The organism is Desulfobacterales bacterium (genome assembly GCA_034520365.1).
Lineage (GTDB): Bacteria > Desulfobacterota > Desulfobacteria > Desulfobacterales > Desulfosalsimonadaceae > M55B175.
Map to the genome: position 1 here is coordinate 1 of JAXHNP010000002.1, position 56,797 is coordinate 56,797.

General features: G+C 52.9%; 61 protein-coding genes and 1 tRNA gene (1 of these 62 cut by a window edge). 23 read left to right on the forward strand and 39 right to left on the reverse strand.

The genetic code is table 11. The features are described 5' to 3' along the window. Positions 1-206 precede the first annotated feature (206 nt). The 13 genes from U5L07_00220 to U5L07_00280 form a co-directional block, all read right to left on the reverse strand. Positions 207-1,127: a nitronate monooxygenase gene (locus U5L07_00220; GenBank protein ID MDZ7830154.1), complete on the reverse strand. Its 921-nt coding sequence runs from the start codon at positions 1,125-1,127 to the stop codon at positions 207-209. Beyond that, entirely contained in the window at positions 1,127-2,701 is a 1,575-nt protein-coding gene (locus tag U5L07_00225; GenBank protein ID MDZ7830155.1) for an AMP-binding protein, read from the reverse strand. Before U5L07_00225 ends, U5L07_00220 begins: the two co-directional genes overlap by 1 nt. Positions 2,702-2,887: 186 nt before the next feature. After that, positions 2,888-3,337 (reverse strand): MaoC/PaaZ C-terminal domain-containing protein, encoded by a 450-nt coding sequence (locus U5L07_00230; GenBank protein MDZ7830156.1) that lies wholly within the window; start codon positions 3,335-3,337, stop codon positions 2,888-2,890. An 86-nt stretch (positions 3,338-3,423) separates the two neighbouring features. Continuing rightward, a complete protein-coding gene (locus U5L07_00235) occupies positions 3,424-3,840 on the reverse strand; it encodes a Zn-ribbon domain-containing OB-fold protein (protein ID MDZ7830157.1) in 417 nt (138 codons plus the stop codon). Between the two features lie 71 nt (positions 3,841-3,911). After that, the gene (locus U5L07_00240; GenBank protein MDZ7830158.1) at positions 3,912-5,066 is read right to left on the reverse strand and encodes an acyl-CoA dehydrogenase family protein; all 1,155 of its coding nucleotides are present in this window, start codon (positions 5,064-5,066) and stop codon (positions 3,912-3,914) included. Positions 5,067-5,079: 13 nt separating this feature from the next. Further along, positions 5,080-6,717 (reverse strand): class I adenylate-forming enzyme family protein, encoded by a 1,638-nt coding sequence (locus U5L07_00245; protein ID MDZ7830159.1) that lies wholly within the window; start codon positions 6,715-6,717, stop codon positions 5,080-5,082. A gap of 127 nt (positions 6,718-6,844) precedes the next feature. Next, complete coding sequence (locus U5L07_00250; protein MDZ7830160.1) at positions 6,845-8,047, reverse strand: acetyl-CoA acetyltransferase; 1,203 nt, start codon at positions 8,045-8,047, stop codon at positions 6,845-6,847. A 22-nt stretch (positions 8,048-8,069) separates the two neighbouring features. Then, positions 8,070-9,488, reverse strand: coding sequence for an OB-fold domain-containing protein (locus U5L07_00255; protein ID MDZ7830161.1), 1,419 nt, complete (start codon positions 9,486-9,488; stop codon positions 8,070-8,072). Between the two features lie 65 nt (positions 9,489-9,553). Further along, a complete protein-coding gene (locus tag U5L07_00260) occupies positions 9,554-10,699 on the reverse strand; it encodes an acyl-CoA dehydrogenase family protein (GenBank protein MDZ7830162.1) in 1,146 nt (381 codons plus the stop codon). A 113-nt stretch (positions 10,700-10,812) separates the two neighbouring features. Then, positions 10,813-11,577 carry an SDR family oxidoreductase gene (locus U5L07_00265; protein ID MDZ7830163.1) on the reverse strand — a complete coding sequence of 255 codons (765 nt, stop codon included), beginning with the start codon at positions 11,575-11,577 and terminating at the stop codon, positions 10,813-10,815. Between the two features lie 28 nt (positions 11,578-11,605). After that, positions 11,606-13,036, reverse strand: coding sequence for a 4-hydroxyphenylacetate 3-hydroxylase N-terminal domain-containing protein (locus U5L07_00270; protein MDZ7830164.1), 1,431 nt, complete (start codon positions 13,034-13,036; stop codon positions 11,606-11,608). Next, entirely contained in the window at positions 13,027-13,296 is a 270-nt protein-coding gene (locus U5L07_00275) for a hypothetical protein (GenBank protein ID MDZ7830165.1), read from the reverse strand. The genes U5L07_00270 and U5L07_00275 overlap by 10 nt, the downstream gene beginning before the upstream one ends. Then, complete coding sequence (locus tag U5L07_00280) at positions 13,238-14,857, reverse strand: FAD-dependent oxidoreductase (GenBank protein MDZ7830166.1); 1,620 nt, start codon at positions 14,855-14,857, stop codon at positions 13,238-13,240. The genes U5L07_00275 and U5L07_00280 overlap by 59 nt, the downstream gene beginning before the upstream one ends. Positions 14,858-15,282: 425 nt before the next feature. On the opposite strand from U5L07_00280, the gene U5L07_00285 reads away from it, so the two are divergent. The 4 genes from U5L07_00285 to U5L07_00300 all read left to right on the forward strand — a co-directional run bounded on the left by U5L07_00285 (position 15,283) and on the right by U5L07_00300 (position 17,630). Beyond that, positions 15,283-15,456 (forward strand): hypothetical protein, encoded by a 174-nt coding sequence (locus U5L07_00285; GenBank protein MDZ7830167.1) that lies wholly within the window; start codon positions 15,283-15,285, stop codon positions 15,454-15,456. Between the two features lie 227 nt (positions 15,457-15,683). Continuing rightward, positions 15,684-16,028 carry a hypothetical protein gene (locus U5L07_00290; GenBank protein ID MDZ7830168.1) on the forward strand — a complete coding sequence of 115 codons (345 nt, stop codon included), beginning with the start codon at positions 15,684-15,686 and terminating at the stop codon, positions 16,026-16,028. Positions 16,029-16,158: 130 nt separating this feature from the next. Continuing rightward, positions 16,159-16,887 carry an FG-GAP-like repeat-containing protein gene (locus U5L07_00295; GenBank protein ID MDZ7830169.1) on the forward strand — a complete coding sequence of 243 codons (729 nt, stop codon included), beginning with the start codon at positions 16,159-16,161 and terminating at the stop codon, positions 16,885-16,887. Continuing rightward, positions 16,884-17,630: a hypothetical protein gene (locus U5L07_00300; protein MDZ7830170.1), complete on the forward strand. Its 747-nt coding sequence runs from the start codon at positions 16,884-16,886 to the stop codon at positions 17,628-17,630. The genes U5L07_00295 and U5L07_00300 overlap by 4 nt, the downstream gene beginning before the upstream one ends. Positions 17,631-17,825: 195 nt before the next feature. Here the strand turns inward: U5L07_00300 and U5L07_00305 are convergent, their stop codons facing one another. The 3 genes from U5L07_00305 to U5L07_00315 are packed head-to-tail and all read right to left on the reverse strand — an operon-like array spanning position 17,826 to position 18,582. Further along, positions 17,826-18,029: a hypothetical protein gene (locus U5L07_00305; protein ID MDZ7830171.1), complete on the reverse strand. Its 204-nt coding sequence runs from the start codon at positions 18,027-18,029 to the stop codon at positions 17,826-17,828. 26 nt (positions 18,030-18,055) lie between these two features. After that, positions 18,056-18,322 (reverse strand): type II toxin-antitoxin system YafQ family toxin, encoded by a 267-nt coding sequence (locus U5L07_00310; protein MDZ7830172.1) that lies wholly within the window; start codon positions 18,320-18,322, stop codon positions 18,056-18,058. After that, entirely contained in the window at positions 18,322-18,582 is a 261-nt protein-coding gene (locus tag U5L07_00315; protein MDZ7830173.1) for a type II toxin-antitoxin system RelB/DinJ family antitoxin, read from the reverse strand. Before U5L07_00315 ends, U5L07_00310 begins: the two co-directional genes overlap by 1 nt. A gap of 313 nt (positions 18,583-18,895) precedes the next feature. On the opposite strand from U5L07_00315, the gene U5L07_00320 reads away from it, so the two are divergent. The 3 genes from U5L07_00320 (at position 18,896) to uvrA (ending at position 24,560) form a co-directional block, all read left to right on the forward strand. Then, positions 18,896-20,359: a radical SAM protein gene (locus U5L07_00320; GenBank protein MDZ7830174.1), complete on the forward strand. Its 1,464-nt coding sequence runs from the start codon at positions 18,896-18,898 to the stop codon at positions 20,357-20,359. A gap of 292 nt (positions 20,360-20,651) precedes the next feature. Beyond that, the gene (gene pdxA / locus U5L07_00325; GenBank protein MDZ7830175.1) at positions 20,652-21,671 is read left to right on the forward strand and encodes a 4-hydroxythreonine-4-phosphate dehydrogenase PdxA; all 1,020 of its coding nucleotides are present in this window, start codon (positions 20,652-20,654) and stop codon (positions 21,669-21,671) included. A 60-nt stretch (positions 21,672-21,731) separates the two neighbouring features. Then, positions 21,732-24,560, forward strand: coding sequence for an excinuclease ABC subunit UvrA (gene uvrA / locus U5L07_00330; protein ID MDZ7830176.1), 2,829 nt, complete (start codon positions 21,732-21,734; stop codon positions 24,558-24,560). A gap of 73 nt (positions 24,561-24,633) precedes the next feature. Here uvrA and atpE read toward each other — a convergent pair whose 3' ends face one another. From atpE to U5L07_00445, 23 genes are all read right to left on the reverse strand, one after another. Beyond that, complete coding sequence (gene atpE, locus U5L07_00335) at positions 24,634-24,915, reverse strand: ATP synthase F0 subunit C (GenBank protein MDZ7830177.1); 282 nt, start codon at positions 24,913-24,915, stop codon at positions 24,634-24,636. Between the two features lie 90 nt (positions 24,916-25,005). Next, the gene (gene atpB, locus U5L07_00340; protein MDZ7830178.1) at positions 25,006-25,695 is read right to left on the reverse strand and encodes a F0F1 ATP synthase subunit A; all 690 of its coding nucleotides are present in this window, start codon (positions 25,693-25,695) and stop codon (positions 25,006-25,008) included. 1 nt (position 25,696) lies between these two features. Then, positions 25,697-26,083: an ATP synthase subunit I gene (locus tag U5L07_00345; protein ID MDZ7830179.1), complete on the reverse strand. Its 387-nt coding sequence runs from the start codon at positions 26,081-26,083 to the stop codon at positions 25,697-25,699. 4 nt (positions 26,084-26,087) lie between these two features. After that, positions 26,088-26,309: an AtpZ/AtpI family protein gene (locus tag U5L07_00350; protein MDZ7830180.1), complete on the reverse strand. Its 222-nt coding sequence runs from the start codon at positions 26,307-26,309 to the stop codon at positions 26,088-26,090. Positions 26,310-26,424: 115 nt separating this feature from the next. Beyond that, complete coding sequence (selD, locus tag U5L07_00355) at positions 26,425-27,483, reverse strand: selenide, water dikinase SelD (protein ID MDZ7830181.1); 1,059 nt, start codon at positions 27,481-27,483, stop codon at positions 26,425-26,427. A 54-nt stretch (positions 27,484-27,537) separates the two neighbouring features. Next, complete coding sequence (locus U5L07_00360) at positions 27,538-28,344, reverse strand: dihydroorotate dehydrogenase electron transfer subunit (protein ID MDZ7830182.1); 807 nt, start codon at positions 28,342-28,344, stop codon at positions 27,538-27,540. A 16-nt stretch (positions 28,345-28,360) separates the two neighbouring features. Next, positions 28,361-29,131: a peptidoglycan editing factor PgeF gene (gene pgeF / locus U5L07_00365; protein MDZ7830183.1), complete on the reverse strand. Its 771-nt coding sequence runs from the start codon at positions 29,129-29,131 to the stop codon at positions 28,361-28,363. Positions 29,132-29,247: 116 nt separating this feature from the next. Beyond that, complete coding sequence (gene rfaE2, locus U5L07_00370) at positions 29,248-29,730, reverse strand: D-glycero-beta-D-manno-heptose 1-phosphate adenylyltransferase (GenBank protein ID MDZ7830184.1); 483 nt, start codon at positions 29,728-29,730, stop codon at positions 29,248-29,250. Then, positions 29,720-30,505, reverse strand: a complete 786-nt coding sequence (locus tag U5L07_00375; protein MDZ7830185.1) for a carbon-nitrogen family hydrolase — start codon at positions 30,503-30,505, stop codon at positions 29,720-29,722. Before U5L07_00375 ends, rfaE2 begins: the two co-directional genes overlap by 11 nt. Positions 30,506-30,564: 59 nt before the next feature. Beyond that, positions 30,565-31,410 carry a ComF family protein gene (locus tag U5L07_00380; GenBank protein MDZ7830186.1) on the reverse strand — a complete coding sequence of 282 codons (846 nt, stop codon included), beginning with the start codon at positions 31,408-31,410 and terminating at the stop codon, positions 30,565-30,567. Continuing rightward, positions 31,379-32,614, reverse strand: a complete 1,236-nt coding sequence (icd, locus tag U5L07_00385) for an NADP-dependent isocitrate dehydrogenase (protein ID MDZ7830187.1) — start codon at positions 32,612-32,614, stop codon at positions 31,379-31,381. The genes U5L07_00380 and icd overlap by 32 nt, the downstream gene beginning before the upstream one ends. Before the next feature lie 200 nt (positions 32,615-32,814). Next, on the reverse strand, positions 32,815-33,555 hold the full coding sequence (gene rlmB / locus U5L07_00390) for a 23S rRNA (guanosine(2251)-2'-O)-methyltransferase RlmB (protein ID MDZ7830188.1): 741 nt from the start codon (positions 33,553-33,555) through the stop codon (positions 32,815-32,817). Positions 33,556-33,855: 300 nt separating this feature from the next. Next, on the reverse strand, positions 33,856-34,473 hold the full coding sequence (gene gmk / locus U5L07_00395) for a guanylate kinase (protein ID MDZ7830189.1): 618 nt from the start codon (positions 34,471-34,473) through the stop codon (positions 33,856-33,858). Beyond that, on the reverse strand, positions 34,436-34,714 hold the full coding sequence (locus U5L07_00400; protein MDZ7830190.1) for a DUF370 domain-containing protein: 279 nt from the start codon (positions 34,712-34,714) through the stop codon (positions 34,436-34,438). The genes gmk and U5L07_00400 overlap by 38 nt, the downstream gene beginning before the upstream one ends. 16 nt (positions 34,715-34,730) lie before the next feature. Continuing rightward, positions 34,731-35,612, reverse strand: a complete 882-nt coding sequence (locus U5L07_00405) for a YicC/YloC family endoribonuclease (GenBank protein MDZ7830191.1) — start codon at positions 35,610-35,612, stop codon at positions 34,731-34,733. Further along, positions 35,609-36,145: a DUF4416 family protein gene (locus U5L07_00410; protein MDZ7830192.1), complete on the reverse strand. Its 537-nt coding sequence runs from the start codon at positions 36,143-36,145 to the stop codon at positions 35,609-35,611. Before U5L07_00410 ends, U5L07_00405 begins: the two co-directional genes overlap by 4 nt. 16 nt (positions 36,146-36,161) lie before the next feature. After that, positions 36,162-36,335: a Trm112 family protein gene (locus U5L07_00415; protein ID MDZ7830193.1), complete on the reverse strand. Its 174-nt coding sequence runs from the start codon at positions 36,333-36,335 to the stop codon at positions 36,162-36,164. A 288-nt stretch (positions 36,336-36,623) separates the two neighbouring features. Next, a tRNA-Arg gene (locus U5L07_00420) sits at positions 36,624-36,699 on the reverse strand. Positions 36,700-36,788: 89 nt separating this feature from the next. Continuing rightward, on the reverse strand, positions 36,789-38,075 hold the full coding sequence (locus U5L07_00425) for a folylpolyglutamate synthase/dihydrofolate synthase family protein (protein ID MDZ7830194.1): 1,287 nt from the start codon (positions 38,073-38,075) through the stop codon (positions 36,789-36,791). 113 nt (positions 38,076-38,188) lie between these two features. Continuing rightward, entirely contained in the window at positions 38,189-38,422 is a 234-nt protein-coding gene (rpsU, locus tag U5L07_00430) for a 30S ribosomal protein S21 (protein ID MDZ7830195.1), read from the reverse strand. A 138-nt stretch (positions 38,423-38,560) separates the two neighbouring features. After that, positions 38,561-39,064 carry a four helix bundle protein gene (locus U5L07_00435; protein ID MDZ7830196.1) on the reverse strand — a complete coding sequence of 168 codons (504 nt, stop codon included), beginning with the start codon at positions 39,062-39,064 and terminating at the stop codon, positions 38,561-38,563. A gap of 77 nt (positions 39,065-39,141) precedes the next feature. Then, positions 39,142-39,819 carry an adenylate kinase gene (locus tag U5L07_00440; protein ID MDZ7830197.1) on the reverse strand — a complete coding sequence of 226 codons (678 nt, stop codon included), beginning with the start codon at positions 39,817-39,819 and terminating at the stop codon, positions 39,142-39,144. A gap of 170 nt (positions 39,820-39,989) precedes the next feature. Next, a complete protein-coding gene (locus U5L07_00445; GenBank protein MDZ7830198.1) occupies positions 39,990-41,360 on the reverse strand; it encodes an HD domain-containing protein in 1,371 nt (456 codons plus the stop codon). A 125-nt stretch (positions 41,361-41,485) separates the two neighbouring features. Here U5L07_00445 and coaE point away from each other — a divergent pair, with 125 nt between their 5' ends. The 16 genes from coaE to U5L07_00525 all read left to right on the forward strand — a co-directional run. Further along, entirely contained in the window at positions 41,486-42,235 is a 750-nt protein-coding gene (coaE, locus tag U5L07_00450; protein ID MDZ7830199.1) for a dephospho-CoA kinase, read from the forward strand. 330 nt (positions 42,236-42,565) lie between these two features. Then, positions 42,566-43,816: a transcription termination factor Rho gene (gene rho / locus U5L07_00455; protein ID MDZ7830200.1), complete on the forward strand. Its 1,251-nt coding sequence runs from the start codon at positions 42,566-42,568 to the stop codon at positions 43,814-43,816. Between the two features lie 48 nt (positions 43,817-43,864). Continuing rightward, positions 43,865-44,086: a 50S ribosomal protein L31 gene (gene rpmE / locus U5L07_00460; GenBank protein ID MDZ7830201.1), complete on the forward strand. Its 222-nt coding sequence runs from the start codon at positions 43,865-43,867 to the stop codon at positions 44,084-44,086. A 246-nt stretch (positions 44,087-44,332) separates the two neighbouring features. Continuing rightward, positions 44,333-45,406, forward strand: a complete 1,074-nt coding sequence (gene prfA, locus U5L07_00465) for a peptide chain release factor 1 (GenBank protein MDZ7830202.1) — start codon at positions 44,333-44,335, stop codon at positions 45,404-45,406. Further along, complete coding sequence (gene prmC, locus U5L07_00470) at positions 45,390-46,277, forward strand: peptide chain release factor N(5)-glutamine methyltransferase (GenBank protein MDZ7830203.1); 888 nt, start codon at positions 45,390-45,392, stop codon at positions 46,275-46,277. The genes prfA and prmC overlap by 17 nt, the downstream gene beginning before the upstream one ends. Before the next feature lie 161 nt (positions 46,278-46,438). Further along, a complete protein-coding gene (rpsB, locus tag U5L07_00475; GenBank protein ID MDZ7830204.1) occupies positions 46,439-47,362 on the forward strand; it encodes a 30S ribosomal protein S2 in 924 nt (307 codons plus the stop codon). Positions 47,363-47,441: 79 nt separating this feature from the next. Then, positions 47,442-48,038: a translation elongation factor Ts gene (gene tsf / locus U5L07_00480; GenBank protein MDZ7830205.1), complete on the forward strand. Its 597-nt coding sequence runs from the start codon at positions 47,442-47,444 to the stop codon at positions 48,036-48,038. A 6-nt stretch (positions 48,039-48,044) separates the two neighbouring features. Continuing rightward, on the forward strand, positions 48,045-48,773 hold the full coding sequence (gene pyrH / locus U5L07_00485) for a UMP kinase (GenBank protein MDZ7830206.1): 729 nt from the start codon (positions 48,045-48,047) through the stop codon (positions 48,771-48,773). A 26-nt stretch (positions 48,774-48,799) separates the two neighbouring features. After that, complete coding sequence (gene frr, locus U5L07_00490) at positions 48,800-49,357, forward strand: ribosome recycling factor (GenBank protein ID MDZ7830207.1); 558 nt, start codon at positions 48,800-48,802, stop codon at positions 49,355-49,357. Then, positions 49,347-50,087: an isoprenyl transferase gene (locus tag U5L07_00495; GenBank protein MDZ7830208.1), complete on the forward strand. Its 741-nt coding sequence runs from the start codon at positions 49,347-49,349 to the stop codon at positions 50,085-50,087. The genes frr and U5L07_00495 overlap by 11 nt, the downstream gene beginning before the upstream one ends. A gap of 118 nt (positions 50,088-50,205) precedes the next feature. After that, entirely contained in the window at positions 50,206-51,024 is an 819-nt protein-coding gene (locus U5L07_00500) for a phosphatidate cytidylyltransferase (protein ID MDZ7830209.1), read from the forward strand. Positions 51,025-51,061: 37 nt separating this feature from the next. Continuing rightward, complete coding sequence (locus U5L07_00505; protein MDZ7830210.1) at positions 51,062-52,237, forward strand: 1-deoxy-D-xylulose-5-phosphate reductoisomerase; 1,176 nt, start codon at positions 51,062-51,064, stop codon at positions 52,235-52,237. Beyond that, positions 52,234-53,298 carry an RIP metalloprotease RseP gene (gene rseP / locus U5L07_00510; protein MDZ7830211.1) on the forward strand — a complete coding sequence of 355 codons (1,065 nt, stop codon included), beginning with the start codon at positions 52,234-52,236 and terminating at the stop codon, positions 53,296-53,298. Before U5L07_00505 ends, rseP begins: the two co-directional genes overlap by 4 nt. Positions 53,299-53,427: 129 nt before the next feature. Then, positions 53,428-53,712: a DUF4258 domain-containing protein gene (locus U5L07_00515; protein MDZ7830212.1), complete on the forward strand. Its 285-nt coding sequence runs from the start codon at positions 53,428-53,430 to the stop codon at positions 53,710-53,712. After that, a complete protein-coding gene (locus U5L07_00520; protein MDZ7830213.1) occupies positions 53,709-53,927 on the forward strand; it encodes a hypothetical protein in 219 nt (72 codons plus the stop codon). Before U5L07_00515 ends, U5L07_00520 begins: the two co-directional genes overlap by 4 nt. Positions 53,928-53,993: 66 nt before the next feature. Then, on the forward strand, positions 53,994-56,797 hold the 5' portion of the coding sequence (locus U5L07_00525) for an AIR synthase-related protein (GenBank protein MDZ7830214.1). 190 nt of this gene lie beyond the right edge of the window; the window shows 2,804 of its 2,994 coding nt (coding positions 1-2,804); it begins with the start codon at positions 53,994-53,996; its stop codon lies off the right edge, out of view.

The following is a 56,797-nucleotide window of genomic DNA, read 5'->3' on the forward strand; positions in this document are numbered from 1 at the left end:
ACGGATTCTTCCCTTTCTGTTTGGGTCCTCCAGTCGCTCTCAAGGGCATGTTTTTTAATATCAGGCTGTTTGTTAATATCAGGCATGGGTTCAACTTAATTTTATAGTGGTTTAACGGGGGGTCAGTAAAATTGCACATTTTTCAGCATCATTATTTTATCCATGGTGCTGAAAAATGTCAATAAGGGAATGAATGAAAGGGGGGGTTAGAAAGATTGCGGCCATTGCGCCGCATAAAGTGACATTTCCCGGCAGGTTTTGTAGAAGTCGGTAACCATTTCCAGGATAATCTGACCGGCCGGCTCAATAGCCTCCGCCTGGGCCACACTCTGCCCCGCGCTCCACAGATCCCGCCATTTTTTGGATCCAAGCTCCGGCTGCTCCTCGAAAGATTGGATGCTCCGGGCAAGCCAGTTGGCCGGGTTGCCGGTTATTTTGTCCGTGCAGACGATGTCTTCCGGTCCTGCCTGGATCACGGCCTGCTTGTAGGCCTCTTGGGCACGGGATTCCAGGGTGGCCACCAGGCGCGTGCCGGTAATTACGGCACACGCCCCCAGACAGAGGGCGGCGGCCATCTGGGCGCCCGTGCTGATACCTCCCGCCGCGATTACGGGCAGGCCGGTTTTTTGTTTGAGATAAGGGACCAAAACCATGGTCGGGGTTCGCCCGCCATGGCCGCCGGCGCCCGCGCCCACGGCAATAAGGCCGTCCAGGCCCCTGTCCCTTGCCCTGAGCCCCTGCTCCACGGTGACCACATCCGCGAAAACCTTTCCCCCGCTGGCATGGACCTCTTCCAGGATCGGCGAGGGATCGCCCAGTGAAGTGATAAAAAACCGAACCCCTGTCTCCAGGCAGATTTTGAGTTGTTTTTTCCACTCGAATTTTCCGGAAAGGTGGATGTTCACACCAATGGGTTTATCTGTGAGTTCCCGGACTTTTCCCAGGGCGGCCTCAAGATCGGCAAGCGTGCGAAAGTTGGGCAGGGGGAGGGCGCCCAGGCCGCCGGCTGCGGAAACGGCGGCAGCCAGTTCTTCATAAGACACCAGAAACATCGGGGCCCCGATTAATGGGTAGTCGATCAAGAGCATGTCGGTAAATGCGGTTTTAACGGGCGGCGGATTTGTCATTAGACTTTTCTTTCCTGCTCCTTCCAGTATTGATCCCGCATGGCCTTTTTATCCAGCTTGCCCAGATTGGTAAGCGGGATATGATCCCAGAATTCAATGGATTTCGGCGCTACCAGGCTGCCCTTACGTTCCTTGACAAAAGCGATAAGCTCTTTTTCGGTGGCGGATTTTTCCTCATACAGGACCACAATGGCCTTGACCGCCTCTCCCCATTTGTTGTCCGGCACACCGATGACGGCCGCATGTTTAACAGCCGGGTGGTCAAACAGGACATCCTCTATTTCCCGCGGGAAGATGTTGAAACCGCCGCTGACCACCATGTCTTTCTTTCTGTCAACGATGTAGAGAAAGCCTTCATGATCCTGCCTGGCAATGTCGCCTGTATAGAGCCAGCCATCTTTAAGGGTCTGCTGTGTGGCTTCCGGGTTTTTCAGGTATCCGTGCATGACATTGGCACATTTGACCACGATTTCGCCGGGTTCGCCAGGGGGCGCGGGGTTGCCCTGATCATCGAGAAGGCGGATTTTCGCGTGGAAGGTCGGTCGACCCGCTGAGCTGAAAACCTCCCGCTCCCGCTCCGGGTCCGAGATCACGTGGTCGCTCCGGGACATGACGCTGAAGCACATGGGGGCCTCGGTTTGCCCGAAAAGCTGGGTGAGGATCGGGCCGAACCGGTTTACCGCCTGTTTTAAGCGTTCGGGCGCAATGGGGGCGGCACCGTAAATGATGTTTTGCAGGGAGTCGAGCCCGTAGTTCGGCAGATCCGGGAAATCCAGGAGACCATAGATCATGGTGGGGACCATGAAAGTGGAGGTGATTCCTTCCGCTTCCACTTTTTCAAGAAATAGCGAAGGTTCGAAATGGTCAAAAATAACCGCCCGGCCCTTGCGCAGCAGCACGGGCAGAAGCAGACAGCCACCCGCGTGCGTCAGCGGGGTCAGATAGGCGAAGACCTCCTCCCATCCGAAACCGAACTCCAGCATCTCCATGAGTACGGTGTAGACCCAGGCCCGGTGGGAAAGCATAACTCCTTTAGGTTTGCCTGTGGTGCCTCCGGTAAAGTAAATGCCGACCAGGTCCTCCGGGTCCAGATCCACGGGCTGCGGGTTGGGGGCGTGATTTTGCATCAGGCTTTGCAGGTGGTGGTGGCCCTCCGGAAGCGAGGAAGTGTCGTCGCAGATGCAGACGAACTGCGTGACGGTTTCCAGGGCGGGAATCATTTCCGCAACCCGGGAGGTCATTTTTTCATGATAGATCAGCGTCGTGCACTCGGCATGATTCATCATGTAGATATGGTCAAAGTTGCCAAGAAGCACTGCCAGGGGAACCCTGATGGCGCCGGTTTTGGCAACCGCGTATTCGCAGAAGACATACTCCGGGCGATTGGGCATCAGAAAGGCCACCTTGTCGCCCTTCCGGATACCTAGTTCCTGCTGGAGGCCCTGGGCCAGGCAAAGGGCGTTCTCACCCATCTGTCGGTAGGTATAGGACTGGTCATGATAGGTTAGCGCCACGTGTTCCCCGAAATGGTGGACGCATCGATCATATAAGTCGGGTATGGTCTGGGAAATCATACTTGCTCCTTCAACACTCCTGTTTTGCGGGCAGGGCCGTTAAGTAGTGCCCGAACGAAAACCAGGATTTTTTGTCAAGATCAAGGAAGGCGAAAATTTTAACCGCAGGCATACGCGAAGTATTCTGAGGATTAAAATTTGAGCCTGACACAGATATTGGCGAAAAAGACGGTTTTCGTTCAGGCACTAAGCACGCATGTGAAACATCATGATGTAGTCAAAAGCCATTACCGCTTCATCTCTTTGATTCTTTACGGTATATCTCCAGGTTTGAACGCCGCGCCCCGGGTTTTTGGTTGGCTTCTGCTCCACAACCTCAACCTCCACCCGAATGGTGTCATGGATTTTTACCGGTGCCAGCATCTTCATGTTGTCCACTCCCAGCCAGGCAATGGCCGAGTCGCCGGCAAAATTCGCTGAACCCACCAGGCCCACGGCCAAAGCAAAGATAAGCGGGCCATGGACCAGCCTTTCCCCGAACTGGGTTTTAGCCGCATACTCCTTGTCCATGTGCAGGGGATAAAAATCCATGGTAAGGCCGGCCCAATTGACCACATGGGTCTCGGTCACCGTAATGGCCCCGGTTGTGTAAACATCGCCGATTTTAAAGTCGTCGCCGTATTTGCTTGGTTGCATATTCCATCTCCCCGCAGGTACTATATTGCCTGCTTTTTCCGTATTTGCCGGGAGTGCCCCCCGGGCCCGATTGGCTGCCGTCAACATCAGCTCCCTGTTGCCGGCCGAAATTTGGGAAGCGTGAATTCCTCGCTTACCTTGTCAAATGTCACCTCCACCGGCATGTCGCAATAGACCTCAGAGGGCTCGCAGGAAACGATGTTGCTCATCATCTGGACGCCCTCCTGCAGGCGGATAAGGGCCACAACAAAAGGCATCTCGTCCTGGAAGAACGAGGGCGCGTTGTTTTCAACCACCGTATACGAGTAAACAGTGCCTTTCCCGCTGGACTGGGCCCATTCCAGGTTATCGCTGAAACAATGGGGACAGACGATTCTGGGATAGAAAATAAACTTGGCGCAATCCGAGCATTTCTGGAGCATGAGTTTTTCTTCCCGCGTCCCGTCCCAAAAGGGCTGGGCCCACGGGCTGACCACGGGCATGGGTTTTTTTGAAGCGTTCATATTTTTCTCCTTAACTGCTGCAATGATGATGGTTTGATCCTGATTTTCATTCGGGCACGACAATAAATTGCTTAACCGGCCAGGCCGGTACTCAAAGCGATCCTTTGATTGAGCGACTCAAACGCGGTGGCGGCATTCATCAGCACGGTGATGTCCCTGAAGTAGCGCTGGATATCATATTCCATGGTGTAGCCGTAGCCCCCGAAAATCTGCATACTGTCCTGGACCGCCTGCTGGGCCGCCTCCAGTGCCGACCAGGCGGCAATGGCGCTTTCCTGCCGGATACTTTGCTTTTTTCCGGCTTTCCAGGCCGCCTTGAATGAAAGCAGCTCAGCAGCCTGGATTCCTTTTAGCATTTCATTTATCATGCGCGATATCGCGGGGAATTTTCCGATGGAACGATTGAACTGCACCCGCTGGCGGGCATGTTCCAGGGTGGCATCATAAGCCCCTTTGGCGATGCCCAGGGCTTCAAAAGCCGTTGAAAGCAGATACAGATCCCATACGGTGGACAACCGGTCCCCGGGCTTGCCAGCCGCTTTGCCGCCCAGCAGCCTGTCTGCAGATACCTTCAGGTCCCGGCACTCAACAGTGCAGGCCTTCAGGCCCTTGTATCCCATTCGTTCCGCGCCGGGCCGGCATTGAACCATTTTTGCGTCCAGAATCATGTAAACAACCGCCCCTGGTTCCGAATCCGGGGCGTCCTTCATTTCAACCGGCAGGAAAATGATATCCGCCTGATCCGCATTTTCCACATGATCGATGGCACCGTTCACAACGAGCGTGTCCGGTTCCGAATCCCACTGCGCGCGGATGCCTTCTTCTCCTTTATCCGCCCCGTCGAAGCGCAGACCGATGCAAGCCAGCTGTTTGCCGCTGCAGAGCCCCGGCAGGAATTTTTTCTTTTGTTCTTCATCGCCGAGGTTTGAGAGCAGCATCCCGCCCAGGAGGGCGTTTGCGGCGTAACACCTGGCCAGCACCGGGTACCGGGAAGCGATTTCCGTCACAATCAGGCAGGCGGCTGTCAGGTTTTCGCCTTCCCCGCCGTATGTTTCCGCCGCTGTTAACCCGTTAAAGCCCAGGCGGCTCAGGTTGCGTAAAAGTTTTTTGGGATACTGCGCCGTGTCGTCCATGTCCCGGACGGTATCTTTTGCGCATTCCTTATTCACCCACTCATGAATCGCTTTTTTTATCATGGCGTCTTCGGAGGAAAAGCCGAAATCCATAGCTATATCTCCCTTAATCGGTAAACAGTTTTTTAACTTCTCGTTTCAGGACTTTCTGCAATGGATTGCGGGGCAGATTTTCGACAATTTTAAGCTTTTCCGGCCATTTGTATTTTGCCAGGCCGTTTTCTTCCAGGTATTGCTTCAATGTTTCCATGGTTATTTCCTGTCCTTCGAAGGGAACTATTGCCACGCCTACCCGCTGCCCCAGGCGCTCATCCGGAAACCCGGCAACCGCTACTTCTCTGACCGCCGGGTGTTTGGAAATAAATATTTCCACCTCTTCGGGACTGATGTTGTAGCCGCCCCGGATAATGAGATCTTTCAGTCTTCCTTGAAACAGCAGTTTTTCTTTGCGATCGCCTTCAATGGAGAAGAGATCGCCGGTTCGGTAAAACCCGTCCGCATCAAAAGATTTTGCGGTGAGTTCCGGCCGTTTCCAATATCCTGAAAACATGGTCGGTCCGGAAAAGCCCAATTCACCGATCTCTCCGGTTTCAGTTATTACCTCTCCGGTTCCAGGCTTTGTCAGCCGGCTTTTCATCCCGCCAATGACCTGGTGCGGAAGGTCAAAGTGGACGCCTTCGCCGCCGAAACGGGGGAAGTAGGTCGCCCGGTCCTCGGGCTTGGGGAAGAGTTTGGGGATACTGAAAAGCGCGACGCCTTCATTTGAGGCAAAGAAATTAACGATTCCGATGCTGCATTCCTCCTGGAAGAATTTGACCATCCAGGGTGCCAGCGGGGCAGAGCCGGAGGCCACCACCTCTACCTTGGACTGTTTTAAGGCGTTTACCCGCTGGGACTTGGCCAGCGTGTCCAAAAGGGCCGGGGGCATGAGCGTATAGTAGATCTCTTCTTTAATCAGTTGCGGGAAGAAGCTCTCCATGTCAAAAGGATGATGGAGAACGAATTTGCCGCCGGTCAGAACCCAGGGGATGAGCAATCCCCCGATCCCCGCCATATTGATAACCGGAAATGTCCCATGGATTGCAGCGCCGTTGAACAGCTGCGTTCCTTCGACCACGACGCGGGCTATGGAAATCCATTGGTTATGGGTTCGGGGCACGCCTTTGGGTTCCGCCTCGGTCCCTGAGGTCCAGCACAGAGTAAAAACCTCGTTGGGCCCGCTTTGCCCATCCTTCAGTTCATCCTGCCGGGATGCGGCGTCGGCTCTCCGCTCAATCAGGCGCTCAAAGTGCAAAGCCTCTTCCGGCGCCTCGAGCCCGACGATAATGATGTGCTCCAGGCTGGGATTTTTTTCCCGGACCCGGCGCATCATGTCCATGTGATCATAATCGTGGAAAGATGCAAGCGTAACTATTGCCCTGGCATTGGTCATTTCCAGTGCGTGATTGAGTTCATGGGCACGGGCCTGCATGGGCAGCGGGCTGGCTATGGCGCCGATCCGGCCTGCGGCAAAAAGGGTCAGAAGGGACTCGACAACATTGGGCAGCTGGATGAGGATGACATCATCATGGCCGATACCCAGATCCTTGAGGTTCAGGGCCAGGCTGTCCACATTCTGCGCCAGCTCCCTGTGGGTCAATTGCCTTGGCTGCGCTCCCAGTCCGATTATCTGCTCTTTATTGTAGGGATCGACCAGGGCGGTGTGCTCCGGTGTATTGGCAGCGTTTTGAAGCAGAATGTCCATGATGCTTTCTTTACCCCACCACCCGTTCTTTGTGTACGTGTCAATTTGGCTTTGGCTTATAGGCGTCATCATTTTATCTTTCTATCTTTTTATCTTTGTTTTTAAGGGCGTATGATTAATGGATGATTCAGATCCCGGCTATATTGACACTGATGGTGCATCCCCCCGGGGTTCCGCCCAGGTTGTGGGTCAAACCCAGTTTGGGGGCCTCTACCTGCCGTTTATCGGCTTTTCCCTGAAGCTGTTTGTATACTTCATACATCATCCGGAGACCGGAGGCCCCGATGGGATGGCCGAAACACTTGAGGCCGCCGTCCGTATTCACCGGCAGTTTCCCGTCGAGTTCAAAGGTGCCGCTCTCGATGTCTTTTTTTGCCTGTCCGCGGGGGGAAAATTGCAGATCCTCATAAATTACCGCCTCGGTTATGGAAAAGCAGTCGTGGACTTCTGCGAGGCTGATTTCCTCGCGGGGCTTTGTTATGCCGGCCTCGGTATAAGCCGCCTGGCCGGCGCGATAGGTCTCTTTGACCATGGTCCAGTCGTGCTCCGGATTCATGTACCCCTCAGACGGCCCCACGGCGATCTGCATGGCTTTTAAATAAACAGGATCTTTCCGGTATTCTTTGGCTTTCTCGGCGGGCACCACAATGGCCGCGGCTGCTCCGTCGCTGACCCCGCAGCAGTCCAGAAGCCCCAGGGGCCATGCCACCATGGGAGCTTTGAGGACCTGCTCCTCTGTGATTTCCATTTTGAAATGGGCGTTCGGGGCCAACAGGCCGTTTTTATGGTTTTTTACCATAATCCGGGCCAGCATCTTGCGTCCCTCTTCAGGAGAAAGACCGTATTTTTCGAAGTATTTGACCGCCATCATGGCAAAATGCCCGGGAGCCGTAAAATTTCGGCTCCTGAACGTATTGGGTGCGGTTGACACGAGGCCCATGGCCAGGTCATCGGTGGGCAGCCCGCTTACCCCGGAGTCCTTGAGTTTTTCGGCACCGATTGCCAGGGCTACGTCATAAGCCCCTGAGGCAACGGCGTATACAGCGTTGCGCAGCGCATCCGAGGCGGTGGCGCACATGTTTTCCACCCGGGTAATCGGCTTGTAATCGAGTTTCAGCGTGGTGGCCAGGGGCTGACTGGGGGCGGGCAGATTGGACCAGTAAGAGCCGATCCATACGGCCTCCATATCTTTCTCTGCCATGCCCGAATCGGCAAAAGCTTCATAGACCGCTTCAATAACCATATCATCAAAGCTCATGTCCCAGTTCTCACCAAATTTTGTACAGCCCATGCCTATAATGGCGACTTTATCCTTGATGCTGCCCATCATGTCCCCCTTCTGTAGATGGTCTTTATTTTTTTAAGGGTTTGGCTTTCCACCAGTAGACCTGGATGCCCTCGGTGAGCCGGAATTTTCTGAATGTCGGCACCACTGGCATCCCGATATGAACCGCATCCGGCTCCCTGTCCGTAATATCGAGCATCACCCTGCCACCGGCTTCAAAATCCACGGCAGCCAGGGTTGCCGGCGGGTCGGGCGTAACAGCCAGGAAGTCATGGGAGAAAGTGGTAATTTGGCCTTTCTGATCGGCGAAGGAATAATACTCAAAATCATCTTTGGTCCTGCAGTTCATGCAGATTCGCTGCACCGGATATTGAATCGTGCCGCAGTTTCGGCATTTGGACCCGTTAAAGGCCATGCCGCACTTCTGGTCCCGGTAGAGCGCCACGCTTGATGCGGCTTCCTGTTTTGGCCGCTTGGCAGGCTCCATTTCGACCAGGTTTTTCCAGCGCAGGTATTTTTGATAAGTTACTGCCTGCCGGTCCTGGAGCAGCGTTTGCATTTTCTGGCTCTTTTGGAAACCCGCAATCGCATCGGTGGTTTTTAATGAAAAGACATCACAGCCGTCTCCGTACGCGGCGAAAAGAATCCGCTCACCCGGTGCGGCATTTTCCAGGGCGGCGCAGAGGAGCAGAAAGGGATGGGCGGCGCCTGTAAATCCGACGGCGCCGAAAAGCGGATCCTGCGCCTGTTGCTGCTTGAAATCAAAGCCTAATGTCTTCAGGGGTTTTTTCAGGTAGCCGGGGTTGGCGGCCGAAATAACGAGTTTTTGAAACTCGGCCGGCTGCATATGCCATTTTTCCAGGGCTTCCCTGATGCCGGTGGTCATGGTTCGGATGTATCCCGAATCCCGGGCAAATCGTTCGTCCCAATCCTGCAGGTAGGGGCTGCCGGAGACGCGGTAGGTGTCATAAATGTCCTCGTAGCTGCTATGGGTCTGCTCTATGGCGGCAATCACATCCTGGCTGCCGACAGCCAGGGCGGCCGCCCCGTCGCCCAAACTCATTTCCTTGTTCCCGAAGGGCTTGGCCAGCCGGGTGTCGGATGCCACCACCAGCGCCGGATCGTCTTTGCCATGGCATTGCGCCATGGCCTGTAACAGCCCGTTTGTTCCGGCCCTGAGGGAACCGGTGATGTCGCTGGTAAAGGTTTGTTTTTCCAAATCCAGGGCTGTGGCCACAAAAACGGCATTCTGCTTTTCGGCATACGGCAGGGAAGTGGAGGACAGGTAAAGCGCGCCCGTTTTTTTTGGGGGCATGTCTGCCAGACAGTTCCGGCAGGCTTCCACCGCCATGGTAACCGAATCCTCGTCAAAATTGGCCACTGCTTTCTCTCCGGGCGGCCTGCCCCCCCCCCAGAAAGAACCGATTGCTGCTCTGTCTAGTTTGTAAAACGGAATATAGACGCCATAGCCGGTGATACCAATCATTGTATCCCCCCTTTTTTTACGATACCTTGCCTGCGTGTATGCGCAGGGACCCGGGTTGCCTCCCGTTAAAGCCCCAGTAGCTTGGTGATGATGTTTTTTTGAATCTGGCTCGTGCCGCCGCCTATGGCCAGCACGGGAATATCTCTGAATAATCGCTGGGTTACATTGTCCGGGGCCTGCCCCTTTTCCCCAAGGATCCGCATGCCGGTCCAGGCAATTTTTTTGCCTGCCTCGGCACAGTAGTATTTGGTCATGGATGTTTCCTTCACACAGTCGATGCCCTGGGATTCGAGCCATCCGGCACGGTATGCCAGGCTTCTGGCGGCTTCCAGCCGGGTTGCCATCTCAACGGTTTCATGCTCCACATCCTGATATTTCCCAGGGGTACGGGAGTTCCGGCTCCGCCACCGGACCGTCTGGATCACCTCTTTTAGGATAGTCTCTGAAATGCCTATGGCGCAGGCAGACAGAACCAGACGTTCATTGTTCAGCAGGCGCATTACCTGTTCCCATCCCCTGTTCAGGCATTCTTCGCCCCCCAGGATATTGCCGGGATCAACCTTGACGTTCTTGTAAAACACTTCACAGGTATCCGAACCCTTGTAGCCGATTTTTTTAATCGGGGTTGCCTGGTAGCCCGGAGTTTTGGTATCCACCAAAAAGGATGTGATTCCGCCATACCGGTCAGCATCGGTGCGGGTGTTGGTTACCGCGATATCAGAGACGCTGGCGCCGGAAATAAAAACCTTGCTGCCGTTGATGCAATACCGGCCATCGATTTTTTCAGCGGATGTCTGGATATTTGCGGCATCGGAGCCGGCATCCGGTTCTGTCAGGGCGAAGCAGAATTTCATCTCCCCGTTGGCCAGCCGGGGCAAATAGGTATCCTGCTGTTCCCGGTTTCCATTGACTTTTAAAATATTGTTTCCGTAGAGGAGAACATCGCCCGCCGTCCAGGCCAGCACCGGCAGAGCTTTTGAGATCTCCTCAAAAAAAACCATCAGGTCGATAACGCTTCCGTCAGTCCCGCCGTATTTTTCCGGGATATTGATTTTCCAGAACCCTTCCTCGCCCAGTTTCCGCATCAGCTCATGCGGAAAAAGATCCTGTTGGTCAACTTCCGCGGCTACCTGGGGGGGGATTTCCTTTTGGACAAAAGCAGCGGTTTTTTCTTTGAGTTCGATTTGGCGTTTGCTCAGGAGATGCTCCACGCTCCCCTCCTTATTTTTTTCCGACTTTAAGTGGTCCGGTAAAAGGCGTTTTTCCCGCTGCGGCGTTGTTTTTGCGGGCTGGCGCCTGCCGGGCTGTGATGTTTTTTCTGTTCTTAAAAAAAGGCTCCGCCGTTTAAAACCAATACATGGCCGGTCATATAGTTGGCTGCAGAGGAAGTAAGGTATAGCGCTGACTGGGCGATCTCTTCCGGGGTGGCCACGCACTTGAGCGGCGTATTCTTGTACTCGGCCTCCATCAATTTGTCATTGCTCCACAGGGCCTTGCTGAATCCCGTCTTGACGATGCGGGGCGCTATGGCATTGACCCGCACGTTGTAGGGTCCAAGTTCCATGGCCATCTGTTTGGTCAGCATGTTGATGCCGGCCTTGCTGACACAATAGGGTCCCAGTCCTTCAGCCGGGCTGACGCCGCCGGCCGAGGAGATGTTGACGATATGTCCGGACTGCTGTTTTTGCATCAGTTTTCCCACCCGCTTGCTGAGCCGGAAATAACCCTTGAGGTTGGTGTCCACAATGTGATCAAACATGTCATCTTCGGTATCGACAATATCTCCCATGCCGGGGTTTGTCGCCGCGTTGTTGATCAGTACGTCAATACGCCCGCACTCGGAAATTACGGTTTCCACCAGGTTTTCCAGGTCTTCCAGCTTTTTCAGGTGCGCCGGTACATAGAGGCACTTGGCCCCCTTGGCCTCAATTTCCTTGGCGACTTCGGCCAGCGTCTCGGCCTTGCGGCTGCATATGACGATATCCGCCCCCGCATCAGCGAAAGTCAGCGCAGCGGCCTTGCCGATGCCCCTGCTGCCGCCGGTGACCAGAACAACTTTTCCTTTTTGCGATAAAAATGAACAATCCATGTCAAACTCCCTGTTAATGTGGTCCGAATTATTTTACCTGAGCCATTTCTTCGACAATTTTCCGGCAGTCCTTAAGCACCTTCTGGCCCTCCATGAAAATGGTCATTCGCTCAGCCATGGGGGAGCCCTCGCCATGCAGACAGATCACTTCCAGCTCCGCGGTGGTGATCCGGCGGATCAGGTCGAACATCCGCAGGCGGTTTTCCGTGGAGACATCCTTGTTGGCGCTCAGGTATTTCTCGATATCGTCGTGCAGGTCCGGATGCGTGTAATCCTGATAGGTCGGTGCGGTAACCAGCAGGCCGCCGGCCAGGTCCTGGATCGCCTTGACCACTTCATGGTAGTTGTGTGCGAAATGGTATTTGGCCATGTTGGTTGAAATGGTATTGGGCACGGCAATGTCGCCCCGCATTTCAAAGTCATAACAGGCTGTTTTGGCAAGAGACTTTAAGGTTTCCAGGTAAATTACCAGGTCGGTGAGCTTTTCTCTGACATGGGGCGCCTTGGTAACGCCATTGTACTCGGCAATGGCGGCAGCGGCCCCCACCAGCTGCTCCGAGAGGGGTATCCGGTAGGAGCACCCGGTTCTTCGGTGAAGCAGGGCGAAGCTGTAAACCATCGGGCCGGTCAGTTTCCATTCCCCGCACAGAAAGACCCTTTCCCAGGGCACGAAAACATCATCAAAGATGATCAGGGAATCGGTATGCACCCTTACCGGACGCGTATTCGGGAACTCCAGTGAGCTGTGATGCGATTTGAACGGGCGGCAGACCTGGCGGATCCCTTTGGCGTTGACCGGGATGGCAAAAGCCAGGGCATAATCCTTGTCCGCCTCTGTCATGGCATGACAGGGGATCACAAAAATTTCGTTGCAGTAGGCGGCGCCGGTAATGTGGATTTTGGCGCCCCTCACCACGATGCCGTCATCGTTTTTCTCCACGACGCGCACGTTATAATCCGGATGTTTCTGCCCGGGATCCGATGGCCTGAGCATGCGATTGCCCTTGACATCGGTCACCGCCGCGCATGTCGCGGTGTCTTCCTTTTTAAGCTTGTCCCGATAGTTGTTGATCCGGTCGATATAGTCCTGGTTGCCGCTCATGTGGGCGGCAATGCTGATGGCATTCAAGGCATCAGCTCCGATATCATGAGCCAGGGGGATATAGCCGTCCCCCAGTTCGGTCGCCTTGACGATCAGTTCATGCGCTTTCAATAGATCGTCGGCATTCTGCGGTTTGTAGTAATATCGGCTCACCGGCTCCTTGAGAACCGGGTCCTCGACTATGGCAAGATCTTTGTATTGCGGATCTTCAGCCAATTCATAATCAAGCGCCATGAGGTCGACGCAGACTTTCAGGTCCGGATGGGTGGCCACGTTTTTGATTTTCTCACCTTTATAGTAAACCACCCGTCCATCATTTAAACTTTCCCTGTATTGCTCCGCTGAAATTAATCCCATGCTGTTTGCTCCTCGTCTCTGGGTTCGGCGCCGAAACGGAACCCGTTTCCTGGGTCCGTATCTTTCCTGATCTCGGGGTCGTTTGAAATTTCCGGATTTTCGTTCCGGCACCAGTTAAACTTGTTATCGTCGGCCCTGCCATTGCCGAAGGTTTCCTGCATTCGTTTGGACAGGGCCGTTTGGATCAGTCCGGAAAACCCGCTACCAGGTTCTTTTCCGGGGCAGGCCACGGTGATAATGGGGGAAAATTTCCTCTTCATGATAAGTGCCCATCATTTCATCAACCGTCATGACGGCGCAGAGGCCGGCACCGTCAACACCGCCGCCCCACATGCGTTCGCCATACTGGTCGCCGACAAAGTAGAGGTTTTCCACCCACGGGGATTTCAAGGGCGGCCGATCTTTTCCAACCGGGCGCCAGTCTCCGTAAGCCCGGTCGCAAGGCGTCCACATCCAGAACTCGACATCCTCCTGCCAGGAAGGCCAGAATTTTTTAAAGAAGTTTTCGCAGAACTCGGTCAGTCTTTTCACGTTGGCGGGGTTGCGCATTTCGTGGCCCAACTGCGGCAGGGAGAAGCAGAAGTCTCTTTTGCCTTCCGGGGCCCGGCCCGGGGTATCGCTCAGGCTTGGCCGGGAAATGCTGTCTTTTGCGCAGGAGGCCATGTTCCACATGACGACATCCATTGCACCGCCTTCAAATCCTTCGTATTCGCTGATGCAGGCCGGCATGAAAGTGAAGCTTCGCTCATCGATGCCCTTTTCCGCCCATATATCCCGCTTCAAGCCGATCATAGCCGAGAGCAGACCCGGGTTCCAGAAACGTTTGTGCACGCTGTTGATCCATTTCTGATCAAAGTGGCGCGGGTGAATGACGCTGTGTATGGCCATGGGCGGTACATTGCAGATCACTTTGTCCGCCTTGATGGTCTCAAACCCGTCGCCTTTTCGCACAACCACGCCCCGGACAATTTCGTTTTCAATAATTGTCTGGACCACCGGCGTATTGCGCCAGACCTCCCCGCCTTTCGCATTCAGGCATTCTTCAAAAGCCAGCGGGATAGCGGTGATGCCGGGCTGGGAGATGGTGGCCACGGAGCCGTCCACCAGATTCATTTTGATGTCGCCGGCAATGGCCTGATATCCCAGAAAATCACCGGCGGGTGTAATGGAGGGAACGTTGTTGGCGGTCTGGGAGCCGATCAGGTTTTTGATCCAGTCATAGGCTTCCTGGTGCATGTTGCGGTCCTCAAGCCATTTTTGCAGGGGATAGTCCATCAATTTCGGCAGCGCGCCCAGATCCGTTGTTGCCATGTCCCGCAGCTGCTGCATGGTGGCTTTAAAGCCTTCGTCAGACATCCAGGGATATTTTTGTTTTTTTTCCACCTGATAGGCTTTGCGTTTCATGTAATCCACATAGGCGAACCCTGTATTGACCGGCATATCGACAGGGACGGACAGGAAATCCAGGAGGCAGCGGATTCGGGATTTGTTCCCCCAGAATAAGCCGTGCCCGCAGTCATTGGTGTAGCCGTCAAAGAGGCCTTTTTCAAAAATTTCTTCAAGGGTTGGCGTCCCCGGGGCGGTATAAACCCAGGTGCTGTTCATTTCCAGGGCGGATCGCAAGCCCTGGGCATCCAGCTCCTGTCCGTCCACCGTCACTTTATCCCCCTTGCCGACGAAAGAAAGCGTGCGCCCGCCGATAAAGGGTGCTTTTTCCAGAACCAGAACTTTCTGATTGTGCTCCTTGGCCAAAAGCGCTGCTGCCCCCATACCGCCAACTCCGGAACCGATAACAATAACATCGTACTTGGTGTTTGCCATGTGGCCTCCTTTTTTATATTTGAAATTATCCAATGGAAAGTCTGGATACTTGTTTGCAAGCTGTGTGCCATGTGTAAAAATAACTTAAAATCAGATAGTTGATTTTTTTGGGGAATTGTCTTTCGAGCTGATGCGCAATATGTTGTGCGGCCGCTTCAACATGTTGTTTTTATGGGCAGGCGCGTTAAAAACGTCTACTATCGCCTGATGTTTGGCGGGAAGGAAGCCCTGCAGCCGGGGTTCGTTTTTTCGTTCCTGAGCATTTTCGGGACTCATCAAGACTGACAATAACGAGGGTCTTTGGTTGTCGGGGGCGCGGCATTGCGGTAAAGAATTTCAGTGGGCTTGCACCCGGCACCTTCCGAGGCAGGAAGTGTGCCCGGCTCTGGAGGGAAAACCTTGATGGGGGGCTGGAGGTAGCTCGGATGGATAAAGAAGCGGCCCGGCAGTTGATTGACGATGCCGTCAGACAGGGGCGCCGGTCCTTGTCCGAATATGAAGCTAAACGGGTGCTGACGTTCTATGATATTCCGTTGGTTTCCGAAATTCTGGTGGAAAGGAAGGAGGGGACGGTTGGGCAACTGGCCGTTCTACCTTGATTTCCTTCCTCAAGTTCCTATTCCTCATATAATGCGACATCGGGAAGAATGCCGAAGGGCATGTGCTTGAAATTATGAATTTTTTTAATGCCAAGCGTTATTGTCTATCATAGGATTTTTCTATTAACAATCAAGATTTCATTATGTTTACTTGGTCCGACCCCTACCCCTATGCCTACAAAGAATTATCGACATTCGGCTTATTAAATCTTTCCAAAGGAGTACCTATGAAACAATGGGTTTTCACAATCAGTGCCATTTTTGTTTTTTTTCTTTCACCATCTCTATGGGCGAACGAGGAGTTATTTACACCGGAACAAGACCCGTTTGGCGTTAACCAGTCCGGCGTATTCAGTATTCTGCCTGATGATGAGGTGGCTTTATTTGGTGGATTGGGTAGTGAATACGCAGCCGCCGGCATTTATCAAAATATGTCGCCGAGGTTGGCGTTTCGGAATACGGAACCGGTTTTAAAATCTGCAACTACGGGCCGATTGCTTAACTCCGAGCGGGATCAGTTCTTCACAGTCCATATCAATGAGGGGGGGCTCGCTTGTTATCAGCGCCTATGATGTAAACATTTCAGAAGACACATCACTGCTTGAACCCCGCATCGAAAAAACAGCCGTCCCCACGCCCGATCCGCACGAGCAAGCCTTTCAACATGACGACAGGAATCAGCCGCTTTGGCGCCAACTTGACATGACAACCGGCCGCTATGTTCACGGGAACGCAGATGAAGAGCTTCTGTTTACAGTCGCCATTCGGAGCGATCAGCCCTATCTATACGTCTATCGCTATGATGAGAATGCCAATGCGCTTGTTGATTATGACGATGATTGGGGGCTGCCAATTGATATGGATCTCGCGAATACAAAAGAGATTGGGGTTTCAGCGGGAGACGTGGATGGCGATGGTACGGATGAAATCGGCGTTATTGGTATTGTTGATATAAACAGCAAGACCTTTGCCGCCATCACATTGTTGGATACGGATGAAAACGGCAGATACGGCTTTGCCAGTTATGTAAAAATTCCTTCACACATCACCCTGGATGGAACATACACCAGCGCGGATATTGCCATGGCGGATTTTGATGGTGACGGTCAGGCTGAAGTTGCTGCAAAAACAAGCTACATGGACCTGATCATTTATGAAATCACAGATGATATGCCATCTCCGCGAACCCGACCCAATTACACGCTGTGGTTTGGCAAAGATTATTATAATGAGGCCAGTTACACAGACGATTACAAGACGCATCACGACAGAGCCGATACGCGCATTGAGGTGAGTGATGTTGATTTTGACGGATGGGCGGAAGTTATTACTTTGGCGAACAGATACCAAGACAGCTATTGGCATGTCTGGCTCAATGTTTATGATTTTGACAGTGAGTATAATCGCAGCAATTACGTAAGCAAAAAATGAAAGGATTGTTCTTTCTTAACAGCAATGGGGAAAGAATCCGGCCGGTGGTCGCCGAAGGGGACACGATTTGCCTCGAGGCGAGGATTTATAATTATAGTTTTGTTGAAGCCGGTGCCAATGAGGATATTGAAGTTTCCTTTCAATATCAAACAAGCGGCAATGGCAGAGACTGGAGCACAGAAAAACAATTAATCGAAACGACTGAACTGTCGGCCATTCCGGCTTTTGGTAATGATGACGATTTAAACAATTGGATGTATGCCCAGGTTGAGTTTTATACCGGCAATCTGGGTGGAAGGTTTTGCCGAATATGGGTAGAAGCGGATCCGGAAGATACCATTGAGGAATTGAAGGGTCATGATAACGAAGATACATATGGAAACAATACGGGATATTTCGGTACGTCCTTATTTGTAAAACAGCCATCTGATTTGCTAAAAACACCGATAATTCCGGGCGTCAATGATATCGCCCTCTCAGAGATTTCGTTTAAGACGGAAAATATGAAGGCCGGCAGCCCGGGTTATGCAGATTTTACATTAAATGCAGAAGACCAGGATTACGAAGAGGTGAATTTGTATGTGTATTTAAAGCAAATGGATCTCAAAAACGATGGTGCATCAAGTGACAGTCATTCTTATGGAGAATTGATCGATGTGGAAAAAATTCCATATCTACCGGCAAAACGAGAGTTCCATGCACGGTGCCGCTTGACCGTTTCTTCGGAAAAAGAGTACTGGTAGTTGTTGCAGTAGTCCATAAGGGTTTCATAAGCGGAAATAATCTTGTGCGTCATTTCTTTGCAGGTTTCCGGATCTTCGCTGCATTTGTCCGGATGCCATTTGGACAGAAGCCGCCGGTAGTTGGTTTTGATTGTTTCCAGATTGGCTTTTTCCGGAAGTTCCAGGGTTTTCCGGGCCTTTGTAATTTCCTGATATTTATTCCCTGGCATTCTCAATCATCCGGAATTTTCCGCTGATATCATGCGCGCCTGCATCCAAAAACAGGCCCAGGAACTTGTGAAGGAGGGTCAAAGCCCGGACCGGCTTGCACAGACCGTGGCCCCGACCCAGGAGGCCGCAGCCATTTTTTCGGCCTTTGCTCGTCTTTCTTGATTCGGAAGCATCCACGGCAGGGGGCATTGGCGAATTTCGGTTCTCCTCCCTTGCTAAAAAAGATCCGAATGTGTGCCGGTCCGTTCAAAAATGATTTGTTCTTTTTCTTTTTTATAAATCAGGAGCCAGTCGGATTCGATATGGCACTCGCGCCGGTCTCGCCAGTTTCCAATGAGTTTGTGATCCTGATGAATCGAATCGGGATTCTTTTCCGCGACAAGCGTTTGGATGATGATTTTGATTTTTTCAAGATTTTTACCGCGCTTTTTCATTCGTTTGATGTCTTTTTCAAACTGGCGGGTATAGACCGGCGTTAGCATTACATCCCCAGTTTCTTCAACATATCATCGGTGTCCTTGCAAACGACCAGGTCACGGCCGGCATCGGTATTTTCAAAGGTAGCAATCGTGGTTGCATTGGGGATGGCAACGTCGAAGGGCAGGCCGTTTCTTAACTCCACCTGTTTATAGAACATGGTGATCGCCTGGGTTGTGGTCAGCCCTAGCCTGCGAAATACCTTTTCCGCCTGTTCCTTTATTTCCGGCTCTATTCTTGCGCGCACGGTTTCTGTCTTGCTCATCAGTTTTCACCTTTATGTTTTTTTAATAAAATGTAGCGCAATTGGGGTGCATTGTCAACACCGCAGCGCAAGAAAGGCAAGAAAAAATATGGGGTCGGAATATGGGGTCGGGCCAAGATAAGCGATTGAATTTTAATTATATCTACAAAATGATATTCAAAATCAGGGCAATAAGGCCTTTTTTAACCGGTTGCATACCCCCCGAATGCTGATTAATTTAATAGGTTAGAAACACAATAAATTCTAAAATCGGGCTGATGATTTTTTTTAGCGTTTATTGAGTTTTGACGGTGTTTGCCGAAAGGAGGATATTATGTTATTTTCAAAACCCTCGATCGCGACTCCGGTGCTCAAAACTGTTCCCCGATTTCTTGCCAATCGATCCTTTGTTCGCCAGTATGTCATTCGATATTTAAAACGCATTTTAAACGACGCCATGTATGCTGAGCCGCCGGATGATTTTCCGCCGGAGGCATGGCGGGACAAGATGCGGATTCTTTTAGGGCTGGCCCATTCCCTGGAACGGGCCGAGCAAAACGGGTGGATTTCCAATAAGGTCTTTGGCCGGGTGGTTGAATCGTTTATCGTCAACTCGATTTTCTCGGCCGAAGTGATGGATACGAGCTTATCTACGGATGAGCGGCATCCGTATCTTCTGCTGATCAGCCCCACGAATAACTGCAACCTGCGCTGCAAAGGCTGTTATGCGGGCAGTGACGCCACCAAAAAGGATTATCTGGATTTTGATACCCTGGATCGCATACTGACTGAGAAGCGAAACCTCTGGGGGTCCCATTTCACGGCCATTTCCGGGGGTGAGCCGTTTATCTACAAGAGCCAGGGCAAAAATCTCCTGGATCTGGTGGAACGCCATCTGGATGAGTTTTTCCTGGTATATACCAACGGCACCCTCATTGATGATGAAACCGCCGCCCGGCTGGAGGAGCGCGGCAATGTCACCCTGGCTATTTCCGTTGAGGGCTATGAAAAAGAAACGGATGAGCGCCGGGGTAAGGGCGTCTTTAAAAAAGTCATGAATACCTTCGAGCTGCTCCGGAAGTACGGCGTTCCGTTCGGGATTTCCGTGACCGGGACAAAACACAACTGGGATCTGATCACCCGGGATGAATTCGTGGATTTTTATTTCTACGAGCAGGGGGCATTTTACGGCTGGCTGTTTCAGTATATGCCCATTGGCCGCTCAACCGATCTGGATCTCATGGTACCGCCGGAAGAGCGGGCGGAAATGTGGAAGCGAACCTGGGACTTGATAAACCGCAAAAAAGTCTTTTACGCGGATTTCTGGAACAGCGCCACCGCTTCCAGCGGCTGCATCAGTGCGGGCCGGCCGAACGGCTATTTCCATATCATCTGGAACGGCGACATTACGCCCTGTGTTTTCATCCCCTATGCGGCGGGCAATATCTATGACATCTATGATAAGGGCGGCGATATTAACAGTGTTTTAGATACGCCCTTATTCAGAAAGATCCGGGAGTTCCAGGACAACTATGCATATGAGCGCAAGCATCCCGATCTGGATAACTGGTTGTGCCCCTGTCCAACGCGGGATCACCATGAAACGTTTCAAAAAATTCTGGAAGAAGCCAAGCCCCGGCCCATTGATCACGAGGCAGAGGTGGCGATGAATGACGAGGATTATATCAAAGGCCTGTCTGATTGCGGAAAGCGGCTTTACAGTATTACCCGGCCGATCTGGGAGTCCCGGTATCTGAAAACCACAGATCACCAGGCAACCAAGCGGCAGGCCGGATAGTTGCGAGGTTTCAGGTTTCAGTGCCCAGGTTTCGGTGTTCAGGGCAAAGGGGTCAGTGTCCCCAGGGTTTAGGGGAAAGAAAGGCTTTGTTAAAACCCCCTTTTCTGACACCTGACACCTGAAACCTGCAATATTCAAAATCCGATGCGATTTTGACCTTCAATTGATCCTCCCGGAACCACAACCTTTTTTCTTTCCTTTGATTTGTTGCATAATCGTTAATTGTCTGATAAAAATATAAAATTATTTTTTTGTTTCTTTTTAAGCGAGGTGTTTTTTCATGGCGGACCATATGGCTGCCCCGATTATCGGTATTACCATGGGCGATCCGGTGGGTATCGGTCCGGAGCTTATCTGCCAGGCGCTCACGGATTCAGAAATATATGGGTGCTGCCGGCCGTTGGTTATCGGGGATACGGGGGTTCTAAGCGCGGCGAAAGATATTCTGAAATCAGGCTCAGACATTGTGGCTGTTGAGTCTCCGAATGCCGGTATTTATGAGCCGGGGCGCATCAATGTATTAAATTTTTCCGCTCTGCGCGCGGATGACATAACATGGGGCCGGCCCACCCCGGCCACCGGCCAGGCCATGATCGACTACATTACCACCGGCATTGACCAGGCCTTATCCGGCAAAATTTCAGCTCTGGCCACCGGCCCGATAAATAAAACCGCCATGAAAATGGCCAAAAGCCGGTTTCACGGCCATACCGAACTGCTGGCCCACCGCACCGGCACTGCCAAGTACGCCATGATGATGGCCGGCACCCGCCTGCGGGTCGTTCTGGTGACCATCCATATTCCGCTTCGGCGGGTTCCCCGGGATTTGAGCCTCGAAAGGGTGTTTGAGACCATCCGAATCACCGATACTTCCCTGAAAGACAGGTTCGGCATTGAAAATCCACGGATTGCGGTCGCCGGCTTGAATCCGCATGCCGGGGAGGGCGATATGTTCGGCGATGAGGAGTCCGGCTGCATCACCCCGGCCATATCCCGCGCAGTTGACCTGGGGATACGCGCAGAAGGGCCGTTTCCGCCGGATACTTTGTTTTATCATGCGGTTGACGGCCCCTATGATGCGGTGGTGTGCATGTATCATGATCAGGGACTCATTCCGTTTAAAATGATTCATTTTTCAGACGGTGTAAACACGACCCTGGGGCTTCCCATTATTCGGACCTCGGTGGACCATGGGACCGCCTATGATATTGCCGGCAAAGGCACGGCCGATCCCGGCAGTATGAAAGCCGCCATCCGAATGGCGGCCGAGCAGGCCATCCACGGTCAGGCCGCCAAACGCGCTTCAGGGTAAACATCAATTTGTTTGACAAGATAATATTTCTCCATGCCTGATAACCCCCGGAACGGATCAATGGGCTCGGACCGCATCGTTATAAAGGGCGCCCGCCAGCACAATCTTAAAAATATTGATCTGGAACTGCCGCGCAACCGCTTTGTGGTAATCACCGGACTCTCGGGCTCCGGCAAATCGACCCTGGCGTTTGACACCCTGTATGCCGAAGGCCAGCGCCGGTATGTCGAGTCCTTATCCACCTATGCCCGCCAGTTTCTGGAACGTATGGAAAAGCCGGATGTGGACCTGATTGACGGCTTGTCCCCGGCGATTGCCATAGAACAGAAAACCGCCAGCCATAACCCCCGCTCCACGGTGGGGACAGTCACTGAAATTTACGATTATCTGAGGCTTTTGTTTGCCCGGGCAGGCATCCCCCACTGCTATCAGTGCGGCCGGCCCATTACCTTTCAGACGCTGGATCAGATCATTGACCAGGTAATGCAGCTGCCCGAAGACAGCCGGATCATGATTCTGGCGCCTTTGGTGGCTGAACAGAAAGGCAGCCATGAACGGCTTTTTGCCAGGCTCAAAAAGGACGGCTTTGCCCGGGTTAAGGTGAATGGGGAGATCAAAGAAATCGATTCGGTGTCAAAGCTTGCCAAAACCAAAAAGCATACCATTGACGTGGTGGTGGATCGGCTGGTGGTAAAGGAGAAGATGAAAAACCGGCTGGCGGATTCCGTGGAACTGGCGGTTTCACTTTCAGAGGGAATTGTGGCGGTTGATGTGGTGGACAGGGCCGGCCGTATCATCGATTCCCAGCGCTACAGCGAAAAAGCCGCCTGTATTCACTGCGGCATCAGCTATCCTGAGCTGACACCCGCCAGTTTCTCATTTAACTCCCCCCAGGGCGCATGCCCAAAATGCGGGGGGCTGGGGGCGACCACGGAACTTGATCCCAATCTTGTGGTCCCGGACCCGGAACTCTCCCTGCGGGAGGGAGCGGTTCGGCCCTGGGCCAACCGGAGTTCGGTGCAGTTCGCGGAGTTTCTGGATGCCCTGACCGCATTTTACAATGTGGATATCTATACCCCCTACAAGGCCTTGCCGGAGGATTTCAAAAATGTCCTGCTCTATGGGTCTGGGGATACGGAAATTCCGTTTTATATGTTTCGCAAAAACCGGCGGATTAATTTTACCCGGCCCTTTGAAGGGGTGATCCCCAACCTTGAGCGCCGGTATCTGGAAACCGACTCCAGTCAGGCCAGAGAGGACATCAAGCAGTACATGAACTTCCGGCCCTGCCCCGAATGCCGCGGGGCCCGGCTGAACCCGATCAGCCGGTCTGTAAAAGTGAAGGATCTTTCGATTTCAGAAATCGCCGCGTTTTCGGTGGATAAAGCCTATACGTTTTTTAATCAACTGAATTTAAGCGGCAAGCGCGGCGTGATTGCCGAGCGGATCTTAAGGGAAATCAATGATCGCCTGAGTTTTCTCATGAATGTCGGGCTTTCCTATCTGACCCTGGATCGCAATGCCACCACGCTCTCCGGCGGCGAGTCCCAGCGGATTCGGCTGGCCACCCAGATCGGGGCCAAGCTGTCCGGGGTCATGTACGTGCTGGATGAACCGAGTATCGGCCTGCATCAGCGGGATAACCACCGGCTGCTGGCCACCCTCAAACAGATGCGGGATCTGGGCAATACGGTGCTTGTGGTGGAGCATGACGAGGAAACCATTCGGGCTGCGGATTATGTCGTGGATATGGGGCCCGGCGCCGGCCGGAAAGGCGGGGAGGTGGTTTTTTCCGGTCTGCCGGATGCGCTGCCGGACTCCGAACGGTCGCTCACCGGCCAATATCTGGCGGGCAAAAAGCAGATTCAGGTGCCGTCGTCCAGGCGGCCGGCGGATGGGCCGCAGCTTTTTCTGCGCGGTGCGGCTGAAAATAACCTGAAGCATATTGATGTGGCTTTTCCCCTGGGATGTTTTGTCTGTATTACCGGGGTCTCTGGCTCCGGCAAATCAACCCTCATAATTGAGACCCTTTACCGGATACTGGCTCAGCGGTTCTATCACGCCGGGGTACCGGCGGGAAATCATACGGCGATTGAGGGCCTGGAGCATATTGATAAGGTGATCAACATTGATCAGTCCCCCATCGGCCGCACCCCGCGGTCCAATCCCGGGACCTATACCGGCCTTTTTACCTTTATCCGGGAGCTGTTTGCAAGAACCCCGGATGCCCGTATGCGGGGCTACAAGCCGGGGCGATTCAGCTTTAATGTCAAGGGCGGCCGCTGCGAGGCCTGTGCCGGCGACGGCATCATCAAGATTGAGATGCATTTTCTCCCGGATGTGTATGTGACCTGTGACGTCTGCCAGGGCCGGCGCTACAACCGGGAGACGCTGGAAATCCGGTACAAGGGCGAAAATATCGCGGAAGTCCTTGAGATGACGGTCAACCAGGCGCTGGAATTTTTCGGCAACATCGGAAACATCCGGGATAAACTGCAGACGCTGGTGGACGTGGGGCTGGGCTATATCCATCTCGGCCAGCCGGCCACCACGCTCTCCGGCGGCGAGGCCCAGCGGGTCAAACTGGCCCGGGAGCTTGCCAAACGGGAGACCGGAAAAACATTATATATCCTGGATGAGCCGACCACGGGCCTTCATATGGATGATATCAAACAGCTCCTTGCCGTATTAAACCGGCTGGTGGCCTCCGGCAATACGGTGATGGTTATTGAGCACAACCTGGATGTCATAAAATATGCGGACTATATTATCGATCTGGGGCCTGAAGGCGGCGAGGCGGGCGGCGAGGTCATTGCCTGCGGCACGCCGGAGGCGGTTGCTGAAGTGGATGCCTCCTATACCGGCCGCTTTTTGAAGAAGGTTCTGTAAATAAAAAGGCCGCTGCCGGGGTGCCCCGTCAGCGGCCGCTTTGATTACTTATGCGATCTTTGTCAAACCGGAATTAGTAGCCCAGCAGTTTGGTCACTGTGCCTGTCATCGGTGCGGCATAGATCAAAATCAGTGAGATAACCAGTGCATAAATACACAGGGACTCGATCATGGCCAGACCGATCAGCATGGTAACGGTTACCTTACCGGAAGATTCGGGGTTGCGGGCAATCCCTTCAACTGCGGAGCGAAGGCCGATACCCTGGGCAATGCCGCAGCCAAAAGCGGCGATGGCGATGCCGAACCCTGCGGCGGTAACTGCTGCGATGAAATACTGTAGTGCTTGAGCTTCCATTAAAACCTCCTTTAAGTGATTAATGAGTTATAAACCGTTCGGCTTCTTCCAAAAGCGAACCTTAATATTATCATTTACCAATCAATTCAATTAATGTGCGTGTTCCATGGCCTCTGTAAAATACATGGTGCTCAGCATATAGAAGATAAATGCCTGAATCAGCGCGACAAGGATGCCCAGGACCATAATCGGCAGCGGGGCGAAGAATGCGCCGGCCAGAAAGAAGAGGATGGTCAGCACGAGTTCATGGCCCATCAAGTTGCCGAAAAGCCGGAAAGAAAGGGAGAGCACCCGGGCGAAGTGGCCGATGATTTCAATGGGCATGATAATCGGGATCATCCACCAGATGGGGCCGGTGAAATGCTTGATATATTTGATACCGTGATATTTAACCCCGATTACATGGGTGAAGATAAAAACCACCAGCGCGCAGGACAGGGTGGTGTTTAAGTTGGCGGTGGCCGGGAAAAAGCCCGGAATCAGGCCCATGATGTTGGATATAAAAATATAGAGAAAAATCGTACCAATTAAAGGGAAAAACCAGCGGCCCTCATCCCCGGTGATATCCACCATGAACTCTTCAAGTCCGGATACCGCAAGCTCCAGAACATTCTGCATTTTATTGGGAATCAGGCTGAGGCTTTTTGTTCCGATAAGGCCAAGGATGATCAAAAGCGCCATCGTCACCCAGGAATAGATGACATGGGGATTTTCGTGGGCAAAGTGTCCAAGCCCGAACAGTTCAAATAATTTGACGAATAGTAAAAACGGATGTTCCACTTCAGATCGCCTCCTTGAATATGAGTTTCTTAACCTCGCTGATGGTGGCCAGAAAAATGCTCGCCACAACGACCGAGAGACCGACAAACAATCCCAGGGGATGGACATACCCGCCGGAAAGCAAAATAAAAATCACGATACCGCTCACGATGAACCGAATGTAGTACTTGACCAGCATCACGCTGTGAGAGGCCAGGTATGGCGGTGTCAGCGATTTCTTAAGGGTGCGGTAAAGCAGATGAAAATTGATGGTGACCAGCAGCCCGCCGGCAATAATGCCTTTGGTAAAATCAAACGGGGCGAACACCAATCCGACCAGTCCGGCAATCCCCAGTAAAATCCAGTTTCCATATAGTATAAATTTGAGTAAGCGCTGCTGTGTTGTCATCAGGCTATTTCATCTTGTTTACTTTTTTGATGGCAAGCGCAATATTATTGAATCCTGCCACAATTCCGAAACCCAGGAACAAAAACATGAGCCATGGCGCGGTGCCGAAAACCTTGTCCAGAAACAGACCGATAAACAGGCCGATAAAGACGGACAGCGCAACGGAAAAACCAAGGGCGCTGTACCAGCCCAGCTCCTTTATCATCTGCCGGGTTTCTTTTTTCATGCCCCCACTTTGAAGGCGGGTTTTGCCGCTTTATTAAAATTCAATTTGCTACCACAGCTTACCTTTGGCGTCAATATAAAACGAAAAATGGGTTTAAAATTTTGCCTCAAGCAAATCATGGGGTAATGATTAAACGCCCGCATTCTTTTTCTCCGGTGACTTCCCCGATGATCTGTGCCGCGATATTTTTTTTATTCAGGGCGTCAACCGCTGCCCGGGCTTTTTCACCGGGCACCGCAAGAATCAGGCCGCCGGAGGTCTGCGGGTCAAACAGCATATCCGTTTCAACGGCATCAATGCCGGCGGCGATGGAGACACTTTTTTCGCAGTATTTTTTGTTGGTATAGGCGCCGGCCGGAAAAAATCCCATACGGGCAAATGAAAGGGCCGTCTGGATAAACGGCACCCGGCTGATGGCAAGGGTCATCTCCTTTCCGGACGCCCGCGCCATTTCCAGGAGGTGCCCGGCCAGGCCGAAGCCGGTGATATCCGTGCAGGCACTGGGAGAGAATTCGCGTGCGGTTTCCGCCGCATCCTTGTTTAATGCGGTGGTGATATCGATCAGCTGTTGAATGGTTTCCGCATCCGCGAGTTTTCCTTTAACCGCTGTGGCCAGGATACCGGTGCCGATGGGCTTGGTGAGAATTAATCGGTCGCCGGTTTGTGCATGGCTGTTGGTCCAGATTTTTTCCGGATGGACAATGCCGGTAACAGAGAGGCCGTATTTGAATTCCGGATCATCCACGCTGTGTCCGCCCACCAGCGTGGCGCCGGATTGATGCACCACATCCAGGCCGCCGGCCAGGGTATCCCGTAACACGGTTTCCGGCAGATCATCAGCCGGAAAACAGACGATATTCATGGCCGTGATCGGCTCGCCGCCCATGGCGTATACGTCGCTCAATGCGTTGGCCGCCGCAATCCGGCCGAACTCATAGGGGGAATCGATAATCGGGGTAAAAAAATCCAGGGTTTGAATCAGCGCCGTATCCGCATTGATTTGATATACCCCGGCATCATCCGATGTTTCGGTGCCCACCAAAAGTCGGGGGTCGGTCTTAACCGGCAGCCGGCTCACAATTCTGTCCAGCAACTCCGGACCCAGCTTGGCCGCTCACCCGGAAGCCCGGGTTTTTTCGGTCAGATTGTATGTGATCTTCGGTTCATCAGCCATTATTTTTTTTCCCCAACACCCAACACCCAACACCTAATACCTAATACCTAATACCTAATACCTAATCCCCAATACTCTATCCGCCCGAAACACCGGCCCGTCAATACATACATGCCCGTATCCTTGGCCGTGTTCGGTGTCCTTTATGGCGCAGCCCAGGCATGCGCCCACCCCGCAGGCCATGATGGTTTCAATCGAGACCTCGCAGGGCCGTTCATGCTGTCTGGCGATGGATGAAACCGCATCAAGCATGGGCATGGGACCGCAGGCATAAATCATGTCCGGCTTGTTGTTTTTAAGCCAGTCAGCCAAAACCGTTGTGACCAGGCCCTTTTCGCCGAGACTGCCGTCCTCGGTGGCGATTTGCGTCTCTATGCCCATGGATTGAAAATCCGCCTCGCATAAAATATCCGCCGCAGATCGCCCCCCCAGGCAGGCCACGGAGTCTTTCAAAAGCGTCCCGGCGCTTTTAAGTTTTTCAGCCAGAAAAACCATGGGCGCAACCCCGATCCCGCCGGCCACCAAAGCGGCGCTTTGAATGTGCGGAGAGACCGTGTACCCATGGCCCAGGGGGCCCAGCAGATCGAGCGTATCGCCTTTTTTTTGCCGGGCGAGTTTTCGGGTAAAATCGCCCACTGCCTTATATAGGATTTCAATTCGTTTAACCCGGCCCTGGCTTGTATGAACCCGGTGGATGGAAAACGGCCGCCGCAGAAGCGGGGTGGATTCGCCCGGCAGGCGAAGCGTTACAAATTGGCCGGGATCTGCGGCCGCGTACTGGACGCCGCCGGTCAGTCCCATGCGGTATACGGCCTCTGCAACCGGTTCATTCCATAAGATTTTGGCTGTTTCCTGCAGCATTTTTATTTCTGCCCGCCTATTTGTCAATAATAGCGATGACCGCGGCGAATCGGCCGGTTTCCGGATTTTTCCGGTATGAATAGAACAGGTGGACATTGCATCGGGTGCATATGTTTGAAAATTCGATGTTTTCCGGTAAAACGCCGGCGCCTGTCAGCTGATCCCGGGTAATCGCCCAGAAGTTAAAATGGTTCCGATGGTCCCGATAGGGCCAGAATGTTTCCGGGATTTCGGTTTGATAATTTTTAAATTCGCTGCAGCAGGGGCCAAGCGATGGGGATACGGCCGCGCAAATATCCGCCGGCTCACATGAGAACTCGGACTGCATGCGCGCGAGCGTTTTCCCGGCAATATTTTGGATGCTTCCCCGCCACCCCGCATGAATGTTTGCCGCCACCGACCGGACCGGGTCATACAGGAGTATGGCCTGGCAGTCCGCCAGCTGAATTCCTATCGGCATGCCGGCAATATCTGTGATCAGGGCATCAGCGGTCAGTTCCAGGGGAGGGGCGCCCCCATCTGCTTGTTTGAGGGCAATCACCTCCGAACCGTGAACCTGGCTGGCAAAAACTATCGGCCAGGGGCTTTGGATACAGTCTTGTATCAGGGCGCAGTTGCGTTTAACCTTCTCTGTTTCATCATTGCTGCTCCCCCCCATATTTAAGCTGTCATAGGGGCTCTGGCTGCAGCCGCCCGCCCGGGTAAAAATGCTGTGCCGCAGCCCGGAAAATCCGGCCAGAGAATGAAACTCAAAATAAAGGATGCCATCTCTGCGGTGTGCAATCATACAAACCTACAATCCAAGGTGCTTGATCGTACTCAAGGAATTTAAAGCCGATTACGAGTACGAGAACGAGTACGAGTACGATTCATGCATTACTTAAACCCTGAACCCTAAACCCTCTACCCCCCATAAAGCGCCACAATCCGATCAATAATCTTAGAGGTGGATACATCGAATTCAAACGGTATCTGAAGAATCCGGCCGCCGTTTTTTTCCACCACGTCCGCGCCGATAATGTCGCTTTTGGACCAGTCCGCGCCTTTTACCAGAATATCAGGGATAATTGCCTTAATCAGCTGATATGGATCCGGCTCATCAAAATATATAACATAATCAACACTGGCCATCGCGGCAAGGACTTCCGCCCGCTGGTCCTGGGGGATGATCGGGCGTTTATTTCCCTTGATAGATCGAACGGACTGATCCGTGTTAAGCCCCACGATCAGGATATCCCCGGCATTTTTTGCCGTCGCAAGGTACCGGATATGGCCGGCATGCAGAATATCAAAGCACCCGTTGGTGAAAACAATCCGGAAATTCTGACGGGGCAGGGCGTTTAACCGGGCCTTGAGTGTTTTCAGGTCAAGCAGCTTAGAGCTCATAGATCGACGGGACCCTCTCGGAGAGGCAATCAAATTGTTTCCGGAATTTTTGAATTTCTGTCAGGTCAAGCCGGGCTGTTGTGGCGGACTCCGGGGATGCGCTCATGGCAATTACCTCGCCCTGGGGGGAGATTATCTGGGAATGCCCCGGGTATATCAATTTCCCCTCCTGCCCGCAACGGTTTGCCGCCACCACAAACAGCTGGTTCTCAATGGCCCGGGCCCGAAGCAGCGTGTCCCAGTGATCGATCCGCGCGGCCGGCCATTGGGCGGATACGATGACGACTTCCGCCCCTTTTAAGGCAAGCGTGCGGCAGATTTCCGGGAACCTGAGATCATAACAGATCATCAGCCCAAACCGCCGGCCGCCGGTTTCGCAGACCACAGCGGAGGTGCCCGCTTCAAGGTTTTTATCCTCGCCGATCATGGAAAACAGATGCGCCTTTCTGTATTTACCGGCAATATCGCCGTCTTTGCCGATTACATAAAGGGTGTTGTAAATGGCCCCGGCATCCGCTTCAGGCAGTGAGCCGGCAATTGCGAGGGATTTGGCTCTCGCCGCTTTGGACAGGAGTTCAATAATTTCCGGTGTTTTTCGGACGTGTTCGGAGAGCGCCGGATAATCGAAGCTGCTTGAAAACATTTCCGGCAGCACCGCCAGGTCTGCGCCCTGATCGCTCAGCCGGGAAATGCCTGCCAGGGCGCGGCGGACGTTGGCATCCACTTGGCCCCGCATGATGTCAAACTGATAGATGCCGGCAGTCAGAATCCCCATTTGGCCTTTTTCCTTTCCGGGTGAATTGAAACGCGCGGTTTAGGTCCTGATTTCTCATTTCATGACGCGCGGGCCAGTGTCAATACATTTACACAGTCCGCACCGCCGTATTTCAGGGTGCGGGCGCATTCGTTCACCGTCGCCCCGGTGGTGCAGACGTCATCAATCAAAAGCAGGTTTTTCCCCTGGATCCGTTTTTTTCCGGCCAGTGAAAACGCCTGCCGGATATTTTCCTTTCGCGCCTGCCGGCTTAATCCGGTCTGGGTGGGGGTTTTTCTCGTTCGCCGCAGAATTTTGCCGTCAGGGACGAGCGCCGGCAGCCAATCCCCGTGCCGGCGGAAAAAATCCGGCCATTGGGCCAAAAGCAGGGCCGCCTGGTTAAACCCCCGATTTTTTAATTTGCCGGCATGCAGGGGGACCGGAATAACCATATCCGGCATTCCGATTTCCGGATAGCAAATCAGGGCATGAAACAACAATCGGCCAAGGGGCCGGGACAACTGGGTTTTCTGATTGTATTTCAGGGCATGAACGGTGCTCATCAGGGCGCCGTCGTACGCCCCGGCCGACCGGATATGATCGAAATATATTTTCTGGGTGAGGCACTCGCTGCAAATATGATCCGGACCCACCCGGCTTTTAAACATTACCCCGCATATGGGGCACTTGGGCGATTCAATGGGGAAAAATGCCGGGCGGCAGTCAGGGCACAACCAAGGGGCCATGATGGCTTCAAAAACCGCCGGCGACAGGGACCGGTCAAGAGCGGGCGGGGGGCTCTCATAAGATTTTAGGTGAAACAACCGCCCGCAGGCCAGGCACTTGTTTGGAAAAAGCGCCTCCCTGAAGGCGGCTGCCACCTGCGCAAAGGCTTTATTCCGCGATATTGATCTTGCAGTCTGCAATCGCATCGCCAAACGCGGAGCAGGTCATTTCCGCGGCATCCTCAATCTGCCGGGCCAGATCATAGGTCACTTGTCTGGAGCGGATGGTTTCCTGCAGGTTTTGCCGGATGAGGGCGGCCGCTTTTTTCCATCCCATATGATCAAGCATCATCGCAGCGGAGAGGATCAGAGAGCTGGGGTTTACCTTGTCCAGTCTCGCATATTTGGGTGCCGTGCCATGGGTGGCTTCAAATACCGCGCATTTGTCTCCGATATTCGCCCCGGGCGCCATGCCTAAGCCGCCGACCTGGGCGGCCAGGGCATCGGAGATATAGTCGCCGTTTAGGTTGGGTGTGGCAATAACGCCGAATTCTTCCGGCCGGAGCAGGACCTGCTGAAACAGCATATCCGCGATCCGGTCTTTAATGATGACTTTATCCGACACCGGCCGGCCGTCATAGTCGCTGTAAAATTCCGCCTCAGTGATGGTTTGGTCGGCAAAGCGTTCAGCCGCCACCTCATAGCCCCAGCTGCAGAAAGCACCCTCCGTATATTTCATGATATTGCCTTTGTGCATCAGGGTGACCGAGGGGTATCCCTCCTCAATGGCATATTCGATGGCTTTGGCCACTAAGCGCTTGGTGTTTTTCTCACTGATCGGCTTGATCCCGATACCCGGGTTTTCCGGCAGTTTCGCGCCCATCTTGTCGGATAAAAAGGCCGCCACCGCCCGGGCGTCATCGCTTCCGGCCGCCCATTCAATGCCGGCGTAAAGATCCTCGGTGTTTTCCCGGAAAACCACCATATTGATTCTTTCCGGGTGTTTCATGGGGCTTGGCACGGAATCGAGATATTTGACCGGGCGCACACAGGCGTAAAGATCGAGTTCCTGGCGGATGGAGACATTCAGGCTTCGAATGCCTTTTCCCACCGGCGTGGTGAGCGGCCCCTTAATGGCCACTACATGGTTGCGGATGGTATCCAGGGCTTCTTTGGAAAGATACTCACCGGTCTGCTGAAAGCCCTTCTCGCCAACCGGCAGTTCTTTCCAGCTAATCTGTTTCTCGCCGTTATACGCGGTCTTTACCGCTGCTTCAATGACAATCCGGGTGGCGCGCCAGATGTCCGGTCCGGTGCCGTCCCCCTCGATAAAGGGGATGATCACATGGTCCGGGACATTCAGGGTCCCGTCCGGGTTTATTTTGATTTTTGCCGCCTGTTCCATATGAATTTATGTCCTTTCAGTGTTTTTCCTAATACCTGACGGCTTCGCAAAAAGTCCAATATCTTTGTTGCGCTGCATCCCTCGGAATTTCACGTACGAGCAAGTACGCTGCATTCCTCGGGATTTGCGCGCCGCGATCTTGAACTTTTTTCTTTGCCGTCCCAGAATCGACTTTTTATGAGTCTATCAATACCTAATACCTAAAAATTCTGCTGCCGAAAAGCCTCATAAAGCACGACACCGCCGGCCACCGAGGCATTTAAAGAGTTTATTGCCCCTTTCATGGGAATATGCGCAAGAAAATCACATTCGCGGCTGACCAGCGGCCGTATGCCGCCGCCTTCGCCGCCGATGACGATCCCCACCATGCCGGTGAAATCGGTGTCGTAAAGTGATTGATAACCGGCTGCATCCAATCCGATAATCCATCCGCCGATTTTTTTCAAGTCTTTCATGGCGTTTACCAGGTTGACCACCTGGGCGAACCGGATGTGCTCAAGCGCACCGGCCGAGGATTTGGATACCGCCGGTGTGGGCCCGGCGGATCGGTCCCTGGGAATTACCACCCCTTTTACGCCCACGCACAAGGCGGTGCGGATCAGGGCGCCCAGGTTCTGGGGATCCATAATACTGTCAAGCAGAAGAAAAATCGCCGGATCAGACGGCGCCATCAGCATTTCAGCCCAGTCCGTGGCGGGAAACGGACTGGTGCGGGCGGCAATCCCCTGGTGCATGTCAGTATGGCTCAGACCTTCCAGCTCATCCCGGGAGCTCGGGCGGATCGGGAGGTTGAGGGATCTGCCCTGCCGAACGATTTCTTCAATCCGGGCGCCCGGCTTATCCTTTATCACAAATATTTCTTCGAACCTTCGGCGGCCGGCTGAAAGCGCCTCTGCCACCGGGTGGATGCCGTATAATATGTCGTGTCCGCGGGGGGGCAAAACAGATTTTCCTTCTAAGTAACCTCACGGTTTAAGGTATAGGGTATAAGGTCAATGAAACCAACCCTTTATAATTATACATAATTTAAGGTTCACGGTTCACAGTTCATGGTTCAACGGTTATACAAACTCAGTGCATAAGTGTCTCAGGGCCTTTGGTTTTGGCTTTGGAAAAGGCCTATAAAAAAAGGCGATTTCCTTTAAGTCCCCCTTTGCCAAAGGGGGATTTAGGGGGATTTTACATCGTATCTGCGGCAAAGCTTGAAAATCGCTCAACTTAGGTTCATGCACCATCCCGTCTCAGGACCGGGGCGGATAGCGCGAAATAATATCGCAAAACGCGGCCACTGCTTTATCCAGCTGGTCGTTGACAATGACGTGCTGATAGAGATCTTTTTGGGCGATTTCCGCTTTTGCCGCATTCAGGCGTTTTTTGATGGTTTCCGGATCATCTCCCCCCCGCTTTTCAAGCCGCTCGCGAAGCACTTCAAGGGCAGGGGGCATGATAAATATCGTCACACTGTCGGGAAACTGTTTTAGAATCTGCCGCGCGCCCTGGACATCAATATCCAGCAGCACCCGTCGGCCGGAAGAGAGCTGCTGGCTCAAAAACGAAGCGGATGTGCCGTAATAGTGCCCATGCACATTGGCCCATTCCGCCCAATCGCCCTGCTGGATGCGTTTTTCAAACTCGGCCTTTGAGATAAAGAAATAATCCACGCCGTGTTTTTCACTGGTTCGCGGGGCACGGGTGGTAAAGGATATCGAGTAGATTAGGTCCGAAAACTGTTCGCGCGCGGCCTGACAAAGCGTTGATTTGCCGGCCCCTGAGGGCGCTGAAACGATAAACAGGCGCCCTTTATGGGATTGTTCCCGGCTTTTAGCCTTGCGGTTTTCCGCCATTTTTTTTCTTTTCATTCAACACCGAGAGCCGCTGGGCGATGGTGTCCGTCTGAGTTGCGGATAAAAAGACATGATTGTTTTTCATCAGAATGATCGAGCGGGTGCGGCGGCCAAAAGTTCCATCAATCAGCCGGCCTTCCTCTTTGGCCTCCTCTTTCAGCCGTTTCATCGGCGCTGAATTGGGTGATACAATGGCAAGGACCTGATCGGCAATCACATAACTTCCAAAACCGATGTTCAGCAATTCGTAGGACATGTTTGATACTCCTGTATCACTCAATGTTTTGCACCTGTTCGCGGATTTTTTCCAGTTCGGTTTTTGCGGCCACAATGGTATGAGAAATTTCCGCATGGCCGGCTTTACTGCCCATGGTGTTAAATTCCCGGTTAAATTCCTGAAGCAGAAAATTAAGTGACCGGCCGGCGGGTTCCAGGCCGGTCATGAGTTGTTCGAATTGATCCAGATGGCTTTTGGCGCGGACGATTTCTTCCGAAATGTCGCTTTTGTCCGCAAGAAATGCGGCCTCCTGGGCGATCCGGGCGTTATCCACATCGATCATGCCATGGGTCAGGGTGTTGATCCGTTCCTTTAAGCGTTCCTGATAGACTTCCAGAAGTCCCGAAGACCGGCTTTCAATTTTCTGGATCATACCGTTTATGGTTTGCAGCCGTTTCTCAAGATCTGCGGCAATATTTTTGCCCTCCGCGGTTTTCATGTCCATGAATTCGGCAAGGACCCGCTCCAGGGCCTCTGATACGGCCGCCCAGATGGTCTCGGCCTCAACTTCCGTCTTTGCGGGTTCGATGACGCCGGATTTGGCGGCAAGCAGGCTTAACGGGACAGGTTCCTCAAGATGTAAATGTTCCTTTAGCGTTTTTAGGGCGGCATAATAGCCTTCGGCCATGGATTTGTTCACTTCAAAGGCTTCGGGCGCCTCTGAAACCGACTGGATGGAAAGCTTGATTTCAATACGTCCCCGGCTGATTTTTTCCGAAACCGCCAGCCGGATTTTTTCTTCCAGAAACTGGTAGTTGGGGGGAATCCGGAAGGTAAAATCCAGGTACCGGCTGTTGTAGCCGCGGATTTCCATTGTCACACGGGTTTGATCAATGGTCAGCTCCGTGTCAGCATAGGCGGTCATGCTTCGAATCATAGGCGTCCGTCCGCTTTCAAATCTTTAAGGTATTTGCTGCGCGCCCGGGTTAAAAACTCACGCATCCGGGCTTCCGTATAATCCGGATAGGTCCAGGGCAGGGGTTGAAATCTGCCGTTCTGATAAATGAGCGTCAGATCCGCATATATATTTTTACCGAGATAGATGCGATGGGTATAGTTTTTACCCGTTGCCAGGACAAACCGCTCAGCCAGCAGATAGCCGGGATCAATGTTTATTTGCCGCTTGCCGGCTGCCGTGTAGTCCGTTTCGATGGCATTGGTGTAGAGCTTGATATCCGGCAGATCGGCCTGGTTAATGTGCGGGCCGAATGCGGTCATCCGCCGGCAAAGACCGGCGCCCATTTCCGGTTCATAGTAGTCGGTCCAGTTGAATGAAAACCTGCGGCTGATGATATCAATCGGCCCGAATTTATCCTGAAGCCGCTCAAATACCGGCTGAACCAGGCGGGTATGGTTTGTAAACAGGCCGATAATCAGCTTGGCGGACTTTGGCGGCACGGGCCGGCTCATCAGATACGTCCCGGCTTTATTCGTCCAAGGGTTGGGCCTCGTCGATTAACATCACCGGAATATCATCCCGGATTTCATACATGAGCTTGCAGTGGTCGCATATCAAGCCGTCCCGGGATTCATTCAGATGGATGGGCCCCTTGCATTTGGGGCACACGAGGATATCCAGCAGTTCCTGGCTCACAGCCATTTTTAAGCCTCCTTTGGCGCGAAATAATAAAAAAAACTACATAGCAGAGGGCAGGCCGGTTTGCAATGATCATTCACGGAGATCCACGATGAATTTGTTCTGGCGAACAACCCTATAGCCATGGGGTTGTTCGCATGTAAGGTCGGCACGGTGGCCGACCCTACAAAATGTCGGCATTGTCGCGTAGGGCGGGCCACCGTGCCCGCCTGAAAAATAGATAGAACAAATTTAACGTGAGCGGAGATCCCTAACGATTGCCAAAACCTAAAAGAAAATGAAAAGATGGGGTGGTACGCCCGGCAGGATTCGAACCTGCGATCTTCAGCTCCGGAGGCTGACGCCCTATCCACTGGGCCACGGGCGCGCTTGGGTATCACCTAAATTGAGCGATTTTCAATTTAGGTATCAATTACATGAACCGATGGGCCGTCGTCAAGCATGATTTTAGAAAAATCATGCGCTCAATTGCATCTCATCAAGCGCCGCACTCGCCTCGCCCACCACATAGAGCGAGCCGGCAATACAGATCAGATCGTCTGCTTCGGTTATACGGTAAGCATGCGCCACCGCTTCCGCAACATCCGAAATTACATCAAAGTCCGGTATCAGGTCCCGCCCGATCTGCGCAAGGGTTTCAGCCGGAAGACTGCGATCGATTCCGGGGCGGGTGAATACGGCCCGGTGGCATTGCGGCAGAATGGACTGCAGCATGGATCTATAGGGCTTGTCATCCAGGATGCCGATGACCAGAGTGATTTTGCGATCCGCCATCTGCTTTTTTAAGAATCTGGCCAAATGCCGGGCGGCCATAAGATTATGGGCCCCGTCAATAAGGATCCGGGGCCGGGTATAACGCATTTCTAAACGCCCCGGCCAATGATTGGTCTTCAGACCGGTCTGAATGGCGGAAAAATCAATGGCATGTTTACAGTTTAGAATTTCACAGGCGGCCAGCACAATGGCGGCATTGTCGATCTGGTGGTTTCCGGTCAGACGGGTCTGCATATTCGGCCAGACATGCTCAATACCGTAATAGGTAAATGTCCCGGTCCCGGGGGTTCGCCGCACCCGAAAGTGTTCGCCTATCCGATAGAATGGGGCATCGCAGGCCGCGGCCGTCTGCCGGATAACCTCAACAGCCGCCTTCTGTCTGGCGCCGGTGATGACCGGCGTGTGCGGCTTAATAATGCCGGCCTTTTCCCCGGCAATGGCGGCAATGCTGTGGCCGAGATAGTCGCGGTGTTCCATGGAGATATTGGATATAATAGAAATTTCCGGTTGAAGAATGTTGGTCGCATCCAGGCGCCCGCCCATACCGGTTTCAACCACCGCCCAATCCACATTTTCCGCAGCAAAAGCGTAAAGCGCCATGGCCGTGGTATACTCGAAAAAGGTAGCTTCCCTGTCGCCGTGATGGGCTTTTTTAGCGGCTTCATAGGCATCCACTACCCCCTGATTTGGGATTTCCTCATTATTGATACGGATGCGTTCGTTAAACCTTACCAGGTGAGGCGAAGTGTAGAGTCCCACCCGGTAGCCGGCATGAAATAGAATGTTGGCCATTGCCGAAGCAATAGATCCCTTGCCGTTTGTGCCGGCGATGTGGATGGTTAAAAACTGATGCTGGGGATTGCCCAGATTTTCCAACATGCCGCGGATAATATCCAGCCCCAGGATAATGCCAAAGCGCCTGAGGCCATACATTTCAGTCAGGCATTGCTGATAGCGATTCTGGTCCATTCTTTAACAGCCATTTGATTATCGATGATACGTCCGAGCAGACAGGCACATAAAAAACCCGGTCAGCGGTAATCCGGCTGACCGGGCTAAACGAGCTTGAAATCGTTCAAAAACTAAGAGCGCTTTGTCTTGCGGTACCGCTGGTAGCGTTTCTGCCGTTTGGCTTCGGCAATCCGCTGACGCCGAAGCGCTTCCCTGCGTTTACGCCGTCGGTACTCGGTCGGTTTCTCATAGTTCTTCTTCATTTTGAGTCGTTTGAACAATCCGTCGTTTTGAATTTTTTTCTTCAAAACGCGAAGTGCCCGTTCGACATCATTGTCGTCGACGCGAACCGAGATTTCTTTCAAAAATTTCGCCCCCTTTACAGTATATTTACTTCAAAACTCAAAATTAAAACATATATACAAAAATTTCAAGCACAGGTGGTCGGCGCGCACGGCTAATTTGTTCTAACCGCAAAATCCATACCCCCGGTCCTGTTAACGCTAAGGTTGGGATTCGTTTTCTTCGCTATCGGGATCGAAATCGGGATCGAAATCGCTATCGGGATCGAAATCGATGCTGTAGACTTCCTGATCCTCTCGAACTTGGTATCCTCTTCCGCCGAGACGGCTGAGCATCGCGGCCATACGGTCGAGTTCATCCTTGCGGTTCCGGCTTTCCATCTTGTCCAGCGCCTTGCCGACAACCAGCACATCTTGAATCGCCGCGCACTCAAGCGCGGAGCCACGAGCGATTTCGAAATAACGCCTTCGGTCGGCTTCCGCGGTCTTGCCATTACCTTCGGCGATATTGAGCGGTATCGACTGGCTGGCCCGAAGCCATTGATCCCGGGCGGGCCGATGGACTCCGTTCAGGCTGTCGGCCTTCTCGTAAACCCATGCAACGTAGCCTATTGAAAGGCGATAGACGTCCAGTTTTTCGCGTCCAAGGGTCATATTTTTTTCGATTTCGATCCCGATAGCGATTTCGATTTGGATACAGAACAAATTAGCCGTGGGTCGGCGCGGTGGCCGACCCTGCAAAATTCCGCCTTACAAAACAGAACAAATTTAGCGCAGCCGGATCAGGCCTCAAGCTTTTTAACCAGTTCATCCGCCACTTCATCCACGCTGGCCTTGCCATCAAGCGTGATGTACTTGATGCCTTCCTGATCGGCAATGTCCCGGAAATAATAGGCGGCTGCCAGCGTGCCTTCCGTATCATCATAGTAGATAGCATGACGCTTGTCGATGGCCGCCTCGTCCTGGTCGTCATCGCGTTTGGAAAGTTCGCCGCCGCATACCCGGCATTTGTCGCCATCCGGCTTGATGGCATCAATATAGATATTGTTTGGATGATTGTTGTCATTGACGCAAAGGCGGCGGCCCATGATCCGGTTTTTGGCGATTTCCCGGTCAAGCTCCATTTCAATGACGACATCGAGTTTCATGTTTTCTTTTTTCAAGGCCTCATGAAGTTTTACCGCCTGGTTTTTATTCCGGGGGAATCCGTCCAGGAGCCAGCCGTTTTTGCAGTCATCTTCTTTCAGCCGGTCAAGAATCATCGGGATGGTGATATCATCGGGGACCAGATCACCTTTGTCGATGTAGGCCTTGGCCTGTTTGCCCAGTTCGGTGCCGCCTTTGATATTTTCTCTGAAAATGGCGCCGGATTCGATATGGGGGATGTTGTATTTTTTCTTTAAAATAGCGCCCTGCGTACCCTTGCCGCTGCCGTTCGGACCGAAAAATAAAATGTTCATCTGGCTTTCTCCTTTTTTAAATATCGATAAATCCCGAATAAACCCTTTAATGCACGATTTGCAAAAAATTTGATAAAACTATTCTCATAATAGAAACATCCCGCCCTGTCAACCTAAATTGAGCGACCTAAATTGAGCGATTTTCAAGTTTGCCCCAGATACAATTTAGGTCAAATAAGGTTGTGGCGTTTGATAAAATTTTTAATCCATTCCAGGGCTTCGGCCCGGCTCTGGAGGCGGCCGGCCAGCCGTTTTTCTTCAATACGGGCAAGCAGTTTATTAAACAGCGGCGAGGGGGTCAGATTGAGTTCTCCGATCAGGTCATGGCCGTTTATCAGGGGCGGCTGTTTGGCTTTTTCTGCAAAGTCAAGCAGATAGGTATACACGAGATCCCGGCAGAAGCGCTCAAACGTTTCCGTCAGCCGCTCCTCATTTTTTTTGCCCCGGGCATCGGCCATGGCGTGTATCAGCAGATCAACAGCAGGGCCCCGGGATTTCATAAAAAAGCGGGCAATGCCCTTGCATGTCAGGGTTTGCTGCTGATGCGCCATGAACAGGTGCAGCGGTCTTAAATGGTTTCGGATGATAAAATCCAGGTAGGCGGACCATTCGTTTGCAAGTTTTAGCCGTCGGCTGATGGGGCGGAGCATATCCGCGCCGAGGGCTTCATGGTTATAAAAATGGGCGGCGCCGTCTTTATCTGTGGTGCGGGCCCGGGGTTTGCCGATATCGTGCAAAAGCATTGCCAGTTTTAAGCGGGCCGGGTCATGAAGCAGGGGCTCCGGCAGAACCGCGGCTTTTTCAAACATCGTGTTCAGGGAACTCAGAAGCTTTTCAAGCTGAAAGTAAGCCGCCATGGTGTGTTCAAATGCGTCAAAAGTGTGATGGGCATTCTGTGTGCAGGTTTTTAACGGCTGCAATTCGTCAAATATTTCAGTGAGAAGTTTGGTCTCGTCCATTTCACGCAGACAGGAGTGGCTTTGCGGGCAGGCCAGCAGTTTTATCAGTTCTTCCCTGACCCGTTCGCCCGCCGTATGCTTGATTCGGCCGGCATGTTGGGTAATTGCGGCTTTGGTGGGCGCCTCGATTTCAAACCCTAACAGGGCGGCATGCCGGAATGCCCGGAGCAGCCGTACCGGATCGGCCCGAAGGTTTTCTTCAGAGACCATCCGGATACGCCGTGCCTTAAGATCCGTCAGCCCATTAAAAATATCGATGAATCGCCTTTTTCCCATATCCCATGCCATGGCATTAACGGTAAAGTCCCGCCGTTTCAAATCGTCATAAATACTATCTCCTTCAATCGGTGCCACATCAAATGTCAATTCGCCGGAAACGATTCGGTATATTGAAAAATCCGGCTTGCCAAGTACGATCATTCGGCTGCCTGCATTTTCAGCAATCTTTCGGGCCAGGGGTTCACAAGGTTTTGGCGCGGCGATATCATAGTCAGTGGGCTGTCTGCCCAGCAGCATATCGCGAACCGTGCCGCCGACTAAAAAGGCACCGGGCGCATTGGGTATCACTCGGGGCAGCATCATCATCGGATTTTTTTGGAATTTTTCATCAAGCCCATTAATTTTTTTATTGATTTATATACCATTATTTATTATGAAGTCCTCTTTTTTAAACTTTATTCACAGAAGCCCGGGGTTACGCGGTTTTCTTGACGGCGGTATCGGACAGCCTCAATCAGTCCCCGGCAAAAACCGTACACTATCCCCGCCGCCTTTTTCATTTATACACCGAGACCGTTGGGATTTTCAATGAAAGGCTGAAGTCAGATATGGGGGAAAACAGCAGCCAGCCCTTGCGCTTAGGGGTTACCGGTGGCGCCGGTTCCGGCAAAAGCGTTGTATGTGAACGGCTTCGCTCCCATGGCGTAAGCGTCATTCTGGCGGATGAACTGGCCCGCCGTGCTGTGCTGCCCGGTATGCCGGCCTATGAAAAGATCGTAGAAAACTTTGGCACCGGTATTCTCGATGACGATAAGTGCATCAATCGGGCAAGGCTGCGTCAGTTGATTTTAAAAAATCAGGAAAAAAAGCAGACCCTTGAGAGCTTTGTTCATCCCGAAGTCTTTCGCCTGATGGTCGAGGATTATATGGCCGCCGCTGAAGCCGGCGCCGAGGTGGTTGCGGTGGAAGTGCCGCTCTTGTTTGAGGCGGGCATGGAAGGCTATTTCGACTATATTCTGACCATCAGCGTTGATCGGGAAGAGCGGATCAGGCGGCTTATGGCGCGGGATCAGATCAGCCGTGAGGATGCCGAAGCGCTGATGCGGATCCAGTGGCCCGAGGAAGAAAAGCAGAAAAGATCCGATTACGTCATTGATAACTCCGGCCGCATTGAAGACACCATTAAGTCCGTAGATCAATTTCATCAAAAGTTTATGGCGCGGGTAAAAAAAACCTAAAATTGTTGACAGGGGTTCTTTAAGCAGTTAACTTAAATTAAAATACCTGCCTATGGTACGTATCCTATTGCTACGTATACGATCAATCAGAGCGGTGCATAGTTCCTTAAAAAACTCATGAACTCAGGTCTTACAGTATCAACAGAATGTCAGTTGGTTTGTGTCTGTGGGTTATAATATCCATAGGTGTGCTGCCGGTCCGGCGCAGGCTTCGGGTTAAACCGGCGCCCATCGGAAATAAGGCTGGCATCCGTCTGAACCTAAACCGATCTTATAATCTAATTTATAGTCTATTTATCTAATTTTAAAGGATGGCGAGGTAATCGTTTAATGAATGTCGTTGAATTAAAAAACAAAAAGATCAATGAACTGACCCGGATGGCAAAAAAGTTTAATATCGATAACGCCGGGGGAATGCGAAAGCAGGAACTGATTTTTTCTTTGCTGCAGGCCCATATCGAACAAAACGGGTTTATCTACGGGGAGGGGACCCTGGAGGTATTGCCGGACGGGTTTGGATTCCTGCGCTCACCGGATTGCAATTACCTTCCGGGCCCTGACGATATTTATGTGTCACCCTCCCAGATTCGGCGCTTCAACCTGCGTACCGGGGATACGGTGTCCGGCCAGATCCGCCAGCCCAAGGAGTCGGAGCGGTATTTTGCCCTGCTCAAAGTCGAGGCCATCAATTTTGAGGAGCCGGAACTCGCCCGCGAAAAAATTCTTTTCGACAACCTGACCCCGCTCTTTCCCACAAAGAAGATGAAGCTCGAAACTGCCCGGGACAACTATACCACCCGAATCATGGATCTTTTAACCCCGGTCGGCTTCGGCCAGCGCGGGCTGATCGTCTCGCCCCCCCGCGCCGGTAAGACCATGATTTTAAAAAATATCGCCAACAGCATCATCACCAGTCACAAAAAGAATGTCGTGCCCTTTGTGGTGCTGATTGATGAGCGGCCGGAGGAGGTTACCGACATGGAGCGCTCGGTCGATGCCGAAGTGGTAAGTTCCACTTTTGACGAGCCGGCGGAACGCCATATCCAGGTGGCGGAAATGGTTATTGAAAAAGCCAAACGCCTGGTTGAACATAAGCAGAACGTGGTTATATTGCTGGATAGCATTACGCGGCTGGCCCGGGCGTACAATACGGTCATGCCGCCCAGCGGCAAGATTTTATCCGGCGGGGTGGACTCCAATGCCCTGCATCGGCCCAAGCGGTTTTTCGGTGCGGCCAGAAATGTTGAGGAAGGCGGGAGCCTCTCAATTATCGCCACCGCCCTGGTGGATACGGGCAGCCGAATGGATGAGGTCATTTTCGAGGAGTTTAAAGGTACCGGCAACATGGAAGTGCAGCTGGATCGCCGCCTGGCGGACCGGCGGATGTATCCGGCCATTGACCTCAATAAATCCGCCACCCGCAAGGAGGAACTGCTTTTGGATCAGGAAGCTTTAAACCGGGTCTGGATCTTAAGAAAGCTTCTGGCCACATTAAATCCTGTTGACAGTCTGGAGTTTTTACTGGATAAAATGCAGGGCACAAAAACGAACAAGGAATTTCTGGATTCCATGAATTCATAGGATAATGGTGAATAATCAAAAAGAGGTGTTCATAAAAGAGGTGTTCATATGAAAAAGGAAATCCATCCGGATTACAAGGAAACCACCATTCGATGTGCATGCGGCAATGAATTGGCGATTGGCTCCACCAAGGACAATATTTCGGTGGAAATCTGTTCCAAATGCCATCCGTTTTATACCGGCAAGCAGAAACTGGTTGACTCTGCCGGCCGGATCGAGCGGTTCCGCAGAAAATACGGCAATTATCAGGATCAAAACAAGAAAAAATAGCCTATCCCAAATTCTTTTAATGTGGGAGTCCAAATCCTGGCACGGTAAATTTGTTCTATCTATTTTTCAGGCGGGCACGGTGGCCCGCCCTATCGCGACAATGCCGACATTTTGTAGGGTCGGCCACCGTGCCGACCTTAAATGCGAACAACCCCATGGTTATGGGGTTGTTCGCCAGAACAAATTCACCGTGCAAAGCCTGGCCCAAGCGGGACAGGCTCTTTATTTTTTATGGTATAAAAATCTATGTTTGAGCAGCTGGAAGGCATTGAAGCGCGTTATAAAGAGCTTGAAACATTATTGAGCGATCCGGAGATCGTTCAAAACCGGGAGCTGTATCCGCAGTATGTGCGCGAGCATAGCGATTTGGGCAAAATTGTATCCGTTTACCGGGATTATAAGCAGACCCTGGAAGAGCTTGAGCAAAGCCGGGATCTGCTCTCGGACAAAGATCCGGAAATGAAGGAGCTGGCCCGCACTGAGGTGGAGAATCTGTCCGAGCGCGCCGAACAGATGGAAGAGGACCTAAAAGAGCTCTTAACGCCCAAAGATCCGAATGACGAGAAAAACGTTCTCCTTGAAATCCGCGCCGGCACCGGCGGGGAGGAGGCTGCATTGTTTGCCGGGGATCTGTTCCGGATGTATACCCGGTACACGGAATCCAAAGGCTGGAAGATTGAGCTCATGACCGAGCATTACAGTGATAGCGGCGGGATCAAGGAAATGGTTGCCATGGTCAAGGGCAGGGGCGCCTACAGCCACTTAAAGTATGAAAGCGGCACCCACCGGGTGCAGCGGGTGCCGGTCACCGAAACCCAGGGCCGGATTCATACCTCAGCCGTCACCGTGGCGGTTCTGCCCGAAATCGAAGATGTGGAAATCAGCATCGACCCCAATGAGATTAAAATGGATGTTTACCGCTCCACCGGCCCGGGCGGCCAGTCCGTTAACACCACGGATTCAGCGGTGCGCCTGACCCATCTGCCCACCGGCATGGTGGTGACCTGTCAGGACGAAAAATCCCAGCACAAAAACCGGGCCAAAGCCATGAAGGTGCTTCGCGCCCGTCTCTACGATTTGGAACTCCAGCAGCAGCAGGCTGAGATTTCCCAGCAGCGAAAAAATCAGGTGGGCTCCGGGGACCGCAGTGAACGCATCCGCACCTATAATTTCCCCCAGGGCCGGGTCACGGACCACCGCATCGGGCTGACCCTTTATAAGCTTGACCAGATTCTCCAGGGCGAGCTGCTCGATGAAATCATCAACGAGCTTGCCACCCATTTCCGTGCGCAGGCCCTTCAGAATGCAGAAGCCGTCTGATTCCCAATGGACCATTCTTGATCTGCTTCAATGGACCGCCACTTATTTTACATCACATGCCATTGACAGCCCCCGCTTAACCGTTGAATTGCTGTTGGCCCATGTTTTGGGCATTGAGCGGATCGATTTGTATGCGCGCTTTGATCAGCCCTTAACAGCCGAAGAGCTGGCCAAGTTCAAGCAGCTGATCAAGCGGCGCCTGAAGCGGGAGCCGGTGGGCTATATTCTTGGATACAAGGATTTCTGGGATATTACGGTGGTGGTTGATCCTAATGTGCTGATCCCGCGGCCGGAAACCGAACTGCTGGTTGAATCCGCCCTGGATTTAATTCCTGAGAATACAGACGCGGGTAAATTGCGGATTCTGGAGCTTGGCACAGGCTCCGGGGCCGTTGTCTTAAGCCTGGCCGCCGCCCGACCGGGACATCTGTTTTATGCATCAGATGCGGACCCGCCTGCGTTAGCCGTTGCCCGGCAAAATGCGCTGAGCAATCAACTGGCGGATCGGGTCGATTTTTTTGCCGGCAGCTGGTTTGCGCCGATTTATCCGGAGATTAAATTTGACTTGATTGTCTCCAATCCGCCCTATATACCGGCAGCCGAGATATCCGGGCTGGCACCGGAAATTTGTAACTATGAGCCGGTATTGGCGCTGGATGGCGGCGCAGACGGATTGCGGGCCATCCGCCATATTATTGAAACCGCACCTGCGTATTTACGTCCGGAGGGCAGATTGCTGCTTGAATTTGGAAACGGCCATGCTGAAAAGCTCCAGGGCTTGATCGAGACCGTGGAGGGGATTCAACTTTTCCAGGTCATTAAAGATTACAGCGGCTATGACCGCGTGGTGGTGGCCGGCAGAAATTCATAAAATTCGTTTTTTCATTGCTCTGAAAATTAATTTTTGTTATCCAATATAAATTTATCAAAAGCCAATCCACACGTTCTGGGACCGGCGGGCCGGGTGCTTGTTTTCAAGTGGGCCGGCCGGGAGGATCAGAACGGCGGTAAAACCCAGAAAAGGAGATGTTTATGAACTACGTAACCATGAAAGAACTGCTCGAGGCCGGGGTTCACTTCGGCCACCAGACCCGGCGATGGAACCCGAAGATGAAAAGATATATCTTCGGCGCAAGAAACGGCATCTACATCATCGACCTGCAGCAGACGGTTAAAAAATTCAGGCTCGCCTGTGACTTTGTGGCCGACACCGTGGCGGAGGGGGGCTCGGTCCTTTTTGTGGGGACCAAAAAACAGGCCCGGGAAACCATCTATGAGGAAGCCAACCGCTGTGAGATGTTCTACGTGCATAACCGCTGGCTGGGCGGCATGCTCACCAATTTTCAGACGGTCAAGAAAAGCATTGACCGGCTAAACTATCTGAACAATATCGAAAACGACGGCTCCATCAGCCTGTACCCCAAAAAAGAGCAGCTCTATATGCAGAAGGAACGGGTCAAGCTGGACGCCAACCTGGGCGGGATCCGCAATATGAAGTCCCTGCCGAAGGCCATTTTCATTATTGATCCGAAAAAGGAGTCCATTGCCGTCCATGAGGGCAGGCGCCTTGGTATTCCGATTGTGGCCGTGGTGGACACCAACTGTGATCCGGATGTCATTGATTATGTGGTGCCCGGCAACGATGATGCCATCCGGGCGATTAATCTGATGACCTCACGAATTGCGGAAGCCTGTATAGAAGGCATGCATCGCCGGGAGGAGCGCGCCCAGGCGGAGGCCGACAAGGGCGAGGAGAGCGTGAAAGAGGCAGAAGAAGCGGCATCCGGCCAGAAGGAGCGCCGGATTATTTCGGACGGCACGGAAGGCCCGGTGGTTGAGGTGATCCGCAAGGGGGCATCCAGTGCGGCCGAACCGGGCGAACAGGTCGAGCCGGGCGAATCTGAGGAACCTGCTACCGGCGGTGAGGAGTCAGCAGGCAGCGGAGAAACAGAATAGAATTAGATATTTTTAAATATTAACAAGCGTGGATATGCCCCGCGGATAACGGCGGGTGCTTTAGACAGGAGAAAAAGTTATGGCGACCATTAGTGCGGATTTGGTAAAACAGCTCCGGGAGCGGTCCGGAGCGGGTATTATGGATTGCAAGGAGGCGCTCACCGAGTGCGACGCCGATCTGGATAAGGCGGCGGATTATTTGCGCAAGAAAGGATTGGCCACAGCCAAGAAACGGGCGGACCGGGTCGCTTCTGAAGGGGTTGTACAATCCTATATTCATATGGGGGGAAAGATCGGGGTGCTCGTTGAAGTCAACTGCGAGACCGATTTTGTGGCAAAAACCGATGATTTCAAGGAATTTGCCAAAAACATCGCCATGCATATCGCGGCCTCCAGCCCCCTGGGGATCGTGCCGGAAGATGTGCCGGAATCAGAGGCGGAAAAGGAACGCGCCATCTACCGTCAGCAGGCCCAGGACATGGGCAAGCCGGAGAATATGCTCGAAAAGATCGTTGAAGGCAAGATGAACAAGTTCTACAAAGAAAACTGCCTGATGAATCAGCTCTATGTCAGGAATACCGATTTAACGGTATCCGATTATCTAAACGAGATGATTGCCAGGACCGGGGAGAAGATTACCATTAACCGGTTTGCCCGATTTCAGATAGGCGGGTAACAAGACGTGGCCAGATCCCTTTATAAACGGGTTATACTCAAGTTAAGCGGCGAAGCCCTTATGGGCGACCTTACCTACGGCATCAGCCCGGAGACGCTTCAGTACATGGCTGATGAGGTAAAGGAGGCCCATGACACCGGCACGCAGATCGCGATTGTGGTGGGCGGCGGCAACATATTCCGGGGAATGGCCGCGGCTTCCCAGGGGATGGACCGGGCCTCCGGGGATTATCTCGGGATGCTGGCCACAGTGATGAACAGCCTGGCGCTCCAGGATGCGCTGGAGCGGACGGGCATCCCCACCCGGGTCCAGTCGGCCATATCCATGCATCAGATGGCGGAGCCCTATATCCGGCGGCGGGCCATCCGGCATTTGGAAAAAGGCCGGGTGGTGATTTTTGCAGCCGGCACCGGCAATCCGTATTTTACCACGGATACAGCCTCGGTATTAAGGGCCGAGGAAATCCATGCGGATGTGCTGCTGAAGGCCACCAAGGTAGACGGGGTCTATGATTCAGATCCGGTGGGGAACGAGTCGGCCGTGTTTATAGAGGAAATCAATTACATGGATGTTTTAAACCGCCGCCTCAAGGTGATGGATACCACAGCGATTTCGCTGGCAATGAACAACCAGCTGCTTTTGATTGTGTTTAATTTAAAAATAAAAGGCAATATTATGCGGGTGCTCACCGGCGAAAAAATCGGCACCAAAATTTATGAGCCGGATCCGGTCTAACAAAAGAAAGACGGGGTGATAACGCTATGATTGACGAAGTCAAGGAAGAAGCCAAGGAGAAAATGGGCAAGTCGATCAATTCGCTGAAAAGTGAATTGAAAAAGATCCGCACCGGCCGGGCATCGCTTAGTCTGCTTGATGATATCAAGGTGGAGTATTACGGCACCATGACCCCGCTAAACCAGCTGGCCACATTGTCCGTGCCCGAAAGCCGCCTGATTACCATTCAGCCATGGGATGTGTCTTCCGTCAACAGCATTGAAAAGGCGATTTTAAAATCCAACCTCGGTCTGACCCCCTCCAATGACGGTAAAATCATCCGGATCAACATTCCGCCGCTCACCGAGGAGCGGCGCAAGGATATCGTCAAACAGGTCAATAAAATGTGCGAAGACTACCGCGTGGCCATCCGCAATATCCGCCGGGACGCCAATGACATGCTAAAACAGCTCAAAAAAGACGGCGATGCCTCGGAGGACGATGTGTTCAAGGCCCAGGAGGATGTCCAGAAATTGACGGATGAGCATATAAATCAGGTGGACGATATCTACAAGGAAAAAGAGAAAGAAATCCTTGAGCTTTAATCTGGCGCAAGCCGGTCTGAATCCGGCGAAACTGCCGGCCCATATCGCCGTGATTATGGATGGCAACGGCAGATGGGCCAAGAAACGGCTGTTAAACCGTGTCAAAGGCCATGAAAAAGGCGCGGAAACGGTTCGGACGGTTGTGCGCACCTGCCGGGAGATCGGCATCCGGTTTCTTACCCTGTACGCCTTTTCAACGGAGAACTGGGAGCGGCCCAAAGCCGAAATCACCGCCCTGATGACCCTGCTGAAAAAGTTTTTGAACGATGAAAAGCAGGAGCTTTTAGAAAACAATATCCGGCTGACCAGCATCGGCCAGACCGATCGGCTGCCCGCGGATGTGCAGGACGCACTGAATGACGCCAAGTTGGCAACCGCGGCTAATGACGGGATGTGGCTGAATCTGGCATTGAGTTACGGCAGCCGGGCTGAAATCGTTGCCGCCGCCCAAAAAATTGCCGTTCAGGTGGCAAACGGCGAAATTAATGCCGCCTCCATAAGTCCCGAGCTAATCAGTCAGCATCTGTATACCGCGGACATGCCGGACCCTGAGCTTCTGATCCGCACCAGCGGCGAATTCCGCATCAGCAACTTTCTTCTCTGGCAGATTGCCTATACGGAAATCCACGTCACCCAGACCCTGTGGCCGGATTTGACGCGGGAGGAGCTGGTCCAAATACTAAAGGATTACCAGCAGCGGGAACGGCGGTTCGGGCGCGTGAGCGGATAGCTATCTTCCGGATTTGGGGCAGGCACGGCGGCCTGTCCTAAACCCTAAACCCTAAACCCTAAACCCTAAACCGTTAAGTTACTTAGAAGAAAGAACCTATCTCCGGATTAACATCCACATGCATTTAAAACGATGGCTCACCAGCATTGTTGCTATTCCGGTTCTGGCCGCATTTCTCTATTATGCCCCGCCCGGCCTGTTTACCCTGTTTATCGGGCTGATCGCCGGCATCGCCCTATGGGAATATTACCGGATTGTATTCAGAAACCTGGAGCCGGCCGCAGGGGTTATTATCCCCCTATGGGGCGGGCTTATCGGACTGGGGCTGCTTTTTGCCGCCTATGCCTCGGCCTGGCATATCCTCCCTGAATTGATTATTGTTAACACACTGGGCACGGCCCTGTTTTCCCTTTTCAGGTTTAAGGCCCACACGGATGTCGTGGATGTAGTGGCCAAAGAGATTCAGGGGCTTGTCTATGTCCCGCTTGCCCTGGCCACGCTGGTTCTGCTAAGGCTTGACACGGAAGGGGTGCAATGGATCTTTTTTCTCCTGTTTGTGGTGTTTGCCGGTGATGTGGGGGCCTTTTATGCGGGACGGTTTTTCGGCCGCCATAAGTTAAGCCCGGCCATCAGCCCGGGCAAAACCGTTGAAGGCGCGGTCGGGGGGATTTTGGCAAACATCGGCGTCGGCTACGGCTTTATGCTCCTTTTTCTGCCGCATCTCTCCATTGCCGGGTGTTTCTTTTTTTTCATCACAGTGGGGATAGCCGGTCAGGCCGGGGATCTCTTTGAGTCTGAATTCAAGCGGGTCAAAGGGGTCAAGGACTCCGGAACAATTCTGCCGGGCCATGGCGGGCTTTTGGACCGCATTGATGCCTTGCTTTTTGCCGCGCCGACCGCATATTTGTTTAAGACTTATATTTTGCCGTTTTTTTAATAAATAATACCTAAAAACCTAATTATGGGTTTTATATATGAAAAATATCTCCATACTGGGTGCCACCGGCTCCATCGGCCGGAACACACTGGCGGTTGCCGCCATGTTTCCGGACCGCTTTGCGGTTAAGGCCCTGACGGCCAAGAACAATATTGAGCTTCTGGCAGACCAGATCGCTCACTTTAAGCCGGAGCTGGCCGCGGTCTATGATGAATCCGGCGCCCGGAAATTAAAGGAACTATTGCCCGCCGGGGCCCGGACCGAAGTTGTGGTCGGTGACAAAGGCTATGAAGCGGCCGCCGCATTGGCGGGTGTGGATGTGGTGGTATCCGCCATTGTGGGCGGGGCCGGACTCCTTCCCACACTGGCCGCCATCCGGGCCGGAAAGGATATTGCCCTGGCCAACAAAGAAACCCTGGTGATGGCCGGCGGCCTCGTCACCCGGGAGGCGGCCCGGGCTGGTGCAGAGATTCGGCCGGTGGACAGCGAGCACAGTGCTATCTTCCAATCCTTATGCGGCAACCGGCGGGAAGATTTAAGAAAAGTGCTGTTAACCGCATCCGGCGGCCCGTTTCGGAATCTGCCCAGAGAGCGGTTTCCCCTGATCACCCCGAATGATGCCTTGGCACATCCCACCTGGGAGATGGGCGCCAAGATCAGTATTGATTCCGCCACCCTGATGAACAAGGGGCTTGAAGTCATCGAAGCCGCTCATCTTTTTGATGTTTCCCATCACTTAATCGAAGTGGTGATTCATCCCCAAAGCATTGTCCATTCGATGGTGTCCTACTGTGACGGATCCGTGATCGCCCAGATGGGGCTGCCGGACATGAAAGGCGCGATCGCCTACGCCCTTTCCGGCCCCGAACGGCTGCAAATGCAGATCCCCCCGCCGGATTTCACCAGTCTCGGGGAGTTGACGTTTGAAGCCCCGGACATGGAAAGCTTTCCCTGCCTGGATCTGGCCTATAAAGCCTGTGATGCCGGCGGCACCATGCCGGCGGTTTTAAACGGCGCCAATGAAGTGGCGGTGGCGGCATTTTTAAAGGAGCAGATCGGATTTCTCCAGATTCCCCGGGTGATTGCCGCGGCCATGGCAGCGCATGAAGCGGTCTTATCACCGGTTATCGAGGAGATCCTGCATGCGGATCGATGGGCCCGGGAGAAGGCGCTTCAGTGGGTGGCGGAGAACGGCGGAGGGCTTGTTTCATGAGTATGATCATCGGCATTGTCATCGTTTTAGGGGTTCTGATCTTTTTCCATGAGCTGGGCCATTTTCTTTGCGCCAAGGCCTTTGGCGTGGGCGTGGAAAAATTTTCCCTGGGCTTTGGGCCGAAAATTGTCAGCAAAAAAGTCGGCCGCACGGAATACTGCCTCTCCGCCATTCCCCTGGGCGGATTCGTTAAAATGGTGGGCGAGCAGCCGGATGAGGAAATCGATCCGGCGGATGAGGCCGTATCCTTTACCCAAAAGACGGTGGGCAAGCGGATGCTCATTGTGGCGGCCGGGCCGTTGTTCAATTTTTTTCTGGCGATTTTGATTTTCTTTTTCGTCTTTGGGGTGTCCGGTCTCATGGTGCTGCAGCCCGTGATCGGCGAAGTTAAAGACGAGTCCCCGGCCAAATCCGCCGGGCTTAAGCCCGGCGACCGCATTGCGCGCATCAATGATCAGCCGATTGAGAATTGGTCGGAAATGGCCGGAATAATTACCCAAAGCGCCGACCGGCCGCTTGAAATTCTGGTAGAGCGGGGCGGGCAAACGATCGAGATGCGAATCGCCCCGGAAAAACAAAGCGTTGAAAATATTTTCGGTGAAAAGCAGACCCGGTATGTCATCGGGATTACGGCCGCCGGAGAAACCTCGACCAAACGGATGGGCCTGATCGATGCCTTCAAGGAGAGTCTTGTCCGCACCTACATGATTACCAAGCTTACCGTTGTAAGCGTTGTCAAGCTGATTCAGGGGGCGATTTCCGTTAAAACCCTGGGCGGCCCGATCATGATTGCCCAGATGGCGGGGGAGCAGGCAGAGCAGGGCGCGGTAAACCTTTTGTTTTTTATCGCCCTGGTCAGTATCAACCTGGGGATTTTAAATCTTCTGCCCATCCCCGTGCTGGACGGCGGGCACCTCATGTTTTTCTCCATTGAGGCGGCCACCGGCCGGCCCGTCAGCCTAAAGGCCCGCGAGGTCGCCCAACAGGTGGGGATTCTGCTTTTGATGATGCTCATGGTGTTTGTCTTCTATAATGATATCATGCGGATTGTGTCGGGGTGAAATAAAGGGTTTGAGGTATAGGGTATAGGGTTTAAGGTTTAGAAAAAGATTCAACATGTTAATTTAAGGCTGTTTTATGAATTAAAATTGATTCTGCCGTGCTTTAGTTTAGATTGAGGCTTTAAAAGCATGAAAGTTCGTTTTTATATTGATCCAGAAACCAACCAGCCGCATATTTATAATCACGATGTGGATGAAAACGAAGTTGAAACTATATTGAAAAAAACCGCTGAAGACCGTCCGGGTCGTGAAGGCTCTCGTGTTGCGATAGGCCGGACTAAAAACGGGCGCTTTTTGCGTGTAATTTACGTGCCTGATCCTGAGCCTGATAGTATATTTGTGATTACAGCATACGATTTGAAGGGTAAGCCGCTTAAAGCATATAAAAAACGACTGAAGAAAAAGGGCAAATGAAAAAAATGAAAAAGCAGAGCAACTTCCCAAAAGGATGGGATGAACAGCGCGTTAAACGAGTACTCGATCATTATGAGATGCAGTCTGAGGATGAAGCCTTGGCCGAAGACGAAGCGGCTTATGAAGACCCCGATCAGACATTTATCGAGGTACCCAATGATTTGGTGCCTGCCGTACGGGAATTAATCGCGAGACAGGATGAGTTAACCAAATAGCTTTGAATGTGCGTGCAGAACTATCAATATTATATTTATTAAGCATCAGATATCGCATTATAATTTATGGCCAATCGCCTCGAAATCACCTTAAAACCTGAGCTTTTTGATGCCGAAGGCGAGGGCATCCGCAAAAAGGCGGTCGCCTATTTCCGCCGGCCGTTGCAAAGCGTGCGAACCATCCAGGCTTTGACCATTGATGCAGAGCTCTCGCCTGAGCAGCTGGAGATTATCCGGACGGAGATATTTACCAACCCGGTGATTCAAACCTCTTCCTATGATCCGCTGCCCGTTGGATTTGACTGGTGCGTGTGGGTGGGCTTTCGGCCGGGTGTGCGGGATAATCCGGCCAGCACCGCAGTCGAGGCGATTCAGGATGTGCTGGAAATGCAGTTTCCGGAGGGCGCGGATGTGTATACTTCCCGCCGTTACTGCCTTATCGGAGAGGGGTTAACCCGATCCGATGCGGAGCTGATCGCCCGGGAGCTTTTGTCAAATGATATTATCCAGCAGACCCGGGTATTTTCCAAATCCGAATGGGATCCGGAGACCGGTATCGGCTTGATCATCCCGAAGGTCTACCTGGACCACACCCCTACGGTCACCACCATACCGATTGATTCCGACGAGACCCTGAAACGGATAAGCGATGAGCGCAACCTGGCGCTGAATCCTAACGACATTCCGGTCATCCGCAGCTATTTCACGGAACCTGCAGTGCAGGCGGACAGAAAACAGATGGGCCTGTCAGACCCCACGGATGTGGAGCTTGAATATATCTCCCAGGCCAGAAGCGACCACTGCAATCACAATACCTTCCAGGGGCTGTTTCGCTATACCGATCTCGATACCGGGAAAACCGAGGTGCTGGATGATCTGTTTAAAACTTTTATTAAAAAGCCTACACTGGAGTTGGCGGATAAAAAAGACTGGGTGATATCCGTCCTCTGGGATAATGCGGGCGTGGGCCGGTTTGATGCGGATCATTATTATGTGATCACCGGGGAGACTCACAATTCCCCCTCCAATATGGAGGCCTACGGCGGGGCTATCACGGGGATTGTGGGCGTATACCGCGATCCGCTGGGTACGGGCCTTGGCTCCCGGCTGGTCATGGGAAGCTACGGTTTCTGTGTGGGCCCGCGCGATTATGACGGGGATTTGAAGCCCCGGCTCCATCCCAGGCGCCTATTGGACGGCGTTATCGAGGGCGTAAGGGACGGGGGCAATAAAAGCGGCATCCCGACCACCTTCGGCCAGGTGATTTTTGATCCCGGCTACATGGGAAAATGCCTGGTATACGTGACGGCTGTGGGAATCATGCCCTCAGAGGTCGCCGGCAAACCGGCTGAGCAAAAAACCACAAGCCCGGAGGATCGTATCATCATGTGCGGCGGCCGGGTCGGAAAAGACGGCATCCACGGGGTGACCGCATCTTCTGAGACCTTCTCCGAGCACACGCCAGCCGGCCACGTGCAGATCGGGGCCCCCTACACCCAGAAAAAAATGCATGATTTTCTGCTGGAAGCCAGGGATCAGGGGCTCATCCAGTTTATCACGGATAACGGCGGCGGCGGGCTTTCCTCGTCCGTGGGCGAATCCGCCCGGTTTTCAAACGGCTGTGAGGTCCGGCTCGATCAGGTGCCCCTTAAATACAGCGGCCTGGATCAATGGGAGATCTGGGTCTCCGAATCCCAGGAGCGGATGACCGTGGCGGTCAGACCTGAGGATGTGGACCGGTTTATGGCCTTATCCGAAAAACACGCGGTGGAGAGCACGGTGATCGGCAGATATACTGATTCCGGAAAACTTCATCTCAAATATGATCGCCAAACCTGCGCCTATGTGAACATGGATCTGCTTCAATCCGGGTTTCCGCAGTGGGAGTTTGATGCAGAGTGGCGATGCCCGGAATATCGCGGGCTTTATGAGCCGGTGCTCGGGCCGCCCGCGGATTACAACCGCCTATTATGCGATCTGCTGGCCCGGCCCAATATCGCATCCAGGGAATGGATCACCCGCCAGTACGACCATGAAGTCCAGGGCGGCAGTGTCATCAAACCGCTTGTGGGGGCGGAGCGGGATGTAAACAGCGATGCCGTGGTGCTGCGGCCGGTCCTATCATCCAGCCGGGGCCTGGTGTTTGCCCAGGCCATGCTGCCCATGTATTCGGCCATTGACGCCTATCACATGACCACCTGTACCATCGATGAGGCGGTCCGGCGGATGATCGCCGTGGGGGCTGACCCGGACCATATCGGCGGGGTGGACAACTTCTGCTGGCCGAGCATCCAGTATGATCCGGAAAAAAATCCGGACGGCAGGTTCAAGGCGGCCCAGCTGGTCCGGTCCTGCCGGGCGCTTTCAGATACCTGCATGGCCTATGAAATCCCGCTTTTGTCCGGAAAGGACTCCATGTACGTGGACGGCCATCTGCCGGGCAGATACGGAGAAACCCACAAACTCTCCGCCCTGGAATCCCTCCAGTTTTCAACCATCGGCGTGATTGCAGACATTGAGCGAACCGTGACCATGGAAGTGAAAAGGCCCGGCGATTTTGTCTATGTCCTGGGCGAAACTTGCGATGAACTCGGGGCCTCCGAATATTACGCGGCCTTCGGATATACCGGCAGAAACGTGCCCTGCGTGTACCATGATTCATTCATGAAAACCTATCGGGGGCTATATCAGGCCATTAACAAAGGATTGGTCGCCTCAGCCCACGGTATCTACCGGGGCGGGTTGGGCGTGCATCTTGCTATGACCGCCATGGGCGGAAACCTCGGCCTGAATGCGAATATCAGCAAGGCACCGGGGGCTCAATCCCTGCGTGCGGATCACCTCCTGTTCTCGGAAACCCCGGGCCGGTT

Excerpts from the sequence above, each read along its gene's own strand:
- U5L07_00220 (MDZ7830154.1), bottom strand. The coding sequence starts at position 1,127 with ATGACAAATCCGCCGCCCGTTAAAACCGCATTTACCGACATGCTCTTG.
- U5L07_00225 (MDZ7830155.1), bottom strand. The coding sequence starts at position 2,701 with ATGATTTCCCAGACCATACCCGACTTATATGATCGATGCGTCCACCAT.
- U5L07_00230 (MDZ7830156.1), bottom strand. The coding sequence starts at position 3,337 with ATGCAACCAAGCAAATACGGCGACGACTTTAAAATCGGCGATGTTTAC.
- U5L07_00235 (MDZ7830157.1), bottom strand. The coding sequence starts at position 3,840 with ATGAACGCTTCAAAAAAACCCATGCCCGTGGTCAGCCCGTGGGCCCAG.
- U5L07_00240 (MDZ7830158.1), bottom strand. The coding sequence starts at position 5,066 with ATGGATTTCGGCTTTTCCTCCGAAGACGCCATGATAAAAAAAGCGATT.
- U5L07_00245 (MDZ7830159.1), bottom strand. The coding sequence starts at position 6,717 with ATGGACATTCTGCTTCAAAACGCTGCCAATACACCGGAGCACACCGCC.
- U5L07_00250 (MDZ7830160.1), bottom strand. The coding sequence starts at position 8,047 with ATGATGGGCAGCATCAAGGATAAAGTCGCCATTATAGGCATGGGCTGT.
- U5L07_00255 (MDZ7830161.1), bottom strand. The coding sequence starts at position 9,488 with ATGATTGGTATCACCGGCTATGGCGTCTATATTCCGTTTTACAAACTA.
- U5L07_00265 (MDZ7830163.1), bottom strand. The coding sequence starts at position 11,577 with ATGGATTGTTCATTTTTATCGCAAAAAGGAAAAGTTGTTCTGGTCACC.
- U5L07_00270 (MDZ7830164.1), bottom strand. The coding sequence starts at position 13,036 with ATGGGATTAATTTCAGCGGAGCAATACAGGGAAAGTTTAAATGATGGA.
- U5L07_00275 (MDZ7830165.1), bottom strand. The coding sequence starts at position 13,296 with ATGAAGAGGAAATTTTCCCCCATTATCACCGTGGCCTGCCCCGGAAAA.
- U5L07_00280 (MDZ7830166.1), bottom strand. The coding sequence starts at position 14,857 with ATGGCAAACACCAAGTACGATGTTATTGTTATCGGTTCCGGAGTTGGC.
- U5L07_00285 (MDZ7830167.1), top strand. The coding sequence starts at position 15,283 with ATGGATAAAGAAGCGGCCCGGCAGTTGATTGACGATGCCGTCAGACAG.
- U5L07_00290 (MDZ7830168.1), top strand. The coding sequence starts at position 15,684 with ATGAAACAATGGGTTTTCACAATCAGTGCCATTTTTGTTTTTTTTCTT.
- U5L07_00295 (MDZ7830169.1), top strand. The coding sequence starts at position 16,159 with ATGACAACCGGCCGCTATGTTCACGGGAACGCAGATGAAGAGCTTCTG.
- U5L07_00300 (MDZ7830170.1), top strand. The coding sequence starts at position 16,884 with ATGAAAGGATTGTTCTTTCTTAACAGCAATGGGGAAAGAATCCGGCCG.
- U5L07_00305 (MDZ7830171.1), bottom strand. The coding sequence starts at position 18,029 with ATGCCCCCTGCCGTGGATGCTTCCGAATCAAGAAAGACGAGCAAAGGC.
- U5L07_00310 (MDZ7830172.1), bottom strand. The coding sequence starts at position 18,322 with ATGCTAACGCCGGTCTATACCCGCCAGTTTGAAAAAGACATCAAACGA.
- U5L07_00315 (MDZ7830173.1), bottom strand. The coding sequence starts at position 18,582 with ATGAGCAAGACAGAAACCGTGCGCGCAAGAATAGAGCCGGAAATAAAG.
- U5L07_00320 (MDZ7830174.1), top strand. The coding sequence starts at position 18,896 with ATGTTATTTTCAAAACCCTCGATCGCGACTCCGGTGCTCAAAACTGTT.
- pdxA (MDZ7830175.1), top strand. The coding sequence starts at position 20,652 with ATGGCTGCCCCGATTATCGGTATTACCATGGGCGATCCGGTGGGTATC.
- uvrA (MDZ7830176.1), top strand. The coding sequence starts at position 21,732 with ATGGGCTCGGACCGCATCGTTATAAAGGGCGCCCGCCAGCACAATCTT.
- atpE (MDZ7830177.1), bottom strand. The coding sequence starts at position 24,915 with ATGGAAGCTCAAGCACTACAGTATTTCATCGCAGCAGTTACCGCCGCA.
- U5L07_00345 (MDZ7830179.1), bottom strand. The coding sequence starts at position 26,083 with ATGACAACACAGCAGCGCTTACTCAAATTTATACTATATGGAAACTGG.
- U5L07_00350 (MDZ7830180.1), bottom strand. The coding sequence starts at position 26,309 with ATGAAAAAAGAAACCCGGCAGATGATAAAGGAGCTGGGCTGGTACAGC.
- U5L07_00360 (MDZ7830182.1), bottom strand. The coding sequence starts at position 28,344 with ATGCTGCAGGAAACAGCCAAAATCTTATGGAATGAACCGGTTGCAGAG.
- pgeF (MDZ7830183.1), bottom strand. The coding sequence starts at position 29,131 with ATGATTGCACACCGCAGAGATGGCATCCTTTATTTTGAGTTTCATTCT.
- rfaE2 (MDZ7830184.1), bottom strand. The coding sequence starts at position 29,730 with ATGAGCTCTAAGCTGCTTGACCTGAAAACACTCAAGGCCCGGTTAAAC.
- U5L07_00375 (MDZ7830185.1), bottom strand. The coding sequence starts at position 30,505 with ATGGGGATTCTGACTGCCGGCATCTATCAGTTTGACATCATGCGGGGC.
- icd (MDZ7830187.1), bottom strand. The coding sequence starts at position 32,614 with ATGGAACAGGCGGCAAAAATCAAAATAAACCCGGACGGGACCCTGAAT.
- gmk (MDZ7830189.1), bottom strand. The coding sequence starts at position 34,473 with ATGAAAAGAAAAAAAATGGCGGAAAACCGCAAGGCTAAAAGCCGGGAA.
- U5L07_00400 (MDZ7830190.1), bottom strand. The coding sequence starts at position 34,714 with ATGTCCTACGAATTGCTGAACATCGGTTTTGGAAGTTATGTGATTGCC.
- U5L07_00405 (MDZ7830191.1), bottom strand. The coding sequence starts at position 35,612 with ATGATTCGAAGCATGACCGCCTATGCTGACACGGAGCTGACCATTGAT.
- U5L07_00410 (MDZ7830192.1), bottom strand. The coding sequence starts at position 36,145 with ATGAGCCGGCCCGTGCCGCCAAAGTCCGCCAAGCTGATTATCGGCCTG.
- U5L07_00415 (MDZ7830193.1), bottom strand. The coding sequence starts at position 36,335 with ATGGCTGTGAGCCAGGAACTGCTGGATATCCTCGTGTGCCCCAAATGC.
- U5L07_00425 (MDZ7830194.1), bottom strand. The coding sequence starts at position 38,075 with ATGGACCAGAATCGCTATCAGCAATGCCTGACTGAAATGTATGGCCTC.
- U5L07_00440 (MDZ7830197.1), bottom strand. The coding sequence starts at position 39,819 with ATGAACATTTTATTTTTCGGTCCGAACGGCAGCGGCAAGGGTACGCAG.
- U5L07_00445 (MDZ7830198.1), bottom strand. The coding sequence starts at position 41,360 with ATGATGCTGCCCCGAGTGATACCCAATGCGCCCGGTGCCTTTTTAGTC.
- rho (MDZ7830200.1), top strand. The coding sequence starts at position 42,566 with ATGAATGTCGTTGAATTAAAAAACAAAAAGATCAATGAACTGACCCGG.
- rpmE (MDZ7830201.1), top strand. The coding sequence starts at position 43,865 with ATGAAAAAGGAAATCCATCCGGATTACAAGGAAACCACCATTCGATGT.
- prfA (MDZ7830202.1), top strand. The coding sequence starts at position 44,333 with ATGTTTGAGCAGCTGGAAGGCATTGAAGCGCGTTATAAAGAGCTTGAA.
- prmC (MDZ7830203.1), top strand. The coding sequence starts at position 45,390 with ATGCAGAAGCCGTCTGATTCCCAATGGACCATTCTTGATCTGCTTCAA.
- rpsB (MDZ7830204.1), top strand. The coding sequence starts at position 46,439 with ATGAACTACGTAACCATGAAAGAACTGCTCGAGGCCGGGGTTCACTTC.
- tsf (MDZ7830205.1), top strand. The coding sequence starts at position 47,442 with ATGGCGACCATTAGTGCGGATTTGGTAAAACAGCTCCGGGAGCGGTCC.
- frr (MDZ7830207.1), top strand. The coding sequence starts at position 48,800 with ATGATTGACGAAGTCAAGGAAGAAGCCAAGGAGAAAATGGGCAAGTCG.
- U5L07_00500 (MDZ7830209.1), top strand. The coding sequence starts at position 50,206 with ATGCATTTAAAACGATGGCTCACCAGCATTGTTGCTATTCCGGTTCTG.
- U5L07_00505 (MDZ7830210.1), top strand. The coding sequence starts at position 51,062 with ATGAAAAATATCTCCATACTGGGTGCCACCGGCTCCATCGGCCGGAAC.
- rseP (MDZ7830211.1), top strand. The coding sequence starts at position 52,234 with ATGAGTATGATCATCGGCATTGTCATCGTTTTAGGGGTTCTGATCTTT.
- U5L07_00515 (MDZ7830212.1), top strand. The coding sequence starts at position 53,428 with ATGAAAGTTCGTTTTTATATTGATCCAGAAACCAACCAGCCGCATATT.
- U5L07_00520 (MDZ7830213.1), top strand. The coding sequence starts at position 53,709 with ATGAAAAAAATGAAAAAGCAGAGCAACTTCCCAAAAGGATGGGATGAA.